Annotated in this window: 47 protein-coding genes, 7 tRNA genes and 2 pseudogenes (2 of these 56 cut by a window edge); 20 read left to right on the plus strand and 36 right to left on the minus strand. The window is 44.6% G+C overall.

Annotated elements, in window-relative coordinates; translation table 11 throughout:
* The 7 genes and pseudogenes from B5D48_RS00235 to B5D48_RS00260 all read right to left on the minus strand — a co-directional run.
* Nucleotides 1–524 carry the beginning of a DNA polymerase III subunit gamma/tau gene (locus B5D48_RS00235; protein WP_023938762.1) on the minus strand. It extends 1,324 nt beyond the left edge of the window, so 524 of the gene's 1,848 nt are visible here — the first part of the coding sequence; it begins with the start codon at nucleotides 522–524; its stop codon lies off the left edge, out of view.
* A 205-nt stretch (nucleotides 525–729) separates the two neighbouring features.
* Nucleotides 730–876: pseudogene (locus B5D48_RS00240) on the minus strand (Arm DNA-binding domain-containing protein); the annotation flags it as partial.
* A 184-nt stretch (nucleotides 877–1,060) separates the two neighbouring features.
* Nucleotides 1,061–1,194: pseudogene (locus tag B5D48_RS09315) on the minus strand (IS3 family transposase); the annotation flags it as partial.
* 101 nt (nucleotides 1,195–1,295) lie between these two features.
* The gene (locus B5D48_RS00245) at nucleotides 1,296–1,691 is read right to left on the minus strand and encodes a 2-amino-4-hydroxy-6-hydroxymethyldihydropteridine diphosphokinase (protein WP_023938766.1); all 396 of its coding nucleotides are present in this window, start codon (nucleotides 1,689–1,691) and stop codon (nucleotides 1,296–1,298) included.
* Nucleotides 1,675–2,760, minus strand: a complete 1,086-nt coding sequence (locus B5D48_RS00250; protein ID WP_023938767.1) for a bifunctional 3-deoxy-7-phosphoheptulonate synthase/chorismate mutase type II — start codon at nucleotides 2,758–2,760, stop codon at nucleotides 1,675–1,677. Before B5D48_RS00250 ends, B5D48_RS00245 begins: the two co-directional genes overlap by 17 nt.
* A complete protein-coding gene (locus B5D48_RS00255; RefSeq protein ID WP_023938768.1) occupies nucleotides 2,736–4,034 on the minus strand; it encodes a glycosyltransferase in 1,299 nt (432 codons plus the stop codon). The genes B5D48_RS00250 and B5D48_RS00255 overlap by 25 nt, the downstream gene beginning before the upstream one ends.
* Before the next feature lie 3 nt (nucleotides 4,035–4,037).
* Entirely contained in the window at nucleotides 4,038–5,375 is a 1,338-nt protein-coding gene (locus B5D48_RS00260; protein ID WP_023938769.1) for a UDP-2,3-diacetamido-2,3-dideoxy-alpha-D-glucuronate deacetylase VimE, read from the minus strand.
* Nucleotides 5,376–5,542: 167 nt separating this feature from the next.
* Between B5D48_RS00260 and B5D48_RS00265 the strand changes: the two genes are divergently transcribed.
* The 16 genes from B5D48_RS00265 to B5D48_RS00340 all read left to right on the plus strand — a co-directional run bounded on the left by B5D48_RS00265 (nucleotide 5,543) and on the right by B5D48_RS00340 (nucleotide 28,565).
* Entirely contained in the window at nucleotides 5,543–6,703 is a 1,161-nt protein-coding gene (locus B5D48_RS00265; RefSeq protein ID WP_036887705.1) for a dicarboxylate/amino acid:cation symporter, read from the plus strand.
* A 4-nt stretch (nucleotides 6,704–6,707) separates the two neighbouring features.
* Nucleotides 6,708–8,045 (plus strand): DNA recombination protein RmuC, encoded by a 1,338-nt coding sequence (locus tag B5D48_RS00270; protein WP_042120647.1) that lies wholly within the window; start codon nucleotides 6,708–6,710, stop codon nucleotides 8,043–8,045.
* A gap of 206 nt (nucleotides 8,046–8,251) precedes the next feature.
* Nucleotides 8,252–8,869, plus strand: a complete 618-nt coding sequence (locus B5D48_RS00275; protein WP_023938772.1) for an HmuY family protein — start codon at nucleotides 8,252–8,254, stop codon at nucleotides 8,867–8,869.
* A 238-nt stretch (nucleotides 8,870–9,107) separates the two neighbouring features.
* Complete coding sequence (locus B5D48_RS00280) at nucleotides 9,108–11,282, plus strand: TonB-dependent receptor (RefSeq protein WP_023938775.1); 2,175 nt, start codon at nucleotides 9,108–9,110, stop codon at nucleotides 11,280–11,282.
* A gap of 33 nt (nucleotides 11,283–11,315) precedes the next feature.
* Nucleotides 11,316–15,707 (plus strand): cobaltochelatase subunit CobN, encoded by a 4,392-nt coding sequence (locus tag B5D48_RS00285; RefSeq protein ID WP_023938776.1) that lies wholly within the window; start codon nucleotides 11,316–11,318, stop codon nucleotides 15,705–15,707.
* A gap of 96 nt (nucleotides 15,708–15,803) precedes the next feature.
* A complete protein-coding gene (locus B5D48_RS00290; protein ID WP_023938777.1) occupies nucleotides 15,804–16,514 on the plus strand; it encodes a hypothetical protein in 711 nt (236 codons plus the stop codon).
* Between the two features lie 38 nt (nucleotides 16,515–16,552).
* Nucleotides 16,553–17,143: a MotA/TolQ/ExbB proton channel family protein gene (locus B5D48_RS00295; RefSeq protein ID WP_023938778.1), complete on the plus strand. Its 591-nt coding sequence runs from the start codon at nucleotides 16,553–16,555 to the stop codon at nucleotides 17,141–17,143.
* 11 nt (nucleotides 17,144–17,154) lie between these two features.
* Nucleotides 17,155–17,493, plus strand: coding sequence for a DUF2149 domain-containing protein (locus B5D48_RS00300; protein WP_023938779.1), 339 nt, complete (start codon nucleotides 17,155–17,157; stop codon nucleotides 17,491–17,493).
* Between the two features lie 816 nt (nucleotides 17,494–18,309).
* Nucleotides 18,310–19,071, plus strand: coding sequence for an adenosylcobinamide-GDP ribazoletransferase (locus B5D48_RS00305; RefSeq protein ID WP_023938782.1), 762 nt, complete (start codon nucleotides 18,310–18,312; stop codon nucleotides 19,069–19,071).
* A 146-nt stretch (nucleotides 19,072–19,217) separates the two neighbouring features.
* Nucleotides 19,218–21,473: an ATP-dependent Clp protease ATP-binding subunit gene (locus B5D48_RS00310; protein WP_023938783.1), complete on the plus strand. Its 2,256-nt coding sequence runs from the start codon at nucleotides 19,218–19,220 to the stop codon at nucleotides 21,471–21,473.
* 159 nt (nucleotides 21,474–21,632) lie between these two features.
* Complete coding sequence (locus tag B5D48_RS00315) at nucleotides 21,633–22,013, plus strand: DUF1573 domain-containing protein (RefSeq protein WP_023938785.1); 381 nt, start codon at nucleotides 21,633–21,635, stop codon at nucleotides 22,011–22,013.
* 16 nt (nucleotides 22,014–22,029) lie between these two features.
* Nucleotides 22,030–23,151: a DUF1573 domain-containing protein gene (locus tag B5D48_RS00320; protein ID WP_042120657.1), complete on the plus strand. Its 1,122-nt coding sequence runs from the start codon at nucleotides 22,030–22,032 to the stop codon at nucleotides 23,149–23,151.
* A gap of 55 nt (nucleotides 23,152–23,206) precedes the next feature.
* Complete coding sequence (gene meaB, locus B5D48_RS00325) at nucleotides 23,207–24,340, plus strand: methylmalonyl Co-A mutase-associated GTPase MeaB (protein ID WP_023939416.1); 1,134 nt, start codon at nucleotides 23,207–23,209, stop codon at nucleotides 24,338–24,340.
* A 97-nt stretch (nucleotides 24,341–24,437) separates the two neighbouring features.
* Nucleotides 24,438–25,523, plus strand: a complete 1,086-nt coding sequence (gene gcvT, locus B5D48_RS00330) for a glycine cleavage system aminomethyltransferase GcvT (protein WP_023938790.1) — start codon at nucleotides 24,438–24,440, stop codon at nucleotides 25,521–25,523.
* Between the two features lie 230 nt (nucleotides 25,524–25,753).
* Nucleotides 25,754–26,497, plus strand: a complete 744-nt coding sequence (locus B5D48_RS00335) for a 2-phosphosulfolactate phosphatase (protein WP_023938792.1) — start codon at nucleotides 25,754–25,756, stop codon at nucleotides 26,495–26,497.
* 97 nt (nucleotides 26,498–26,594) lie between these two features.
* Nucleotides 26,595–28,565, plus strand: coding sequence for a helix-hairpin-helix domain-containing protein (locus B5D48_RS00340; RefSeq protein ID WP_159445541.1), 1,971 nt, complete (start codon nucleotides 26,595–26,597; stop codon nucleotides 28,563–28,565).
* 1,432 nt (nucleotides 28,566–29,997) lie between these two features.
* Here the strand turns inward: B5D48_RS00340 and B5D48_RS00350 are convergent.
* From B5D48_RS00350 to B5D48_RS00450, 20 genes are all read right to left on the minus strand, one after another.
* Nucleotides 29,998–31,608, minus strand: coding sequence for a S41 family peptidase (locus tag B5D48_RS00350; RefSeq protein WP_023938800.1), 1,611 nt, complete (start codon nucleotides 31,606–31,608; stop codon nucleotides 29,998–30,000).
* Nucleotides 31,609–31,639: 31 nt separating this feature from the next.
* Nucleotides 31,640–32,107, minus strand: a complete 468-nt coding sequence (coaD, locus tag B5D48_RS00355; protein ID WP_052115583.1) for a pantetheine-phosphate adenylyltransferase — start codon at nucleotides 32,105–32,107, stop codon at nucleotides 31,640–31,642.
* A 40-nt stretch (nucleotides 32,108–32,147) separates the two neighbouring features.
* Nucleotides 32,148–34,070, minus strand: coding sequence for a DNA topoisomerase IV subunit B (locus tag B5D48_RS00360; protein ID WP_023938802.1), 1,923 nt, complete (start codon nucleotides 34,068–34,070; stop codon nucleotides 32,148–32,150).
* Complete coding sequence (locus tag B5D48_RS00365; RefSeq protein ID WP_023938803.1) at nucleotides 34,067–35,200, minus strand: hypothetical protein; 1,134 nt, start codon at nucleotides 35,198–35,200, stop codon at nucleotides 34,067–34,069. Before B5D48_RS00365 ends, B5D48_RS00360 begins: the two co-directional genes overlap by 4 nt.
* A 34-nt stretch (nucleotides 35,201–35,234) precedes the next feature.
* Nucleotides 35,235–37,049, minus strand: a complete 1,815-nt coding sequence (locus B5D48_RS00370; RefSeq protein WP_023938805.1) for a Na/Pi cotransporter family protein — start codon at nucleotides 37,047–37,049, stop codon at nucleotides 35,235–35,237.
* Nucleotides 37,050–37,109: 60 nt separating this feature from the next.
* Nucleotides 37,110–38,282 carry an endonuclease/exonuclease/phosphatase family protein gene (locus tag B5D48_RS00375; RefSeq protein ID WP_023938806.1) on the minus strand — a complete coding sequence of 391 codons (1,173 nt, stop codon included), beginning with the start codon at nucleotides 38,280–38,282 and terminating at the stop codon, nucleotides 37,110–37,112.
* On the minus strand, nucleotides 38,260–39,081 hold the full coding sequence (locus B5D48_RS00380; RefSeq protein WP_023938808.1) for a rhomboid family intramembrane serine protease: 822 nt from the start codon (nucleotides 39,079–39,081) through the stop codon (nucleotides 38,260–38,262). Before B5D48_RS00380 ends, B5D48_RS00375 begins: the two co-directional genes overlap by 23 nt.
* A complete protein-coding gene (locus B5D48_RS00385; RefSeq protein WP_042120652.1) occupies nucleotides 39,065–39,787 on the minus strand; it encodes a rhomboid family intramembrane serine protease in 723 nt (240 codons plus the stop codon). Before B5D48_RS00385 ends, B5D48_RS00380 begins: the two co-directional genes overlap by 17 nt.
* A gap of 293 nt (nucleotides 39,788–40,080) precedes the next feature.
* Nucleotides 40,081–40,560 (minus strand): ExbD/TolR family protein, encoded by a 480-nt coding sequence (locus tag B5D48_RS00395; RefSeq protein ID WP_036887567.1) that lies wholly within the window; start codon nucleotides 40,558–40,560, stop codon nucleotides 40,081–40,083.
* A 15-nt stretch (nucleotides 40,561–40,575) separates the two neighbouring features.
* Nucleotides 40,576–41,193 (minus strand): ExbD/TolR family protein, encoded by a 618-nt coding sequence (locus B5D48_RS00400; protein WP_023938815.1) that lies wholly within the window; start codon nucleotides 41,191–41,193, stop codon nucleotides 40,576–40,578.
* 36 nt (nucleotides 41,194–41,229) lie between these two features.
* Complete coding sequence (locus B5D48_RS00405) at nucleotides 41,230–41,697, minus strand: hypothetical protein (RefSeq protein WP_023938817.1); 468 nt, start codon at nucleotides 41,695–41,697, stop codon at nucleotides 41,230–41,232.
* A 15-nt stretch (nucleotides 41,698–41,712) separates the two neighbouring features.
* Nucleotides 41,713–42,528 carry a MotA/TolQ/ExbB proton channel family protein gene (locus B5D48_RS00410; protein ID WP_023938819.1) on the minus strand — a complete coding sequence of 272 codons (816 nt, stop codon included), beginning with the start codon at nucleotides 42,526–42,528 and terminating at the stop codon, nucleotides 41,713–41,715.
* 49 nt (nucleotides 42,529–42,577) lie between these two features.
* Nucleotides 42,578–42,665 (minus strand) — tRNA-Ser (locus B5D48_RS00415).
* Nucleotides 42,666–42,818: 153 nt separating this feature from the next.
* A complete protein-coding gene (locus tag B5D48_RS00420) occupies nucleotides 42,819–43,601 on the minus strand; it encodes a TatD family hydrolase (RefSeq protein ID WP_023938822.1) in 783 nt (260 codons plus the stop codon).
* Between the two features lie 19 nt (nucleotides 43,602–43,620).
* Nucleotides 43,621–44,604, minus strand: a complete 984-nt coding sequence (locus B5D48_RS00425; protein ID WP_023938824.1) for a polyprenyl synthetase family protein — start codon at nucleotides 44,602–44,604, stop codon at nucleotides 43,621–43,623.
* A gap of 218 nt (nucleotides 44,605–44,822) precedes the next feature.
* Nucleotides 44,823–45,524 (minus strand): energy transducer TonB, encoded by a 702-nt coding sequence (locus B5D48_RS00430; protein ID WP_023938827.1) that lies wholly within the window; start codon nucleotides 45,522–45,524, stop codon nucleotides 44,823–44,825.
* Nucleotides 45,525–45,698: 174 nt separating this feature from the next.
* Nucleotides 45,699–45,771, minus strand: a tRNA-Lys gene (locus B5D48_RS00435).
* Nucleotides 45,772–45,842: 71 nt separating this feature from the next.
* Nucleotides 45,843–45,915: transfer RNA gene (locus tag B5D48_RS00440), tRNA-Lys, on the minus strand.
* A gap of 116 nt (nucleotides 45,916–46,031) precedes the next feature.
* Complete coding sequence (gene bioD, locus B5D48_RS00445; protein ID WP_023938830.1) at nucleotides 46,032–46,691, minus strand: dethiobiotin synthase; 660 nt, start codon at nucleotides 46,689–46,691, stop codon at nucleotides 46,032–46,034.
* Between the two features lie 56 nt (nucleotides 46,692–46,747).
* Nucleotides 46,748–48,982, minus strand: coding sequence for a RelA/SpoT family protein (locus tag B5D48_RS00450; RefSeq protein WP_042120661.1), 2,235 nt, complete (start codon nucleotides 48,980–48,982; stop codon nucleotides 46,748–46,750).
* Nucleotides 48,983–49,413: 431 nt separating this feature from the next.
* On the opposite strand from B5D48_RS00450, the gene B5D48_RS00460 reads away from it, so the two are divergent.
* The 4 genes from B5D48_RS00460 to mnmH all read left to right on the plus strand — a co-directional run bounded on the left by B5D48_RS00460 (nucleotide 49,414) and on the right by mnmH (nucleotide 52,636).
* On the plus strand, nucleotides 49,414–49,773 hold the full coding sequence (locus B5D48_RS00460) for a CidA/LrgA family protein (protein WP_023938834.1): 360 nt from the start codon (nucleotides 49,414–49,416) through the stop codon (nucleotides 49,771–49,773).
* Nucleotides 49,774–49,781: 8 nt separating this feature from the next.
* Nucleotides 49,782–50,486 carry an LrgB family protein gene (locus tag B5D48_RS00465; protein ID WP_023938835.1) on the plus strand — a complete coding sequence of 235 codons (705 nt, stop codon included), beginning with the start codon at nucleotides 49,782–49,784 and terminating at the stop codon, nucleotides 50,484–50,486.
* A 186-nt stretch (nucleotides 50,487–50,672) separates the two neighbouring features.
* A complete protein-coding gene (gene fmt, locus B5D48_RS00470) occupies nucleotides 50,673–51,599 on the plus strand; it encodes a methionyl-tRNA formyltransferase (RefSeq protein ID WP_231968789.1) in 927 nt (308 codons plus the stop codon).
* A gap of 14 nt (nucleotides 51,600–51,613) precedes the next feature.
* The gene (gene mnmH, locus B5D48_RS00475) at nucleotides 51,614–52,636 is read left to right on the plus strand and encodes a tRNA 2-selenouridine(34) synthase MnmH (protein WP_023938837.1); all 1,023 of its coding nucleotides are present in this window, start codon (nucleotides 51,614–51,616) and stop codon (nucleotides 52,634–52,636) included.
* A gap of 72 nt (nucleotides 52,637–52,708) precedes the next feature.
* Here the strand turns inward: mnmH and B5D48_RS00480 are convergent, their stop codons facing one another.
* From B5D48_RS00480 to B5D48_RS00525, 9 genes are all read right to left on the minus strand, one after another.
* The gene (locus tag B5D48_RS00480; RefSeq protein ID WP_023938838.1) at nucleotides 52,709–53,710 is read right to left on the minus strand and encodes an AMP-binding protein; all 1,002 of its coding nucleotides are present in this window, start codon (nucleotides 53,708–53,710) and stop codon (nucleotides 52,709–52,711) included.
* Nucleotides 53,711–54,072: 362 nt separating this feature from the next.
* Nucleotides 54,073–54,145: transfer RNA gene (locus B5D48_RS00485), tRNA-Gly, on the minus strand.
* A gap of 30 nt (nucleotides 54,146–54,175) precedes the next feature.
* A tRNA-Leu gene (locus B5D48_RS00490) sits at nucleotides 54,176–54,261 on the minus strand.
* A gap of 35 nt (nucleotides 54,262–54,296) precedes the next feature.
* Nucleotides 54,297–54,369 (minus strand) — tRNA-Gly (locus B5D48_RS00495).
* A gap of 57 nt (nucleotides 54,370–54,426) precedes the next feature.
* A tRNA-Tyr gene (locus B5D48_RS00500) sits at nucleotides 54,427–54,509 on the minus strand.
* Nucleotides 54,510–54,538: 29 nt separating this feature from the next.
* Nucleotides 54,539–55,048, minus strand: coding sequence for a 6,7-dimethyl-8-ribityllumazine synthase (gene ribH, locus B5D48_RS00505; RefSeq protein ID WP_023938843.1), 510 nt, complete (start codon nucleotides 55,046–55,048; stop codon nucleotides 54,539–54,541).
* A gap of 2 nt (nucleotides 55,049–55,050) precedes the next feature.
* Entirely contained in the window at nucleotides 55,051–55,728 is a 678-nt protein-coding gene (locus B5D48_RS00510) for a tetratricopeptide repeat protein (RefSeq protein ID WP_023938845.1), read from the minus strand.
* Between the two features lie 761 nt (nucleotides 55,729–56,489).
* Nucleotides 56,490–57,215 carry a type IX secretion/gliding motility protein PorT/SprT gene (gene porT / locus B5D48_RS00520; protein WP_023938855.1) on the minus strand — a complete coding sequence of 242 codons (726 nt, stop codon included), beginning with the start codon at nucleotides 57,213–57,215 and terminating at the stop codon, nucleotides 56,490–56,492.
* A 32-nt stretch (nucleotides 57,216–57,247) separates the two neighbouring features.
* Nucleotides 57,248–57,671, minus strand: the 3' portion of a protein-coding gene (locus B5D48_RS00525; RefSeq protein WP_023938857.1) for a DUF4954 family protein. Its footprint extends 1,613 nt past the window's final position; the window shows 424 of its 2,037 coding nt (coding positions 1,614–2,037); its start codon lies off the right edge, out of view; the stop codon is at nucleotides 57,248–57,250.

Raw genomic sequence — 57,671 nt, forward strand, 5'->3', positions numbered from 1 at the left:
TGGCATCGTGAGAGAATAGTAGGTAGTATCTTGTGTTTCTCTGTGGTTGCCAGAATGAATATCACATACTCCGGTGGCTCTTCCAATGTTTTGAGAAACGCATTGAAAGCTGCTTGTGAGAGCATGTGCACCTCATCTATGATATAGATTTTGTGCCTGCCGATTTGTGGTGGGATTTGTACCTGTTCTATCAGTTGCCGTATGTCGTCTACTGTATTGTTTGAGGCTGCGTCTAGTTCGTATATGTTCAGGGAACGTTGCTCATCAAAGGCCTTGCAGCTTTCACATTGGTTGCAAGCTTCTCCCTCAGGAGTACGATTTAGGCAGTTGATTGTCTTGGCAAAGACTCGTGCCATGGAGGTTTTACCTACTCCTCTGGGGCCACAAAAGAGGTAGGCATGAGCAGTCTTTGCACTGTTGATAGCAGCCTTGAGTGTAGAGGTAAGGGCTTCTTGCCCTACCATGGTCGCAAAACTGTCGGGGCGGTATTTGCGAGCCGATACTATATATTGGGTCGTATCCATCACGGACAAAAATACTCATTAAGAATGGGACGATGAAGCATTTTATTTACACAATTGTTCTCTCTGAAGTTTTCCCCTTTCGATACCTATGGTAGGGATTTCAGAACACATCACAACTATTCCGATACATATCATTTTCGTACCATAATTCTGTTTAGAGTTAAGAATACTACCACATTGCTCTTGGAGAGGAAACAAGGCCTGTGTTCCACTCGTGAGGCGCAACGCTTTCGCCCGTGCTCATCACCACGTTTGCTCCGTTGATGGTGATGCGACAAAGGCTTGCCGTTGTACCGTCTGTTTTGACTTTATTCTTATTGATGTAGAATAGGATTTTGAATGTACTGCGCATAAGTTTTTCGTGCGCTATATGATGGTTTGACGTGTGTTATGAGGTTATGAAAATATTCTCTCGATAGTCTCTCAAAATCTTACGTCACTTTTGGAGGCAGATTGTATTCCTTTCGGAAAACGCCTGTTTTATAGCTATTAAGGGCTCTTCCACTCCCAAGGTGAGATACACATAAAGCCCCCCATGTGTAGGCATCGGTAATGAGAGATAAGTAGGCGCCCCCCCATAGGAAATGTAGGTAATATCCGCTACAACCAGTTCCCCGGGACGTTTGGGCACGAAATTAGGCTCCGTATTGAGCAAATCTTCGTACCGATGAGTTGTAAGGCCCTAATTCTTTCGGCCTTGTTTTGAAATAACAAGTGAGGATAAGTGTCTGGCTTTTTGATTAAACGAAAGAGACTCGTTTAGGTTTTGGGTCAGTGATCGGTGGAGATGTTCAACTGCTGCATTCCGATCTGTATGTACGGACGCTCCATGTCGGCCGGTTTGCACACTTCTGTATTCCAGATGAGCAGGTCTATGTCTATTGAGATGCGCGACTCTGTTTTAGGGTATTTGAGACGACCGCAAGATTGTTCTACCTGTTTGAGTATTTGTCGGCAGTCTTCTTTGCCCAAATCGGTGTGGATAATGCCGAGACAGTTGATAAAATCGTGACATTTCACCTCGCAATCTACAGCTGGGTTGAGGATAGGTGGAGAAAAGCAGATCCTGGGAAAATGTTTGGACAGTAGCTTTCTGGCTTTTTTGATGCGTCTTATGGCGTAATAATTACTCCCCAAGCTGATAAGTATCCTATTGCTGTTCATCATCTGAAACTCTGTGTTGTATCCTTACCGACTCTTGATGTATATGGGAGAAAAGACCGGAAACGAAGTCCACATCAAGTTGCAACTCTCCGGCTTTTTGCTCCAATTCTTGTAGAATGGATTGGTAGCGATCCGTTTGTAAGACAGACAGATTGTGGCGACACTTGTAGTGTCCGATTTGGGCCGAAAGTTTCATTCGCTTGGAAAGCAGGCCAAGGATATTTTCGTCTATCTGATCTAGTTCGGTGCGCCACGCTTTGAGTACGGGTAGGGGGTCGCGCACCTGCTTCGATACATGCAGGTGGCTCAAAATATTTTGCAGGTCGTGGGGAGTTAGTTGCTGAGCTGCATCACTCAAAGCTGTCTGAGGGTTGATGTGTGTTTCTACGATCAATCCAGCATAGTGCATATCCAGAGACTGGCGACACAGGGCCGGTACGAGAGCACGTTTACCTGCTATGTGGCTCGGGTCGCCCAGTATGGTCATTTCCGGATATCTTCTCATCAACTCTATTGGTATTTGCCATTGTGGCGGATTGCGATAGATGCTGTCTGTGTATGTGCTGAATCCTCTGTGTATGGCTCCCAAGCGAGTTACTCCGGCTTGATAGAGACGCTCAAAGGCTCCGGCCCAAAGTTCGACATCAGGATTGATGGGGTTTTTGACCAACACAATGGGAGGGGTGCTCAAATGAGATAGCGTGTGGGCTATTTCGGCTATCAAGAAGGGATTGGAGGTCGTGCGTGCTCCTATCCACAAGATGTCTACACCGGCGTGTATGCTTTCCTCCACATGCCGGCTGCCAGCCACCTCCGTTGCCACAAGCATTCCCAATTCATGCTTTACTCTCATTAGCCATGGAAGACCTTTGCTTCCCATACCCTCGAAAGAGCCGGGCAATGTACGAGGTTTCCATAGTCCGGCACGAAAAATCCCGATCCCGGCCGAGCGGAGTTGCCAGGCCGTCTCCATTACCTGTTCTTCACTCTCGGCACTGCAAGGGCCAGCAATCAGGACAAATCCTCCCGACTGGTAGATAGGTAGATCTAATGGTTTGATTGATACGGACACGAACGTATATTTTTCGGATTATCGAGTACTTCATTGAGTAGTCGGGCAAAATCTCCGACCTGTCTTTTGCGAGAGAATAGCTCTATTTCTTCCTGTTCTCCCAATACGGCTGTGTAGCCTTGTCTGATCCAGTCTTTGTGACACGAACGTACAAAAGAAATGACATCCCGGACAGAACGAGCTGCACATCCGATCCGAGTGTGCTTGATAAGTTGCTCCATTACAGCTTCGTCACTTCTTACCAATAGTACCGGCTTACGTACCGCCATGGCTTCAAATATTTTGGTAGAGACCATGCCGTGCGGTCCGCTTTCGGATTCTCGGTTGGAGAGTTGCAGGAGAATAGCTGCCGATTGTATCATTCGAGCCATTTCCTCTCTTGGCAGCATTTCGTGAAAAGTGTTGATTGTCTCCAGTCCGTAAGAAGAGATCACAGGGCGTAATAACCGTTCGCTCTGCTTGTCTGTATACCAATGGATGTGCAGCTTCGATGAGCTTACCAGTTCGGACAGCTCGGGAGAGGCCAAAGCTTGAAACAAAAGGCTTGGGTCTCTCATAGATAAGCTCAGGAGACGTCCAGTGTATATGATGTCGAAGTGAGGGTGTGGCTCTAATCGGGGGGAGAAAATCTCATGGTCGTAGCCGTTGTATATCAAATGACAATCGGGGTTTACTTTGGCAAGTAAATTCCTATGCCAGGGGGAAACAGTGATGACTTTGTTTGCCTGGGATAGGTACCGGTTGCGTTGACTGATAATACGAGCTCGGATACTTCTCATCAATTTGAGCAAAGGGTGCCCCCAAAGAGTGATGGGGTGGGGGAGGAAATCTCCATCGGTATATTGTTCCACAATGTCTCTGCAATCGGCAATCCAGGGTATGCCCCAGCTTTTTGCCAGACGTGCAGCCGTACGCAGAGGAAACTTGCGGTAGGCGAAGCATAAGATGACATCGGGTTTCTCTTTCAGGCTCTTTTGCAAAGCCTTTTCCATGCGTCTTTCCCTCCTTTCGTAGACAAGGTCGGCCAGAAAGTTCAATTTGTGTCTCAATGTCCCGACTTCGTTCTTCCCAAAGTCAATCCTGTATATAGGTATATCTTCTTTGTACCGGCTATCAGTTGCCGTGTGTACATAGTCGGCTTGGTGTCTCACTAATTCGGTCGCTACCACCGGTTCCCAGCCATAGGTCGGTAAGTATTTGGCTACTGCTTGTATGCGAGGAGCAAATACAGGGGGGAACAGATCCGACAGAATCAAGACACGACGCTGTCTCATGGGTCACTCTTTTTTTCCATGAATGTGAATATTCATTGTTTCTCGTATGATGTCTCGATATAGATTGTCCAGCCACTTCTGTTCTCCCACAGCAAAGCTGACATTGTGCCAGAGTAGGTTCAACTCTCCGTGGTGCAGAGCTGTCTGCTCTATTAAGCCAAATGTGTAGGATTTGGCTTCGGAGTATTCCAGCCCCATATAATTAGGACGGTTCAGAGTACAATCCATTACGGTGAGTGGGTGTAACAACAATTCCGTGAGTACTCGAGTGCAGGGGCGAATGAAACGTACTACCCGGCAGGTACCCAACCGAAACCCGGCGACATCAGCATAACCCATGGTGTAGTCGTGCCGTATCCCCGCACTTATCAGGGCTTGCATATCTTCGGGCTCGCGTGCAGACAGGTAGTGATGGCGAGAGATATCAATCGAATGACTACATGTTTTTTGCAAGTGTTCTTTTTCTCGCAGTATCTTATCTGGATCCAAACCGGAGGCATAGGAGCAGTGCAGACCATAGCGTACCTCTCTTTTGTTGCAAAGATCTGTGAGAGGAGTAAAGCAGGCCGAGCCGAGATTGTAACACGGAGCATCGAGCGGATGTGTACCCATGGATTTGAAAAAGAAGATTGTATCGCATATCTCTTCTCCTAGTCGATCTCGCAGTTCTTTGTTTCGCTCAAGTATCCCGGCGAAGGTATAGTAGCGATCTTGCCATGGGGGGCGGAAAGCTAGATGAAAAGCCTTGAAGGGTGATTTCTTCTCTTTAATTATGGCACGCATCATACCTCTCCATCCTCTGTATTCGAAAGGTTCATCTACATCGTGTGTCAGATTGATATGAGAGAAACCAAAGGGAGGTTCGGGAATATCTGTTCCTTCGTTTCGGAGTATTTTGCGCAACAACACCCCATATTCGTCTACGATCGGGCGATGGATAAATCCTGCTCGATATGGCAACGATTCTTTGCCGGGAAAACGACCATGTTCGTCTCGTATTTCTCGCTTATACATCTCTTCGTAGCGAGATATGAGGAAGAATGTAGAGGCTACCAAATCGGCTTCTATGATCAAAGGCCCTCCATCCGACTCCCGGCTTACTCCGGGTTTTCCAAACAAGACAGGTACACCCTCCCATTCTTCCAAGGGCAAGGTGGGGTAGGCGGCTTCGGTACCATAGCAGCCAGTTCGGAAAAAAGAGGAAGGGCGAATCACAACCCTATATCTCTGCATTTCCGATTTGTCTGAAGTATAGCCAATAAGTCGATCCATCCGTTGTTGGGGTAGAAGATCTCCGCCCAGCATAAACTGGATAATGTAGTTGGTTACTTCCGTATTCATCGCCTTTGTTCTTGTTGGAAAACACGACTAATGTAGCACAAAAGTAAAGGAATAATCTGGTCTTAGTTTCACGTCTGATGCGAACAGGAGCAATCCATGGGAGAGGTCTGGGTCGGAGCTCTCGGGTTGCTTCCTTGTGCACGGATAAATCTGCCTACTTTTGCAGCATGAAAAAGGTACGTATCGGTCTCCTCGGGCGCATACTGATAGCTATCGCTTTGGGGATTGTCGCAGGATTGAAAGCACCGGAAGTATTGGTGCGAGTGTTTGTTACTTTCAACTCTTTCTTCGGTAACTTCTTGGGCTTCGTAATCCCTCTCATTATTCTAGGCTTGGTCAGTGCAGCTATTGGACGAATGGGTAGCGGTGCGAAGCGTTTGCTTCTGATCACGGTAGCATTGGCTTATGGCTTTACGATCTTTTCGGGTTTGATCTCTTATGGGACCTCCTCCTCAGTTTTCCCTTCTTTGATAGACCCCAGTGCGAAGACGCATATCACGGAAGGAAACGAAGCTATCAACCCTTTTTTTGTTGTGGATATGCCTCCCCTGATGGGGGTGATGACAGCTCTTGTATTAGCCTTTATTCTTGGTTTGGGGATGTCTCATATACGGGGAAAAGCCTTGATGGAGGTAGCTACTGACTTTGAGGAGATAATCGGTAAAATGATTTCCTCCGTCATTATCCCCTTGCTTCCTCTCTATATCTTCGGAATTTTTCTGAATATGACTTACATGGGGCAGGTAGCCGGTGTAATGCAGGTGTTTCTCAAGATCATCGGTGTGATCTTCGTGATGCATATTCTACTTCTGTTGATTCAGTACTCTATAGCGGGTGCGGTAGTGAAGCGCAATCCTCTCACTCTACTCAAACAGATGTTGCCGGCCTACGCTACTGCTCTTGGCACCCAAAGTTCGGCTGCTACAATCCCTATTACCCTAAAGCAAACTCGAAAGAATGGAGTGAGCGAAGAGGTATCGGGTTTTGCTATTCCTCTATGTGCTACGATACACCTTTCTGGGTCTACACTTAAGATTGTAGCTTGTGCCGTTGCCTTGATGATGATGCAAGGGCTGAATTATGATTTTGGCCTATTCTTTGGTTTTATACTCATGCTCGGTATCACTATGATTGCAGCTCCAGGGGTGCCCGGAGGGGCCATCATGGCTTCGATAGGTATTCTACAATCTATCTTGGGCTTTTCCGAGACAGATCTCGGATTGATGATTGCCCTTTACATCACAATGGATTCATTCGGTACCGCCTGCAATGTTACGGGTGATGGAGCCATTGCATTGATAGTAGACAAATACTATAAACGCCTCTAATACAATGGGTTTAGTGTTCTATATCCTATTGTTCCTATTTGGGATTACTTCCCTATTGCTTTACTTACGTCTGAGGAATATTCGCCATATGGTAGATCAGGAACGCATACGAATGCAGGAGCAAAGCGAAAGGTTGGCTGCTGAGGTAAAGACTAAAGAGGAGAGCATATTTGCCGAAATAAACAAACGTATCTCTCTGGAAACCAGCTTAGCCAAACTTGATACAGAGCGTAGTTACTTGCAAAAGGAGGTGGAGAAGTTGCAAAATCAGTCTGAGCATATCAGTTTGGAATTGAAGCAAGAGTTTGAGTTGCTTTCTCAGCGTCTTTTGGATAGTAGTGCCACTCAGTTGGCCGGTAAACAGCGAGAAGAATTGGGGCTTCTGTTTACCCCTCTTAGAGAACAGCTCAACAGCTATCGGGAGAGTATGGAAAAAGCTTGCATCGAGCAGCAAAAAGGGCAAATACAGATGGGGGAGCAGATCCGTCTGCTGATTGAGCAAACTGGAAAGATCGGTCATGATGCTTCAGACTTGGCCAAGGCATTAAGAGGGAATAGCAAGATACAAGGAGATTGGGGAGAGGTTGTGTTGATGAGACTGCTTGAAATCAACGGTCTTAGAGAGCATTGGAGCTATGAAAAGCAACAAACCGTGCGCACAGCAGATGGTCGTTTGCTGCGAAGCGAAGAGGAAGGGAAAAGTCTCAGACCGGATGTGATAGTAACTTTGCCGGAGAATCGACAACTCGTCATTGATAGTAAAGTTTCTCTCACGGCCTACAGTAAGTACTACGATTGCGAGGATGATACAAGTCGCAAGCTCTATTTGAGCGAGCATATCAAAAGCTTGCGAACTCATATCAGAGAGCTTTCCTCAAAGGCCTATCCAGCCCACCTCAGGCAGGCCGGTTATTCCGATGTTTTGGACTTTACTCTACTCTTTGTCCCTATCGAAGGGGCTTTGCAGACTGCTATCAGTTACGATGATAAGCTTTGGGAGGAAGCATACAAACAGCAAGTTATGCTCGTGAGCCCTCTGCAACTCATACCCGTACTCAAACTTGTGTCAGATATGTGGGCTATGCATAAGCAACAGCAAAATGTGCAAGAGATCATGGATCGGGTAGCTAAGATGTATGACAAGCTGGTGCTTGTAGATGAGTCTTTTTGCAAGGTAGAGAATAGTATAGAGGTGGCCCAAAAGCAGATATTGGAAACCAGAAAGCGTTTCTCCCGAGGGAAAGATAACTTACACAGACAGTTTGATCAGCTTGTAAAGTTGGGAGTAACTCCCGGAAAACGTTTGCCTACAGCTGTTAATAATGATGTTGAGGAAGAGTAATTTGTTCCTATAAGGCCTTAATTTAGGTTCTAAACCTATCATCCAGAACTAATAAATCATAAAAGAAAGGGATAAACAGTGGTTATAAATAACGATTTGTAGGTATTTAGTGGAGAAGGGAGGAAACAGACCTTTGCCATCGCTACGGAGGAGTAGTGTTTCAGCCTTGACTTAATACATACAGTAACCGATAATTTTATAGCGACATGAGTAAAGTCAGATTAGTTCTTTTGGCTCTGGCAGCTTTTATGGCAGTGGCCGTTGGATGTGACAAGAAAAAAAATGAACCCCAAGAACCAGAACGGGAAAAGCAAGGGGAGAAGAAAGTAGAATATCTCAATGCCACAGCTTACGGCAAATGGGTGTATTTCTCTTTTGAGCAAGGCAAAGTGGTAGATGTGACAAACCCTGCCGAGAGCAAAGACTGGGATATAGCATTCCATCGCGAACACGTACAGCTCAATGGTGCTGACGGATTCTCTGGCAAAGCCGACATGGCTGAGACCGGGGAAGAAGACTTCGACAAAGTAGATGGGAAAGGGAAATATACATTCTCGGGTAACAGAAAAGAAGTTATTCGCTGGCAAAATGTCGGTGATATGGACTTTGTAGAAGCTGAACAGATGGTGGCAGCACACAAGACTTACATCGTTGATATGGACAAGATGATGGAAGGCTCAGCTGCCATGTATCAGGCACACAAGACTGTGTATCTCTTCCACTCTGCCGATGGTAAAAGACTGTACAAACTCAAAATAACCGGTACTGTCAATGCTAGAGGCAAGAAAGGTGGAACACTATCTTTCCGCTACAAAGAAATCTAATCATCATATGTAGGTAGGGGCTGTATCAAAATGGATGTTTTGGTGCAGCCCCTTAAGGTGCGTCAGAATAGGCAAAAAGTAGGGGCTAAAGGACGAAGAAATACATTTGTGGTGTGTTGTTTAGCCTTGGGAGGTCGAATGTAATGCTGCATTGCATATTTTATGATACATCGCCTTTCCCCCAATCTGTCGAGGTGGATGCTTTCGACAGAAAAATCAATATCACATTCAACGATTCATGAAGGTAGCAGGGAGAGTGAGTGCTTTGGTATGTCTGTTCCTTTTGGTGGCAGACATAGCTTTCGCGCAAAGTCGCAACATACAAATATCCGGTAGAGTAACCGATATATCCGATCAACAACCTCTGGCCGGAGCCAATGTGTATATCAAGGGAACTACACAAGGCGGAGCAACGGAGGCTGATGGCCGATTTCGGATCAATTGTCGTATAGACGGCAAGCGCAGGCAAATAGTGCTTGTATCAAGTATGCTCGGCTATGCTGTAAGCGAAAAGAAAATCGATTTGGATAAGAGAGATCATATACAGGTGGACTTTGCCCTCCAAAGCGAAGATCGATGTCTGGAAAATGTGCTCGTTACTGCTACTCGTGCTGAGCACGCTTTGGTGCGTACTCCGGTTGTAACACAGCTTATCAAGAGAAAAGACATTGAACGCATAGCGGCTCCCAGCATCAAGGAACTTCTGGAGTATCAGATTCCGGGAGTGGAGTTTTCCACCCATGGTGGCAATATCTCTGTGCGTATGCAGGGGTTTGAATCAGGTTACATCTTATTCCTTATAGATGGAGAGGAAGTTTCCGGACAAAATAATGGGAATATAGACTTGACAAGGCTTACCCCGGAGCAGATAGAGAGGGTAGAGGTAATCAGAGGAGCCGGTAGTGCTCTCTATGGCTCAAATGCTGTAGCGGGAGTGATAAACATCATCACCAAAAACAGCAACAAACCTATATCTGCATTGGCCTCTGTTGGCTATAGTGAGCCGAATCATTTCACAACCTATGGGGAATTGGGCTGTCAGACGAAATTGATACGCAGCACTACCTCTCTCTCCTACGGAAATGCAGCGGAGTACCGCCTTTATGACAAGGATAAGAAAGACTTTCAGCGGATCCCTCGTGATCAGACATATCGTGTTGGGGAGAAACTGCAGTGGACACCATCGGATGTTCTTCGTATTAAAGCTAATGCCTCTTACTCCTATCGACTTCAATACATCAGCGACTATCAGAGAAATACTAATGGTAGTATTTCCGGCTATTTGTCTGCTTGTTACAAGAAAGATGAGGACAACAGCTATACCTTCACCGCTAACCAGGACTATACTAAGAGGGGGGTTGCTTTCCCAAAGGATTCTTCTTCGGACTCCACTGCCTACACCAACTCCCTGACTATGTTCAGGTTGCAGAATGACCGTAATATTGCTGACAAGTTCAGCCTCAATCTCGGAGCCGAATACCACTTGGAGGGTATGCGCAGTTTCCAGATAAGCAATTTTGCTGAGAATAAATACATTCATTCTGGTGTGGCATTTGTACAGCTCTCTCATCAGGCAATGGAGAGTCTGACTCTTCTCTATGGTATTCGTTCGGATCTCCATTCTGACTATGGTGTACATATATCGCCTAAAGTAGGTTTGATGTACCGCATTGGAAAAATTAATATTCGTGCGGGTTATGCACATGCTTTCAAAGCCCCAACAATAACGGAGCTAAATTTCGATTGGTTTCATGAGAATGGTCCCGGCTTCAAGATAACCGGTAACAAAAATCTCAAACCGGAGACGGCTAATCAGTTTACTTTGTCGGGGGAATACAGCCGTAGGGATTTCTCCGCATCTGTGACTGCTCATCATACCTCTTTCAATAGGAAAATCGTGATGCTTCAAGACAAGTCTGGAAACTTGCATTACGACAATATCTCCGGAGTGAGTCCCCTTGGAGGAATAGAAGCAAACATGATCTGGAGGCCAATAAGCAGTTTCCGTCTTTCGACAAATTATGCTTATGTGTATGAACGTTCTACTGTGAAGGTAAAAGACCAGGATGTGAATGTCTCCAGTGTGCGTCCGCATAGTCTTACAGCTCAGCTATCCTATACCTTCTCCAGGAGAAATTATCAATTGGACGCCTCCATTATGGGGCGGTACCACTCTCGCCTTAATACATCTATCGTATCAACCAACTCGGAAACACAAGAACGCATAGCCGAACCCATTAGCTATGAGGGCTATGCTATACTGCGCTTAGCTGTAAACCAGCGTTTTGGGGAACGCTATAGCTTAGTTTTCGGAATAGACAATTTGCTCGACTATGCGACAGACAAGGTTTCTTCTTTGGCTCCTCTCAGCCCCGGTCGCAGCTTCTTTGGTAAAGTTTCCATAACGCTGTAATATCACATCATCTTTTACTTAGTCATCATTTCTATGAAAAGACTTTCTTCCAAAGCTTATGTCTTCATCTTATTGGCCACAATAGTTGTGGTCGGTTTGGTTGTTTGGCTCTATCCCCGCAAAACGACCGTAGCTTTAGTCAATTTCCCGACCTACCAGGTCAGTGCCATGGCCAAGTCGGTGGCGGACGATCCTATACGTATTGTAGAAGTTGGAACGGACGAATTGGATAAGTTGCAAAACTGTGATGCTGCCCTCATTTTTGCTATGGGCATTCGACTGACAGATGAACAGCGAGAGCAAATCCTCAAACTGAAAGAGAAAAACATCCTTTTTGCTTCGCTCATGCCTATAGACCCAAGCAATGACCTCTCCAACATAGAGGAAAGTAAGCTTGAAATTCTAAAAAAGTATCTTCTCAAGGGAGGACGAAGCAATTACCGTTCCGGATTGAATTTTATTCGTCATGAGCTTCTTGGAAAGTCTATAACCAGAGATGCTATTGTTGCTGCTGTGGATATTCCGGATAATGTCTTTTTCAATGAGTTCGATGAACGTATAGATACAACACTCACAGATTACACTAATTTTCTCAAAAATAAAGAACTGTACCAGGAAGGAGGAAAGCGCATAGCTCTTTTTACCGGGAATTTTGGGCCTTTCAATTCCAACAAAGATCAGCTCGACGAATTGATTAAGGCTCTTCGGGAGGCTCATTTTAATGTTTATCCTCTCAGTTCATTCAGCAGACGCATAGAATTGCTCGAGGAGATCAAGCCCGATGCAGTTGTATATCTGCCACATGGTAGGTTTTCCATGATGCAGTCAGATGCAGCTGTCGATTATTTCCGCAGAAATAATATCCCTGTCTTTGCTCCTTTGGCTGTTACAGGTACTCACGAGGATTGGCTAGCTGATTCGAGAGGAATGAGTGGAGGAATGTTGAGCCAAAGCATTGTGATGCCTGAGATAGATGGAGCCTTGATGTCCCGTGCATTGATCGCACAGTACGAAGGAAAGGAAGGTTTCCATGAGTTCCATTGTATCCCCGATCGTCTTTCTGTTTTTGTTTCCTCTATCAAACGCTATCTAAGTCTCAGGGACAAACCCAATGCAGAGAAACATCTTGCAATCTATTACTATAAGGGGGCTGGCAAAGCTGCTCTTTCTGCAGCCGGGATGGAGGCTACGACATCTCTCTACAACTTGCTTTTGCGTCTCCAATCGGAGGGCTACAACGTGGCAGGCTTGCCTGCCTCGGCCAAGGCTTTGGAAGAGCTGATACAGCAACGTGGCAGTTTCCCTGCCGGATTTGCACGGACGGAGGTGGAGAAATATTTGGCTTCAAATGTACCTTTCTGGTACACCGCTTCTGAGTTTTCCAAAGATCTCAAGAATGATTTCCCAGAAGATTTGGTAGACTCCCTCGCAAGGATATATGGAGAGGTTCCAGGTGGCTATATGGTACGAAATGGGAAGGGAGAAGGTAGTATAGCCGTGAGTCGGATAGAGCTTGGCAACATTGCTCTGCTTCCTCAGCCCGGGATGGGTGGAGGCGGAGAAGATGACTTCCGCTTGACACACGGTTCCAATCCTTTGCCTCCTTATCATTACTTGGCTTCCTATCTGTGGACCAGACATAAATTCCAGGCAGATGCCATCATCCACTTTGGAACACACGGTAGTTTGGAGTTCATTCCCGGCAAGCAGGTTGGGCTTTCCGAGAGAGATTGGACCGATGCGATTGTGGCTGATATACCACATTTCTACCTCTATTCAATAGGTAATGTGGGAGAGGGCGTAATAGCCAAACGGCGCAGTTATGCCCAGCTTATTAGTCACCTTACTCCCGGTTTTATTCATACCGGTTTGGATGCACAAGCTACGCCTATCACTGAGTTGACAAGCCATTATTTGAGTCATGATCATGACGAGTCCTCTCTCAATGCCCGTATCAAAGCTCAGGCAGCAAAAAACGGGATTTTGAGAGAATTGCGGATAGATACTACCCTCTCCAAACCTCTTAGTCGCGATGAGATAGAATTGATAGACAACTTCGCAGCTGAATTGGCAGATGCTAAGATCAGTGGAGGAATGTACACCTTGGGAGAAGCCTTTGATGCAGGAAAGATACGGTCTTCGGTTGTGCTAATGGCCGTGGATCCTATTGCCTATTCGGCTGCGGAAGTAGCTAAGTTGAAGGGTCGCATAACGGACAAACAACTCAAAGGCTCTTTCTTTTCTACACATTTCCACCGTCCAGCCATGAAATTGGTATCCTCGATACTTGCTTCTGGGCATATTGATCTCTCATCGGCTTTCAGACAGATGGGTATTACAGCTGCGGATTTGACTTTGTCTGAGGCCGTGGAGAGTCAGCAGAAAAATGCTAAAATGGCTATGATGGGCTCCATGATGTCCGTAATGGGTGGAAGTAAAGGAAAAGCTCCAGCTGGTATGGGTAGCATCGGAGGTAAGTCTGGGCAGATGCCACATATGCAGGGCAAGCCTCAGGGGATGGCCGGACACCCGAATATGGCAAAAGGGAAAGTCATGGGTAAAGATAGTAAGTCGCAAAAGCCTTCTTCTACGCCGGAGAAAACGCAGGCTGGAGCTAAGCCCACTGCATCCACCGCTGGAAAGACCATGGGGCAAATGCCTCCCGTTTCTTTACCATCTTCCAGACATCCTCAACAAGGGATGTCTATGCAACAACAGTTGCAAGGAAAGGATGTGGAATACAGCAAGCAAGATGTACAGTTGGCCAATGCCATAGCAAAACTCAAAGAGACGATACAAAATGTTCTTCTATACCGCTCTTATTTGCAGGAGAGCCCCTCTAAAGAGTTGGATGCGATGGTCAATGCTTTGGCAGGTGGATATACATCACCCTCTCCCGGAGGAGACTTTATAGCTAATCCTAACGCCTTACCCACAGGACGTAATCTCTATGCGATCAATGCTGAAGCTACTCCTTCAGCGGCAGCTATTGAGAAAGGAAAACAAATGGCAGAAGAGATGCTCGCTGATTATGTCAGACGTCACCCAGGGAAATATCCAGAGAAGGTTAGCTTCACTCTTTGGAGTGGCAGTTTTGTAGAGAGTGAAGGAGCTACAATAGCCGAGATATTCTATCTTCTTGGAGTTCGCCCCATAGCAGACCGTTTTGGTCGTATCTTGGATTTGGAGCTGATCCCGGCTTCAGAGTTGCAAAGACCTCGTATAGACGTAGTTGTGCAGACTTCAGGACAGCTGCGGGATCTAGCTGCTTCCAGATTGGAATTGATACAAAAAGCCGTAGAGATGGCTGCCGAAGCAGGAGATAAAGATGGGGACAACTTTGTGGCTAAGGGGAGACAAGCTGCCGAGCGAATTTTGCTTGACAAAGGCTTTGCTCCGCAAGAGGCCAGAGATCTCTCTACACAGCGTGTGTTTGGTGCACTCAATGGAGGTTATGGAACTAACATTCAAGGGATGGTAGAGGCCGGAGATAAATGGGAAGACGAGAGTCAGATTGCCCAGGTCTATCTCAACAACATGGGGGCTGTGTATGGTAGTGGAAAAGACTGGGGAGCATTCCGAGCAGGTGTTTTCGAAGCTGCTTTGCAGAATACAGATGTTGTGATTCAACCCAGACAGAGCAACACTTGGGGAGCCTTGAGCTTGGACCACGTGTATGAGTTCATGGGAGGACTTACTCTCACTGTGCGTCAGGTGACTGGTAAAGATCCGGAAGGTTATCTCAACGATTTGAGGAATCGGCATCGCGCACGCTCACAGGAAATCAAGACGGCTATCGGTATAGAGGCTCGTACTACAATTCTCAATCCTACCTATATCAAACAAATGATTGCCGAGGGCGCAGGATCGGCTGATGCTATTTCCGAAACAGTGCGCAATACCTATGGCTGGAATGTAATGAAACCCAATGCCATAGATCACGAACTTTGGCAAGATATCTATGATGTGTATATCGAAGACAAGCATAATCTGGGAGTGGCGAACTTCTTCGAAGATAAAAATCCCACAGCATTGCAGGAGCTTACGGGTACAATGCTTGAGACAATCCGAAAGGGATATTGGCCTGCCAGTGAGGCTCAACGCAAGAAACTTGCCGAAATCAATGCCGAAATGACAAGTAAATATGGAGCGGATGGTGCATTTACAGGTCAGAATCATAAGTTGCAGTCTTTCATCGGAGAGCAACTGGATGCGAGTCAGCGCAAGGCTTTTGAAGATAAGTTGGCGGAGCAGACAGGGCGGAGCGATCGGGAAGCTGTTGTCCTGGAGAAAGACAAAGCTCGACAAAATCTGACCAATGGGGCAGATTATACTCGTTATCTCGTGCCCATAGCAGCTGTCCTTTTTGTCGTGGTGCTGATCATTATATATGTGTTGCGCCGGAAAAAGAAGGCGGATGAGTAAAAAACTTACGTCACATCACTATTATATCAAAAAACAGGTAGAGCTGTCGTTGCTCAAAACAGAGGCAGCTCTCCCTTGTGCGAATACTTATATGATATGAATACGCTACTGCTCTTTTTGGTAGTTGTCGTTGTTTGCAAGATGATGCTACAGATGAGTTTTTACTCTGTGCGGGTGTCTCTCATCGTTGCTTTGGCCTATGCAGCTGTTCCCTTGTTTATGCATGGTACGGCCCTTATGTTGAATAGACTGGAAGTGGAGAGGATGCTCTCTTCATCCGAAGCGATTGGTAATATCTCTCTGCTCATTGTGATCGACCTGATACAGACAGTCTATTTCTGTATTTACCATCAAAGAGAATTGCCTACTCATCGTCTTAAGCGTGCAGTCGCCATAGTGGTCAGCTTTTGCCCATCTCTACTGGTGCTACCTGCTATTGCTTATATACAGTTGCACCTCTTCTTTTCAGCTTTGGGCGTTTCTTTCCTTTCCCTTTCGATAGGTCTATCTGTTGTGATATTCGTTGTCTTTGCTGTTTCCGGACCGTTGTTGCGACAGATGTTGGGGAGGGGAGGTTCTCTTCGTTCCGAGTTGGTAATACTCCTTTCTCTGCTCATTTTTCTATATACTATAGCGATGGGTTTGATACGCCACAATGCTTCCGTGGCAGCTCCGGAGATGAAGGAGGGGTATAAGTTGCAGGATTTTGCTTTCACACTCGTAATACTATTTCTGGGCATTGCCATGGGCTTTATTTATCATCGCTTGAGAGAGCATTGGCAGAGACGGCGTTCCAGTCTTTACTAACCACATTACAGATCACTTACAACATTTAATTCAAGTATATGAAGTACGTTTCCGACATCATGTTTTGGATCTCCAATGGCTTGCTTATACCAGTAGTCGTGGGGCTCATCTTTCTTTTTGCCAAATCACTGCTCATTTTGGGCAGTCTTTTTGCAGCTTATCAGGCTCGCAGGAGCAGCGAACAAAAACTCGGACCCTTATTTTCTCAGCTTGAGTCTCACAACTTGGGGAGTTTGGAGGGCTATTTGGAGGGGGTAAAGAATCCGAGTCTTTTCCTTCGATATACCTCAATGCTCCTCTCTGCCGATAGACCCAGAAGGGAGTATCTCATTGGTGAGTATGAGCTGCAAGCTCAGAAAAGAATGAGTTCAATCTCTTTAGTGGCCAAATTTGGCCCTACTTTGGGGCTTATGGGTACCCTTATTCCTATGGGGCCAGCTTTGGTAGGGTTGGCTTCGGGCGATATTGCCTCCATGGCCTACAATATGCAGGTAGCATTTGCTACAACGGTGATAGGGCTTTTTGCCGGAGCTGTGGGTTATGCCGCCAAACGACCTGCCACAGCACAGATGCAAAGAGATATGAATCGTCTTTTGTTGGTATCCGACTTGATGGAAAATCATAACTAACACGATATGCCATGAGACGTAATCATAGGAAGAAATACGCAGTAGAAGAGGAAGATGAAGACCCCGTATCGCAAGTAGCCAATCTTTTCGACGTGGCTATGGTGTTTGCGGTAGCTTTGATGGTAGCTCTTGTGACAAAGTACAGCATGAACGAAATCTTTAGCCGGGAGGATTTTACCATGGTAAAAAATCCGGGGAAGGAAAATATGGAGATTATCACAAAGCAAGGAGATAAGATTGAACACTATACTCCATCAGAAAACAAATCCGATGCTACCGGTACCAAGGGACGAAAGGTAGGGATAGCCTACGAATTGGAAAATGGAGAAATCATCTACGTACCGGAATAGAAAAGGTCAATACCGCTCTTTCTAAGTCTTTCCCTCGAACGAAGTCTGTCGGATGTTGTTCGAGGGATTTTCATTTCGCTGTTGATTGTGTCGCATTGGTATTTCTTTTGTGAGCATTGCGTTGGCTCTTTTTTTTCGGGATTTATGGATGGCTTTTGGTTACGATTTTGTTTGATCAGAGAAGGATTGAAAATTATATCCAACGTGGGAAAACATACTTTCCAACGTGAGAAAGCAAAACTATCCACGGTTGAATTCTCTTTTTGGATACTTCCTTCCATCCTTAACAAGCGCATCGGTCAAAATCCTCCCATATATGGAGATTTACTTCTACCCATTACATGGTTTATTTTCCTCTGATGGAAAACAAACTTTCCATAGGTGGAAAATATACTTTCCAATGGAGGAAAATATACTTTCCAATGGAGGAAAATATACTTCCGTATATCCATAGATGGTTTTTCCTTTTATGCGAAAATCTCAGTAGCTACCTGATATGATTTAGAATTTCTCGAGATGCAGATGAATAGGTTTTTTGGGTATTCTAAAAAGAGGATTTAAAAAGACTGATTTTGACTCGATTTCGTCGGGTTGTTGTGACTAGGGAGAGGAACCTTTCGTTCTCGAACCGAAGAAGGAATATTCCTACCTTTGTAAGGCCGTTTGCGTAGCATTGCTCCAAAATAGGTAGTAGACAAAAGGGAAGTTGTGTAATATGCACCTTGTGTTTTCGGACATAGCCGAAAGTGGGGAGTCACAAGCCAATTAATTGCCGGCTTGGGAAAGTCTTTCCTTGATTGATAAAGTGACAATTATATGCTGGCAGCTCTTATTTTTTTTACTCGTTTGCCATGGTGGAAGTTAGGTTCTCCTTCACGAGAGGCTTTTGCCAGAGTGATTACCTTTTTCCCCTGGGTGGGTTGGATCAGCGGAGGTCTTATGGCCGGTTGTTATGCTCTGGGAGATACGTTGTTTAGTCCAATGGTAGGGATTATTCTTGCTATTATCTCCAGATTGTTGATCACGGGTTGTCTGCATGAAGATGGATTGGCGGACTTTTTCGATGGCTTCGGTGGAGGTACGGACAGAGAGGGTGTCTTACGCATTATGAAAGACTCCCACATCGGAACCTATGGGGTAGTCTCTCTGATTGGATATTTCCTCCTCTTATCTTCTTTATGGTATGAATTGGGCAGGCTGTTGCCACTCTCTTGGTGTCTCTTTGCTTTCGATCCTATCGGAAGGAGTTGTAGTGCCTTGGTTACTATGACTTTGCCTTATGCAAGGGATGTGGAGAGTTGCAAAGCCAAAGTCCTCTACAGCTCTCTCTCTCTCTCGGAGACTTTCATCAGTCTCGCCGGAGGGTTGCTTCCGTTTGCTGCCCTTTGTATCTTCGTGAATCCTTATGTGGCTATCGGATTGATAGGACCGGTGTTGATCACCCTCCTGCTTGTCCATATCATGCTGCGACGGATAGGTGGCTATACGGGAGATTGCTGTGGAGCGGTATTTCTTTTGTCGGAATTATCGATTCCGGTCATTCTTATCCCTCTGCTGCGCCTTTGGCCGATTGGGTAAGGACGTAGATTGTAAAAGTCGGCTTGGCACGAGCTTTGCAATGCCTTTATGATAAAGGAGCTGATGAGTGTAGAACACGAAGAGCAGTATCCGAGAGTACTTCGGGAATGAACCCGATAAGACAACGTGACAAAACAAAGTATGCTATGACAAAACAAACAGCTATAGATAGAAAAAAGTCGATAAGTCTCCCCCAGACAATCGATCCGGTAGATCGTTCACTATTCATCAGAAATGGATTCGATCCTAATATGGACGATATCTTCGATTTCGATAAGGATAACAAAAACGAGGACGACGATAATAACGATTCAGATGATGATGGTGAAGATATGGAAGATGCTTCCGATTCTTTTCGTGGAGATGCTACACCTCCGCCTGCTCAGGGAGGTGAGGATAAAACTTCCGCTTTGGAATCTTTTGGTACCGACATCACTCGTTTGGCCAGAGAGGGCAAGCTTGACCCTATGGTAGGGCGAGAAAGTGAGTTGGCCAGAGTGGTGCATGTACTCAGTAGACGTAAGAAAAATAATCCTGTGTTGATAGGAGAGCCGGGAGTTGGTAAGAGTGCTATCGTGGAGGGGTTAGCTCAGAATATTGTGGAGCGCAAGGTTAGTCGCGTACTCTATGACAAGCGAATTATTAGCCTCGATTTGGGCTCTTTGGTGGCTGGTACAAAGTATAGAGGGCAGTTTGAGGAGCGAATAAAAGCCATTTTAGATGAATTGCGCTCACATCCCGAGATCATATTGTTTATTGATGAATTGCACAATATTGTAGGAGCTGGTTCAACACAAGATTCCATGGATACAGCCAATTTACTCAAGCCTGCCCTGGCAAGAGGTGAAGTGCAATGTATCGGGGCAACCACGCTTGATGAGTACCGTAAGTCGATCGAGAAAAACGGAGCTTTGGAGCGTCGTTTTCAGAAAATTATCGTTGATCCTACCACGAAGGAAGAGACGCTTACGATTCTTGCTAACCTTAAGCCTAAGTATGAGGACTTCCACCATGTTACATATACAGATGGAGCTATCAAGGCTGCAGTGGAGCTGACCAATCGCTACGTTAATGACCGATTTTTCCCAGACAAGGCCATAGACGCCATAGACGAGGCTGGAGCGGGCGTACATGTAGCACATGTGGAGGCACCGGAAGAGGTGGAGGCTTTGGAGGAAAAACTGGCAACAGTCAGACAGAAGAAGCTCGATGCAGTGAAGGCGCAGAATTATGAGCTGGCAGCCTCTTTTAGAGACAAAGAGAGACAGTTGCAGCAGCAGGTAGAGCAGGCTAAGACCGATTGGATGAAACAGATGGATTCTCAACGACAAATTGTAGGAGAGGAGGACATCGCCAGAGTGGTTGCACTGATGACCGGTGTGCCGGTGGAACGTATAGCCGAGGCTGAGAATGAGAGACTACGTGTAATAGCTGATGAACTCAAGAAGAAGGTTGTAGGTCAGGACGAAGCTATTGAGAAAGTGGCTAAAGCTATCCAGCGAAATAGGTTGGGGCTTCGCAACGAAAAGCGTCCCATAGGTACGTTTTTGCTTCTTGGTCCTACAGGGGTAGGGAAAACCTATTTGGCAAAGAAACTTAGCGAAAAGCTCTTCGGTACTGAAGATGCCATGATCCGCATAGATATGAGTGAGTATATGGAAAAGTTTTCCGTGAGTCGTCTCGTGGGAGCTCCTCCAGGCTATGTCGGATACGAGGAAGGAGGGCAACTCACCGAACGAGTACGCCGTAAACCTTATTCGGTGGTTTTGCTTGATGAGGTGGAGAAAGCCCATCATGACATATTCAATATCCTTCTACAGGTAATGGATGAGGGATGTCTAACTGATAGTGAGGGGCGAAAAGTAGACTTCAAGAATACCATCGTTATTCTTACCTCCAATGTAGGAACACGTCAACTCAAAGATTTTGGCTTTGGTATCGGGTTTAAGGATGCTGGCAACGAATCTCTCAACAAGGAATATTCCAGATCTGTGATACAGAAAGCCTTGCACAAGACTTTCAGTCCGGAGTTTCTCAACCGTCTTGATGAAATTATTCTTTTCGATCAACTCTCTCCGGAAAGTATCCGAAGGATTGTAGATATAGAGCTTGTCGATATTCTTCATCGAGTGGAGAAGGCCGGTTATCGTGTGCAGGTAGATGATAAAGCTCGAGATGCAATTGCCAAGATCGGCTTCGATGTGCAGTATGGAGCTCGGCCTCTCAAGCGAGCTTTGCAAACAGAGATAGAGGATAAGTTGACGGATCTTATTCTTTCCGGTAAAATCAAGAAAGAGCAGGATGTAGTCTTTTCTACTGACAAAGATGATAAGATCAGTTGCAAGGCGAAGACAGCGAAGATGGTCAAATTTCGGCAAGCAGTAGAGAAAGATGCCCAATAAGAGATCTTTCGTTACTCTTCTAAGATTGGTGGAGATCGAGGTTCAGAGTGGTTTTTATACCTTTGTCTCCGGGGTCGTAGTGGTGTGTAGCTAAAACTTCGATCCGGGATTATGATAGTGGTAGATTGAAAGAGTAATAAAGTAAGTAAGGAATAACCAATGAAAAAGTTAGTTTTCATTCTCGGCATGATGCTCCTGTTTTGTGGAGTAGCAGCTGCACAAAACAGTAAAGCCGAGATTTCGGCAACACAGGCAGAATACGATTTCGGTACAATCAAGGAAGCCAATGGCAAGGTATCTCATGTGTTTACCATCAATAATACAGGGAAGGCCCCTTTGGTGATTACTCGTGTGGTAGCTTCTTGCGGCTGTACGACACCGGAGTATGAGCAAGAGCCTATTGCTCCTGGAAAGTCGGGTAAGATTACTGTAACCTATAACCCGGCGGGTAGACCCGGTTCGTTTGTCAAAACGATAGCGGTGTATAGTAATGGCAAGGATGGAGCTTTCACTCTTAAGATCAAGGGGAAGGTAGAATAATCTGTCTCGAATGCTTATGATAAACAAACATATACGGAGCTGCCTTTTGGTGGCTCTGTTGCTTATAGGGAGTAGCTTGTTTGCCCAACAAAGAGGCAAGGCTGAGTTGTCGTTCCAAGATACGATACATCACTTTGGCAACATTGCTGAGGAAAAAGGATCTGTCTATTGTGAGTTCCTATTTACCAATACAGGGACAATTCCTTTGGTGCTCACACGTGTCAATTCCGATTGTGGTTGCACAAGTCCTTCTTGGCCGGAGGAAGCCATTGAGCCGGGTGCAGAGGGTAGAATCGTAGTATCTTATGACCCAGCAGGCAGACCAGGAGCTTTCGTTAAACGTGTATATGTCTACAGCAATGCTACAAAGACCAAGCAAGACCTTCTCATAAAGGGTTATGTGACTACATTGGGAGGAGGAGAGAAAGGTCAATTTTCTGCTGAGGTAGGGCCTGTCAAGTTGAGCCGAACAGAGCTTCTGTTTCCGACAACATCTCGAAACCGGACTTCCAGTGTACGTCTGATGCTTCTCAATACATCTAATGGCGGAAAAGTCAAGGTGTCTGTACAGTCTAAGAACAGTCTTATAGAGGTCAATCCAGAGGTAATAGAGTTGTCGCCTGGCGAACCTGCAGAGTTGGAACTTTCGCTCAAGGTTTTGTCCGATACAGAGATCGGTATGCATAACGAACCAGTAGAACTTATCATTCTTGACAACGAAGGAAAAGAGTTTCGTGGACGGGTCTTGACCCGATCTACTGTAGTGGAAGATTTCTCTTTTTACCAAAATAGAGAGGAGATGATCCGCACAGCCCCGAGGATGGATCTCAATACTTATTTTGACTTGGGGACTTTGCCTGCCGAAAGTCCTGAACAACAAGTAGAGGTAGAGATCAGAAATACTGGAAAGGGCCTCCTCAAACTAAGAAATCTTAACTGTGATAATCCGGCTGTGCAGATCTTGGATTATCCCGAAGAAATAACCCAAGGAACCAGTGGAATATTGAAAATACGGGTCTTACCTTCTACTTTGAAAGAAAAAGGGTGGGCATCCATTGCTCCTAATATCAATATTGTATGCAATGACCCTTATGCTCCGCTTAGGCGAGTAAAGGTCAAACTCTCGATTAAACATTGACATTATTATACCTATTCGTTTTTTCTCGCTTTATTTGATCTGAGATATGGCCAATATGCATGATGAACACGAAGAGTTTGCACATCCCGAGAATGAAGACATATACAAGGGACTGAAAGTAAACAAAGGAGTGAGGGATGTGCCTATAGTCAACCCCTACTTCAAGCGAATCAAACGAGCTCGTCTTGAAGTCGATGATTATGTGCGCGGAATACTGGCTGGAGACATTACTCTGCTTAGCAGGGCTGTTACTCTGGTAGAAAGCCAGCTTCCTGCTCACCAACAGATGGCGCAGCAGATCATAGAAAAGTGTCTACCATACTCTGGTAATTCGATGCGTATCGGGATTACTGGTGTGCCGGGGGCGGGCAAAAGTACTTCCATAGATACACTTGGGATGCATATCATCAAGCAGGGACACAAGTTGGCGGTTCTGGCTATTGACCCCAGTAGTGAAGTCTCTATGGGAAGTATACTTGGGGATAAAACACGAATGGAGCAATTGAGTCGAGAAAAGAATGCTTTCATCCGTCCTAGTCCCTCTGCTGGTTCTTTGGGCGGAGTCGCTCGTAAGACACGCGAGACAATTATTCTGTGTGAAGCTGCAGGATTTGATACCATTTTCGTGGAAACCGTAGGTGTGGGGCAGAGTGAAACAGCTGTTCATTCGATGGTAGACTTTTTCTTGTTGATACAGTTGGCAGGTACGGGTGACGAACTACAGGGTATCAAACGGGGAATCATGGAAATGGCAGATGGCATTATCATCAATAAAGCTGATGGAGATAATATAGACAAGGCAAAGTTGGCTGCCTCCCATTTTCGTAATGCGCTGAGGTTATTCCCGAAAAGCGAATCGGGTTGGGAACCGAGGGTCTTGACTTACTCCGGTTACTATGGAATCGGCATTAAGGAGATTTGGGATATGATAGATGCCTATCGACATCATGCACACGATAGTGATTATTTTTTGCACAAGCGGCAAAAACAGGCCAAGTGGTGGCTGCGAGAATCAATAGAAGAGGCTTTGAGAGATTCGTTTTTCAGAAATGAAAAAATCTCTGAGCGACTTCCTCTTTTGGAAGGGCAAGTTCTATCCGATAGCATTACCCCTTTTCAGGCGGCAGAAACTTTGCTTGAGTCTTATTTCTGCTGGATAAGGCAACATACAGGACAGACATTGCTTTGATCTTCCTCTCAAATTGACTACCTTCGAGGCTGGTCTGCCTGATTGAGGCAGTAGTGCGAGGAATATAACCAAGAAAAGATAAACAACAATACAAGAAATGAAACAGACTCCATTTACAGATAAACATATCGCTCTTGGAGCCAAGATGCACGAGTTTGCAGGTTACAATATGCCCATCGAATACAGTGGCATCATTGACGAACATCTAGCTGTAGTCAATGGTGTGGGTGTGTTTGATGTTTCTCACATGGGAGAATTTTGGGTGAAAGGGCCAAAAGCCCTTGAGTTTGTACAGAAAGTTACTTCCAATGATGCATCTAAATTGGAGGTCGGCAAAGTGCAATACAGCTACTTCCCCAATGATAAGGGAGGGATTGTAGACGACTTCCTGGTGTACAGATATGAGAGCGACAAATATCTTTTGGTTGTGAACGCAGCCAATATAGAGAAAGACTGGGCTTGGTGTCAGCAGCATAACGAAATGGGTGCAGAGCTTGAAAATGGCTCGGACAAGTGTGCACAGCTAGCCTTGCAAGGCCCCAAAGCAACAGAATTGCTTCAGAAATTGACAGATACAGACCTTTCTAAAATCCCCTACTACACCTTTGCTGTAGGAGAGGTAGCAGGTTGCCCCAATGTGATTATATCCAATACTGGCTATACCGGGGCTGGAGGTTTTGAGCTTTATTTCTACCCAGATTATGGAATGAAAATCTGGGATGCTCTTTTTGAGATAGGGCAAGTCTATGGCATTAAGCCTTGTGGTTTGGGTGCTCGAGATACTTTGCGTTTGGAAATGGGCTTTTGCCTCTATGGTAATGATATAGATGAGACAACTTCAGCTATTGAGGCTGGTTTAGGTTGGGTTACCAAATTCGTTGATGGCAAAGATTTTCCTGGCAGAACCCTTTTGCAGCAGCACAAGGATGGCGCAACAGAGCGCAAGCTGATTGCTTTTGAACTCAAGGATAAAGGTGTGCCTCGTCAGGGATATGACATACTTGATGCCAATGGAGATAAGATCGGTATCGTAACTTCTGGTACAATGTCTCCTTGTCTGAAAAAGGGTATCGGTATGGGCTATATACAGAAAGAAGCTACCAAGATTGGCAATGAAATTGGTATAGGCATACGCAACCGGATATTAAAAGCCGAGATCGTAAAGACTCCCTTTAGAAAGTGAGAGGAATGTATACCGAGCCAAGGATTGCTCGGAATACGATACGCTATTCCTTTTTGTAGATATTGTAGGGGCTGTGTCAAAATTAGATTTTGGTACAGTCCCTTTTTAAGTATGTCAGAATTCGTGAAGAGCTGGATATTTGAATCCGAGAAGCAGGAGGAAAGCAATACTGCCGTTTATGTGTTATAAGATTCTTCCCTTGCAAGAAATAACTCTTTCCCTTTCCTATTATGCGTATAGATCTTTGTTGTTCTGCCCCTCAGTTCAAGGCTTATTTCCGAAAAGAAAATCCACAGATCGTATTAGTCATAGATGTATTGAGAGCATCTTCTTCTATTTGTGCTGCTCTTGGTAATCGAGCTCATGAAATTATCATTGTGGCTCAGTTGGAGGAGGCTTTGCGTTACAAGGAAGCCGGTTGGTTGGTAGGAGCAGAGAGACATGCTAAACGTTGTTCGTTTGCTCAATTCGGCAATTCGCCTTTCGATTATAAGATGGAGCAAGTGCAAGGGCAAAGCATAGTATTTAGCACAACGAATGGTACCAAATGCGTGGATGTTGCTTTTAAAACAGGAGCAAAAGAAGTGTTGATAGGTGCTTATGTGAATTTGCCGACCATTGTGCGCTACCTTTCCGATAGAACAGAAAGAGACGTATTGGTTCTGGCTGCGGGTTGGGAAGATACAGTCGGAGCTGAAGATTGTCTTTTTGCTGGTGCTCTGGCTTGGAATATGGAAAAGATCGGCATTTGTTGTTCATTAGGAGATTCGGCACGCATGATGCGTGACCTATGGATTTCTGAGTGTGCCGAGGGAGAGAATTTGTTGGACTATATACGTCAGTCAGAACACTACCAGCGAATGGAATGTGCAGGTGTAGCACAGGATGTTCCATTTTGTCTTGTCCCGCAACCAGAAGCAGTGCTTCCAATCGTTCGTTCCGTGGATGGTAGATATATCTGTACGAGTAACTAGATTGGTCGGATCGATAGCAAATCAGCAGGCTTCTTAGTTGGATCTTATGTCTATTTGTCGAATTGTGAAGCAAGTGTTGCGGATGTGGCAAAGAGCAATGCTCTTCCTTATTGTTGCTTTGCAGGGTTTTTGTTTGCTTCAAGCTCAAGAAACAGAATCCTCTTTATGGCTTTCTGAGATAATGGACAAGGTCGAGCAAACAGACATGAGTGTAGAGGAGGCTGAACTGATTATTCAGAAACTTCATTTGCTCATCGCTAATCCTATAGATCTAAATCAAGCCTTGGAGTCAGATCTTAGGGAATTACCTTTTCTGAGCGATTTTCAGATTCGTCAATTTATTGCTTATATCCACCGTCTTCCCAATGGACTAAGTAGTATATGGGATCTGAAACTTATTCCGGGTTGGGATCCTCATACGTTGGACTTGGTGCGTCCCTTTGTAATCGTAGTTCCAAAATTGCAGAGACAAACTTTCTCGGGATTATTGCAGCAAAAAGGGAGTTCAATGTTGAAAATTGGTTTCAGGCAACCTTTGCCTGTGGAGGACAAACAATCCGATTACCTCGGCTCTTCCTCGGCTTGGCGATTTAAGGCTGCACATCGTATTGGCAATCGTCTCTCTGCTGGATTGGTAGGCGATTTAGATCCGGGAGAGCCTTTTGATATTCGTAGATTTGGTGGATTTGATCACTATTCTGCTCATTTAATGCTTTCCGACTTTGGCAAATTACGCAAACTTGTGTTGGGAGATTTTCGCCTCTCTTTGGGTTATGGATTGGTATGCAATCAATCTATTGGATTTCTTTCATCTCGATCGGATCGTATAGGACGAGGACTAGTTCATTCCTTTTCTGCTTCGGAGAATAGTTATCAACGAGGCATTGCTATCTCATTGGGAAGCAAGCAGCTCTTTTTAACTTTGGCTGCTTCACGGACTGGACTTGATGCTCGAGAGGAGTTGCATTCAGATGGTAAGAAGATAATTCAGAGCTTTAAGTACAGCGGACTTCATAGAAACAAGGTAGAGTTGGATACACGGCATAATGTGAATATGCGCAGTTTTATAGGTAATCTGCATTATGCCGATACTCAGGTGGAATGTGGTTTCCTGACAAATATCTATGACTGGGGTGGTTCTGCTTTATTGCGACCACCGGGGCGTAACCGTCCTGAAAAGTGGAAAAATCCTACTCTTTTAGCCAATTCTTCTTTTTATTATCGCTACAGTCCAGGTAGTGGCCGATTGTCTGTATATGGAGAAGCTGCTTTAGATCGATTCGGATCTGTGGCTTTCTTACAAGCTATGAGTTACATAGCTGCGAACAATGGTCAGTATTCTTGTCTTTTGAGACATTTTGGAAAGGAGTATTGGGCTTATTTCGGGAGAAGTTCGACACACTTTACAGGCATTGGCAATGAACAGGGATTACTCTTGTCAATGGCTGAAGAGATTGGTAGGTTTCGAGTTTTTTCCGAAATAGACCTCTATAGAACTCTGGTACCTCGTTATCGAAGAAAAGAAAATAGTAGTGGTTATAGATTGCGTTTGGAACTTTCTCCTGTGAAATCATCGGTTTTCAACACCAAGTTTCGAGCCTCTTTTCTTCGAGAACGGAAAGGGCAAAGCAACCTCGGTCTTTCATCTGTTTTCGTCTATAACCCAGAAGGAGAGAATTGGAATGCTTGTTTAGAGGGTCGATATCTCCATGGAAGTAAGAAAATTGAGAGAGAGCAAGTTAGGTATAAGCATAGTTATGCCGTTGGGATTCGAGCTAATTGCTCTTTTTTTGATAACTCACTCAGATTTTGTTTAGGAGGAATCCTCTTTCATTCGGAGGTTGGTAGACTGTTCTTTTCAGAGCGACAGATCGAGCTAATGCCACAGTTTACCGGAGTTCATGGTAAGGGGGGAAGGTGTTACTTATGGGGAGAGTTACGAATTGGTCGAGCCTTTAGGTTGCAACTCAAGGCCGAACACAATAGGGTACGACAAACTCCGACAGATACAAAGGCCCAATCAGCCATTACATTGAGTTTGAGTTATACTCGAAACTCCGTGCTCTAATTAGGATTTACACTCTCCTTTCTTAATCTGGCAACTTTTTTTGCCCTTCAGAATAGCTTTTGACTCTTTTGAAAAGGAGAAGTAGAGAGGTTTTCTATAGGAGTTAGAGGAAGTCATATTTACTTCTGAGGGATCTGTGCTCCATAGTTTCTGACCACACCAAACAGTTTGTGTGCTTTCTCCCATGGATGTTTATTGACAAACATAGGGTTGAGGGAAAAAATAAAAAGACAAATGAACAGTATTCGTTGCATGGAAAAAGGTATTAATGAAAGAAAGGTTCAATGAGCAGGCACGAGGAGCGAAAAAGTTGCCCTCATATCAAGTTATTTTAGGAAAGAAAGTAGAAAGAGAGAAATTCCCGAGATATGAGAAGAATATCATGTTCTCCTCATACCTAGTCTATGCTTAATACTCCCAGCATATCGAATCCTCTCATTCACACATTCACTCCGATAGACGTATTTATATTCTCTCTGTAGAGGTTAGATACCGTCTTTTGGGAAGAGTTGCTTCTCTTTGGCTGGATATTTAATATCGATTGTTTTATCGAACCAAAAGCTCATCCTTTGGCATTACCATTATCTGGATCTGTGACGTATAATGATGTTTGGCAGTCCGAATCTTCTTCTGTGACTAGATCTTTGTCCACATCTATAAAGAATAGCTTCTTCTCAATCCACTGTGGAGCAACCGATTCTATCGCACTATCCTTGGATAAGGTTCATTGATTACTTCCATCCGTATCTGCAATGCAAAGAGGATCGTGTGTCAAATCAGATAAAGAGGAGGTTGCTACAACGTAAAGACCCATCAGGAGAGAGTATCATTTGTTTATACTCTATTTTGTTCATTCCAGAGTATTTGTACCCTTCCAATTTCAGATTTAGCTGGTCAGTCAGACTGTATTGTTTCTCATTTGTTTGGTAAATCAGTTGATCGTTCCGATGGATGAAATGCTCGTCAAGAGTCTCATTCGATCCCCCAAAAAGCTCTCTTACTTTGTCCGGGAGTCCTTGGTTATTGTCAGACTATTGTCGGCAAGTGTATAGATATTGTAAGTATGAATCCATATATCTCCCAAATAAAGCCGCTGTGCAACAGAAGTTTTCCTCCCTGATATTCCAAAGGATTACAACCTCCACATAGGTTTTGGAAATACATTTTTCCTTCGGGATGTTCAGATTTACAAGGTCTTCGAGTGTCACCCCGTCTCCTTAAAAGGAGGCCTTACAAAAGCTTTGCTGCAGCAGCGCATAGGCCAGAGTTATTTGTTTATAGTAAAATGAGACTTCTCCAAGGGAAGCCTTTTCTTTTTGTTCTGCAGTGAGTTGGATTGAAAGATATGCGGATACTAGGATCTCTCTGAAATCCTTGACTGATTCCGAGATAAGCGTCTTTGAGTAACTTTTGTCTCTCTAACCGATATACACTAAGGACGGGAGGGCTGATTGTTTCCTGCTGACAGGATACGAATGGCTTCTTGATATTCTCGATCTTGCTGATTTATTAGACTGTAGAATGTGTCTTCGTCATATATGCTACGAGCGATATAAGCCTTTAGCATAGTAGTTATTTCCTTTTCCCGTTCAGCAAAAAGTTGCTTATTCCACTTCACTCCGTTCTCTTCAGCTGTTTTTTTTAGTAAGTCGATGAGGGTATTTGGGAGGTTGTAATTATCTACGAATTGAGCCGCCTTGGGGTAAGTCTTTAGTAGATTTGCTCGCTCTGTATCCAAATAGATTGGGATAACTCTTATCAGAGAAGCTGTATTCAGCAGTTCTTTTTCCAAGGAGTTGAAGCGAGTTGTATCCAAAGGAACAAATATATCGGGCATGATGCCTCCTCCACCGTAGACGGAGCGATTTTGGCGAAGCGTTTGGTAACGGAGAGAATCTGGGAATTTGATGCTATCAGCATGCATGAGTTCACCGTGTTTGAGCCGTGCATATATATCCTCTTCGTAGGCTTGTGCATTCCCCTTGATGTAGGGTTTTTGTATACTCCTTCCCGATGGAGTGTAGTATCGAGCCACTGTTATTCGGATAGAAGAGCCATCGGATAGAGGCACGGGACGCTGTACCAATCCTTTACCAAAGCTACGTCTGCCTATGATTAATCCACGATCCCAGTCCTGTATGGCCCCACTGAATATTTCACTGGCCGATGCTGAGTATTCATTTACAAGTACGATGAGAGGGAGCCTTTGCAAATTGATTTTTTGTCGTTTCTCCACACGTAGCTCTTCATTGAAGAAAGGCTTCCTATTATTTTTCACTGTAAGAAGCTTACTTCCCACCGGCAAGAAATAGCTTGCCATCTCAGTTGCTGCAGACATAATACCACCCCCATTATATCTCAAGTCAATAATCAAAGATTGCATACCAGAAGAGAGGAGTTTATTTATCCCTTCTTCAAATTCTTCCACTGTATTAAGACTGAAGCGACTAAATCGTATATAGCCAATATTCGTGCCAGGGATTATGTATGCAGCCTCTCGACTGTGGATGGGTATATCTCCTCGTGTAATGACGTAATCTTGAATTCTTTTCCCTCTAAGCACCGAAAGTCTCACCAATGTTCCTTTGTCCCCTCTAAGTTTATGCATCACCGTAGAGTTCTTGATCTTAACCCCCGCAATGTTTTCTCCATCTACAGCTAAAATACGGTCTCCCGGCATCAATCCTGCTTTTTCTGAAGGCCCCCCCGGAATTACTTGTACCACATACAGCGTATCGGTCAGTAGGTTGAATTGTATACCAACACCGCTAAATTTCCCTTCGAGAGCACTCAATTCATCTTTATTTTCTTCTGCATTGACATAGACTGAGTGAGGATCCAGTTTATCCAACATCCCTCTTATTGCATCTTCTGTTAGTTTGTCTGTGTCCACGGAGTCTACATACAGCTCTTGTATCAACCGAATTGACTGACCTATTTTACTCATGGAGGACAGCATTTGTTCTCTATACTGACTCCAAGCATGTGGGCAAAAAAGAAGTCCGATAAAAAGAAGCAGGGAGATGCGTTGTGTGTTTTTCATGGAAGATAGATAGGAGGTTTGTATAGTTTGTTTACTCGCAGTTCAGATCAAATCCATCGGGCAAGAAGTCGGCTACATTATGTCCGAAACGCAATAATTCTCGTACAACAGTCGAGCTAATATGTGAGAGTTGTTGAGATGCTGGCAATATTACTGTTTCCATTCTGGCAATATGCCTATTTAAATCAGCCAAAGAGCGCTCTAACTCCATATCAGCTCCGGAGCGTACACCTCGAACCAAAACAGAGGCCCCAAGCCTGGAGGCAATATCTACTGTGAGTGTATCGTATTCAATTACCTCTACTCTGGGTTGTTTGCTGTAGTATCTACTGATTTGTTTCACACGCACTTGTGGGTTGAAAAGACAACGTTTGGCATCATTGATGCCTACTGCTATGATTACTTTGTCGAACAACGCCAAGGAACGTTCCACAATATCAGCATGTCCACGTGTAAAAGGGTCAAACGATCCGGCGTAAAAGGCTGTAGTTTGCATGATTTAAGCAGGCGAAAGAGGAGATATAAGGTGATGTGGTGGATTAGAGCATCTCTTCATCCACTACAAGATTATCTATAATAAAGTCTTGTCTTTTGGGGGTGTTCTTGCCCATATAGAATGCAAGCAGGTCAGTTACATTGTCTTCTCGCTTCATACGTACCGGTTCCAGCTTGATATTCTCTTCTGTGATAAGTTCCTTGAATTCATCAGCTGATATTTCTCCAAGACCTTTGAATCGTGTGATGTGAGCTCTTTTGCCAAGAGTACGCAAGGCATGTTGTTTTTCAGCTTCGGAGTAACAATATATAACAGAAGAAGTATCCCGATCTATACTAATCGTCTTGCTTTTTCGCTTCTGGCTTTTATCAGAGAAGCTCCTTCCTTTTAGTCCCTCTTTGGGGAGTGCAACCTTGAAAAGGGGTGTTTCTAACACAAACACATGCCCACGGCGTACTAAGTCAGGGAAAAATTGCAGAAAGAAAGTGATTAGTAACAGTCGAATGTGCATCCCGTCATTGTCAGCGTCGGTAGCGATAATTACCCGATTGTAGCGGAGTCCTTCTATTCCGTCTTCTATGTTCAGAGCTGCTTGTAAGAGATTAAACTCTTCATTCTCGTACACAACTTTCTTTGTCAGTCCAAAACTATTGAGAGGCTTGCCCAAAAGGCTGAATACAGCTTGATATGCAGGATCTCGACTCGTGGTGATTGATCCACTTGCCGAATTCCCTTCGGTGATAAATATTGAAGTACGTTCCGGTTCCTTTGCTTTCGGATCGTTGAAGTGAGTCGTACAATCACGTAGCTTACGGTTGTGCAGGTTAGACTTCTTAGCTCGTTCACGAGCCAATTTTGTCACTCCACTCATCGCTTTTCGCTCACGCTCGCTCTCTTGTATCTTGCGTAGCATCGCTTCACTATCCTCGCTATGGATATGTAGGTAATTATCCAGCTCCTTCTTTAAGAAATCTCCAACGAATTTTTGTATCGTGGGGCCATCCGGATACATATCTCTTGATCCGAGTTTAGTCTTTGTTTGACTTTCAAATACGGGTTCTTCCACCTTGAGACTGATAGCAGCACTCATCCCGGAGCGTATATCCGAGTACTCAAAGTTTTTTGCAAAAAACTCTTTAATAACCCTAGCTACCGCCTCTCTAAATGCGCTGAGATGCGTACCTCCTTGTGTTGTGTTTTGTCCATTGACAAAACTGTAAAATTCTTCCCCATATTGCTGTGTATGGGTTACGACTACCTCTATGTCAGAGTCTCTCAGATGAATGATTGGGTAGAGGGCTTCTCCTGTCATATTTTCCCGGAGAAGATCAGAGAGTCCTTCCTTGGAGTAATACGTTTTTCCATTAAATGTGACTGTGAGACCGGCATTTAGAAAAACGTAATTCTTGACCATTGCTATCACATATTCGTCTCGATAGTGGTAGTTCTTGAATAGAGAGTTGTCTGGCGTGAAACGAACCTCTGTCCCGGATTTTTCTTCACTGGGAAAGGCTTCTGTCTCTTCTAAGAGCTGAGCCTTCGCGTAGGTTACACTCTTGCTACTACCGTCTCTCCAGACCGTTACTTTGAAAAGAGAGGATAGTGCGTTCACCGCTTTTATACCTACTCCATTCAGGCCAACAGATTTTTTAAATGCTTTGGAATCTATCTTCCCTCCTGTGTTCATTTTGCTGGTTGCATCTACCAGCTTGCCCATAGGGATACCGCGACCGAAGTCTCTTACCACAACAGACCCATCAGCTATATCCAACCGGATATGCTTGCCAGCCCCCATTACGAACTCGTCTATTGAGTTGTCTAGAACCTCTTTCAGTAACACATATATCCCATCATCTGGGTACGTTCCATCACCGAGCTTGCCAATATACATGCCAGGCCGGCGACGGATATGTTCATCCCACTCAAGGGTCTTGATATCGCTATCGCTATAAGAGACTGTACTCATCTATCAATGCGTTTGATATATGCTCGTCTCGTTTTGTGGTGCTTACGTTCAAAATAATTCCACTGCATCTGTACCGCCATATTGGTTTCCAGCTCAGGATTACTCTCTGCATACTCTACTTTGTTTTTCCTGAAAATAGGAATCAGGTCATCAAAAAGTAATGCATTGACCCCTTTGTTTTGATATTCGGGTAATACCCCCACCAGATAGAGGTCTACTACCTTAGGTGGCGATTTCAGAGCTTTGAGCAGATGTGCAAAGCCCAGTGGCCACAAGCTCCCTTTGGCTTTTTGTAGAGCTTTACTCAAATTTGGGAGAGTGATAGCAATACCAACTACTTTATCATCAGTCTCGCGTACGATCACGGTAACAAAGTCAAGACGTACCATTGGTAGATACATCTTGATGTAGTAGTCAATCTGGTTAGATGAGAGTTCCGAAAATCCGTACAGATTGGCATAAGCTGCATTGAGTGTTTCAAATATGCGTCTGCCGTACTGCATTATATCACTTCTAGTCTTGAATTTGAGAGTTTTCAGTCCGTATTTCTTGCGGACCAATTCAGATATTCGGATGTGCTTCTCCGGGATTTCTTCTGGTACATAAATTTTGAACTCCTTCCAATCCTGATCTTTCACAAATCCAATGCGCTCTAATTGCTTGGGATAGTAAGCATAATTGTAGATCGTGGCCATAGTACCGAGCTGATCAAAACCTTCGATGAGCATGCCTTCATGATCCATATCGGCAAATCCCATAGGACCATGTAACATATCCATTCCTTTGGATAGAGCCCAATCCTTTACCGCAGAGAAAAGTGCATCTACTACGTCATCATCATTTATAAAATCGACGAATCCGAATCGGGCATGAGTTTGATTCCAAGCTTCATTAGATTTATGATTGATAATTCCGGCTATGCGACCTACTATTCGATTGTCTTTGTAGGCTAAAAAATAGGCCGCCTCACAGAATTCGAAAGCCGGATTGACACTTTTGTCGAGTGTCATCATTTCATCATTGATCAAGCCTGGTACATAGTAAGGGTTGCCTTTGTATAAGTCCAAATTGAACTTGACAAATTTCCGCAAGTCCGCTTTTTTTGTGATTTCTCTTATTTCTACACTCATATGATCAAATCCTCTTTGTTTTCGTAGGTCGAATCTATATTTTCTTTTCGACCAAAGCTTGAACTACATTCAGCACATAGTCTCCAAACTTTTCACATTCATCTATGATGTCCATGTAATACACGGCATCTTGATATTCATATAACTTGGCCTGCATATCTTCGAGGTTTTTCACTTTGAGACTGTCTCGCAAGTTATTGATTTCGTTCTCAATATCGTAGGACTCTCGCATATCATCCAAGCTGTATTCATTTTGCTCCAGGATTTCATTCATCCTGTCGATTGAGCGGTAGCACAAAGCAAACATGGCTTTTACCTGTTCATTCAGCTCATTGGTAAATACAGACTTCCCTTCGTTTCGTCTCTTGATACTTCTGGCTATGTTGTAGCAGGCATCGCCAACACTCTCAATCTCTGATATGGCTCTAATCATTACTCGAACCTCCTCCTTGGCTTCAGAGCTGAGACGTCCTTCAGAGAGCTTATTAAGATAAGTGGCGATTTCCACCTCCATACGGTCAGAGATATTCTCGTACTTCTCGATACGATTGTAAATGGCCGAAAATTCGTTACTGTCTTTCTCTTCTAACAGTTGCTCGTTCATGTTTAGCATTCTCGCCACACGAGTCCCGAATGTACGTACTTCTCTCCTGACTTGTACTAAACTAAGCTCTGAAGTGGAGAGCATACCGAATGATACAAAGCGCAAATGAGAGTCTTCCTCTTTTTTTGCCTTTGCTGGTAGTAGTTTTGTGCAAATATTGACATAGATATTTACAAACCAAACCATTACTGCGACATTGCATACATTGAAGAGGGTGTGAAAGAGGGATAGAGCAAAACTCACCGAAACGCCCATTGTTGCCAACTCTGCATGGATAGCTGCATACTGAGGATTACTTATTAGAGTACCAGTGGTAATTCCATTCATTGTCTCAGCATCATACATACGGGAGAGTTCGTCCATCCTATGGAAAAGAGCGTTGGGGTCACCTCCTCCTGTCGACTCCAGAATAGAGCGTATCAAACCATTCAAAGGGTAAAATAAAATTAGTGCCCATACCACACCAAAGACATTAAACATCAAGTGTGATAGAGCTGCCCGTTTAGCATTAGTATTGGCATTGATAGCAGCCAAATTGGCCGTGATCGTTGTACCTATATTTTCCCCCAATACCATGGCTGTCGCCATTTCGAAAGGTATCCATCCCTTGGAACACATAATCAGAGTTATCGCAACCATAGCACTAGAGCTTTGTACAACAACTGTGAGTATGGTTCCTATCCCCAAAAAAAGGAATACAGACCCATAGCCCATTTGAGTGTAGTTCTGTAGGAAAGATAGTATTTCGGGGTTGCTTTTCAAGTCTGGCATGGAGCTTTTTAGGAACCCTAAACCAAGGAAGAGAATAGAAAATCCTAAAATAAATTCTCCCCAGTTTTTCCATTCACTTTTCTTGGAGAAGATAAGAGGTATCGTGAAGGCCACCAAAGGTAGAGCAAAGGTGCTCAAATCTACCTTGAACCCGAAGACAGAGATAATCCATGCTGTTATCGTTGTGCCAACATTGGCCCCCATGATGACCGAAACAGACTGTGCCAAAGAAAGGAGACCGGCATTCACAAAGCTCACCACCATTAGGGTCGTGGCACTGGACGATTGTATGAGTGCGGTGATCAACAGCCCGGTGAAGACTCCTAAAATGCGATTTGAGGTCATCACAGACAGGATGGAGCGCATACGTTCGCCTGCTATCTTTTGCAGGCCCTCACTCATTAATTTCATCCCATACAAGAAGATTCCAAGGGATCCGATCAGGGTCAAAAAATCGAGAAATGTATATTCCATACAATCGTGTTATGAGGTTGAGCTTACACTATGCAGCACAAAGGTAATTGAAATATTGCACTAAATATTTGTATACATACGTGCTCTGTCAAGACTCTCTACAGAGGTTTTTCCGTCACTACTAGGTAAATAAAGAGTAACAGATATGGGGTAGTGGTCACTGGTTTTTATCGAATTGTCTACTCTGCAATTCCTGCTTTGTAAAGAAGGGGAGTGTAGGATGTAGTCGAGTCTGGCTCTTAAGAATCGACTGTAAGAAGAGTGAAAAGATATTCCCAAGCCATATCCACTATCCTTGAATGCATCTTTGAGCCCTTGACTCATGCAATGTCTGGTGTAAGAGTGTGGGGTATCATTGAAATCTCCACAAGAAATGATTATGACATCTCGGTTGTCTGCTACAAATTTGGCTACACGCTCAGCTTGGGCAGCTCGACTAGAGAAGGCTGGGATGAGCTTTCGTACGACCTTGAGCGATAGCTTTTTTGCCTCTCCTTGTCGGGCCAGATTATGGTAAGACTTTTGGTCATTGCCTGTTATTTTGAAGCTCTCGAGGTGATTGTTTATGACTAAAATATCTCTTCCTTTGATTCTCAATCGATAAGCCATAGAACCATTGAATCGAGAAGGGTAAGCAATTCGTTGTGTACTCATGATGGGCCATTTAGACAAAATTGCCAGTCGCGACCCCCTGTCTGGTTGTGCATGTGTTGTGTGGATATACTTGTATTGTGGGAGATAGGCTTTTAAGTCTCCGATACTTAATGTCGCTAAGCGTGCTTCTTGTAGACAGACGATATCTGCGTTGTTTTCTTTTAAGTAGTGGAGTATCGGATTCGGAGAAGACTTGCTGTGTTCCACAAAACCAAAAGCTCCCACATTGTAAGAGATAATTTGTATAGAGTCTGTTGCTGGAATGGGTTGTATTCCATTCATGGGGAATATGGTGAGGGTTGCGTCGTAGGCCAGAAGTATCAGTGCAAAATTGATTGTAGCCCAAATCCATTTTCGTCTTAGAAGCCAAAAAATCAAAACGAACAGCTGGGCTAATAGGACTAAGGGAAAAGCCAGACCTAAAAGGGCTGGGAAGACTAGGCGGCCTGATATGTAGGGGCTGCATACAGAGAGGAGATAGAGTAGATTGATGCCTATACAGATGCAGAGTACAACTTTCCCGGTTGCTCTAAATAGATGGTTGGCTATTTTTTTGCTATGACGTTTTTTCGAAACCATCTTTTTTATCCTTTAATAGAATCTCCTTTTCTTCTTTGTTCAGGCTACTGTATCCAGAATGCCTTATCTTGTTCAGTATATCTTCTTTATCTCTTTTTTTTACAGTTCTTCGGATTGTGGATGAGGATCTTATCGTTCGACGAAGGAGCCAAGCTGGTAGTAATCCTCCTAAGCAGCCTCCCAAATGTGCCATGCCTGACCCCAAGTGACTGCTGGTAGGATGCACAATTCCCCAAATAAATTCCAGTAAAACCAACATACCTGCAACATAGCCTATATGTTTCAACTGGGTCCTACCCCAAAAGGGAATGTGTATGGAGAGAGCCGGTTTCCCAAATGAAGCTGCGAAGAGCAGAGATAAGACAGCAGCTGAAGAGCCTAACAATGGCTGTGAAAGAAGCCCCATCCCGAGTCCCAGATGAAGAAGGTTGTACCCCAGTACATAGAAGCCTCCACCGAGGATCCCTCCGCATGTGAAACTTATCCACAGATATTTGCTGCTGTATTGGCGTATAAAAAGCTGACCAATGAGGAATAACAGGCAGCAATTTATACCCAGATGCCACAAACTGTTGTGTAGCCACATATAAGAGAATAGTCCCCAAAGTCTGTGGCTGAGAGATTCGAAGTCAGGCAGTAGCCCCAACCATTCTCCAACCCATTTTGTAGAGCCGATGATTAACGAAAGAACGAGCATCAGCAGCCAAATAAGGCACTGAATTCCAATCAAAGCCTCAAGTTTGGTCCCGAAGCTTTTTCTGAAGCGGTCTTGTATACGAGACTTAGAAATAGGGACCATTGATTTTCCCCTTTCGTCGCCAGAAAAGGATGAGTATTAGACCGCCTATCATACCTCCCAAATGAGCGAAGTGAGCGATACTATCCGAACTGCCAGGGATGGTACTGCGTACACCAAAATACAGCTCCAACAATCCATAGCCTATGACAAAGTATTTGGCCTTGATTGGAATGGGGATGAAAAACAGGTAGATAGCAGCATTTGGAAAGAGCATCCCAAATGCCAATAGCAGACCGAAGACAGCTCCGGAAGCTCCCACAGCCAGAATGCGGTTGAGATATTCTGCTTTTGGCTCAAGTGAAAGGCCAAAAGTATCAGAAAAAGCCAACATCTCTGGTAACTCCCGGCACTGGAAGTACCAAACAACTTCTTGTAATAGAGAGGCGGATAAGCCACATGCTATGTAGAACAATAAAAAGCGTTTACCTCCCCAGAAATGCTCCACAGCTCGTCCGAACATCCAGAGAGAGAACATATTGAAGAATATATGGGTAAAACTCTCTGTGCTATGCAAGAACATGTTGGTTAGTAGCTGGAATGCATAGAATTTACTGGCCCCTACATAGTGTAATCCCAAGGTATCTATTAGGTCCACTCCAAAACGTGGCATAACAATCGAAGCTAACCACATTAGGAGATTAATGAAAATTAGATGCTTTGTGAAGGGTGGTATGGCTCTATCTATTCCGGAGAAGAAATTATTCATGCGAGTATATAGTACTATGATTTATTGCTAAGCAAAAATACAAAAGATTGAGATGTTTTTGCTCTCCTTTCTTACTATCTGTAGGTAGACTTGAACTACAAATTTGAATCTCTCTTCCTTACCTATGGAGGCTGTATTAGCAGTTTCGTCTCTGAGAGGAGAGATCGTCTCTGAATATTTTTGAACTGTTTCTTTTTCTTGCTCCAAAAAAGAAATACTGCTGGCAAAAGTATCAAAACTCTTACCAGCAGTATTAGACAGACTTCAGGAGAGCAAAAACTCGTCCTTCTTGCTTATCTATTCTCCTTACCCTTGCGAGCCGAATAGTTTACATTCAACACATTCGCCTTACGTAATTGCTCCTTTACATCGGATACAACCTTCATACTGATTTCCTTATCCCCCTTTATGGAAACAGTCATCAGCTTGCGACGCTCATCGCGAATCTTACCTTCTTCTTGTTTTACATAAGTATAAACGGCCGAGGGGTCAAGTGTGATTTGGTCATTCAGCTGGATGCAAGGCTTGGTTCCATACTTCACCTGATAGGGAAGAGTTGGCTTTCCTATGTAGATATATGTCACCAAGGATTTTTCTTCCAGCTTTGTGAGTTCAGTTGCATTCGGTAGTTGGCTGTACTGTACCTTAGGAGAAACTTCTCGTATCGTTGTCACCATCATGATGAAAAATAAGAATGCAAACACCAAGTCTGGTAGCGAAGATGTGTTTAGTTCGGGCATCTCGCGTTTACCCGCTTTGCTAAATTTTCCCATACCCTGTGTTAGTTCTTATTTACTAAGGTTAGACAGTGGCATTTCCGATATATGCATCGGATAAGCCTCTACGATTGCTTTCTGCTTAGCAGCAGACAATTCCTCAAATGACATCCGGAACTTTTCCTTAGCCAATGCATCCCACACTTCATTGTAGGCTCGGAGAAGCTCATTCTGTACATTGATATACATCTGGTAACTTGTCTCTACCTCATTTTTTAGTGAGATTGCATAACTACTAGTTGTCACGTTCATCGTCCCTAAGTAGGGAATTTCACGGACTTCCTTCTCCGGTAGATCAGGGCTGTTGTTAGGATTCGTGATAAAACGAACCGCGATGTCTTTGAGATCTTCCAGTTTGACGGGTATAGTTCGATCTCCCGCGGCACCACCACCTCTCTTGAAGATCACGATTTTATCTTGGCGATTGACCAAAAGGCGCATAATATTGCGGTCGTTGATCTCCACATCGGGCTTATTCTGTTGCTTTTCGGAGAGAGGAGGCAGGCGCCTCTTCAGACCTTTATCTGTATCCATTGAAGTCGTAATCAGGAAGAAGATAAGCAACATAAAAGCAATGTCGGCAGATGACGATCCGTTAATCCCCGGAGTTTTTCTTTTCTTTCGAGCCATAGCTTTTTGTTCTTAGGTTATTCTAGATTACAAGGATCAGCGGTTGAAAGCCTTACGCACAGCCCCCCAAACAATAGATAACAATACGAGAGCTCCCATGATATAAATCGTGAAGAGCCACATATCGGTAAGCTTGAGCATCTCCGGAGTGTTGTACACTGCAGAGTCTGAATTCAGCTCTAATGGATTGGTCCCTCCGATAGCATAGGATATGATCATTACAACAGCCAACAACACGACACTACCGACAGACAAGAGAGCTTTCTTTGCATTGGTCTGGAAAGACTTTATAAGCCCTGTCAGAGCAAAGATGATGGCAGCGATAGCCGTGATGAAGAAAATGGCGTAAGTCCAGTACAGGAGGCCATCCGTGAAGTTGTATATCTTGTGAGCTCCTTCCATAACGCTTCCGCCCAGAAAGAAGGCCAACAGAACGACCACAGAGATCGCCATGAAGGCCAAAAGCGTCCAGCTGGAGAGCTTTCTGATTTTTGTTACAGCCATTACAGAGATGGATTTTTATTTGTTGTACTTCAGATTATACTTGATCACATAGTCGATGAGAGAGATAGAAGCATCTTCCATTCTGTTCAGAATACCTTCTACCTTAGACAGAATATAATTGTAGAAAATCTGAAGGATCAGTGCTACAACAAGCCCCCCGATAGTGGTGATAAGAGCCACTTTCATACCACCCGCAACAACTGTTGGGCTGATGTCTCCGGCACGCTCAATGTTGTCGAAAGCAAGCACCATACCTACTACAGTACCCAAGAATCCGAGAGATGGAGCCATGGCAATAAAGAGAGTGATCCATGAAAGGTTCTTCTCAAGAAGACCTCCTTGTACACCTCCGTAAGATACAACCGAGCGTTCTACAACGTCAATGCCTTGTTCGATACGCATCAAGCCTTGATAGGTAATAGACGCAATCGGGCCTCTAGTATCTCTGGCAATGTCCTTAGCTCCTTCTACATCTCCACGATCAAGAGCTGCTTCGATTTCAGCGAGAAATTTTTCGTAGTTGGTATCGGCGAGGTTGAGGTAAATAATACGCTCCAAACAGATTGCCAAACCCAAAATAAGGGCGATAGCTACGAGTGCCATGAAGTCAGGACCACCCTCGATGAATTTGGTTTTGAGAGCTTGATGAAAGCCCACTTGCTCTTCGGGCTGCATCTGGGTAGCAGCAGCTTCTTCTTCAACCGATTCTACCGTCTCTACCGGAGCGGTGCTGTCAGCTTGGGCTGCACTCTCATCCTGAGCCAATGCCGGAGCACTTATCCCTGCCGACAAGAAGGCTATGCATACGATACTTGCGAAAAACTTTTTCATCGTGATTTGAAATTTGAATTAATTGTTTTTTTATTCTTTTCTATGCTTGCGGAGAGGGCGGGATTCGAACCCGCGAAACGCTTTCGGCGTTTACGCACTTTCCAGGCGCGCCTCTTCAGCCACTCGAGCACCTCTCCAATCTTTTTCACCGTGTATACAGGCTCTTCCTGCTAACCGTAAATCGCATGAACGCGTGTTTGCGAGAGATATAAAGACTCTCCAAGGCGACAGATCCCAAGCGAATACTCCGCAAATCTATGTTTTTTTCTGCACTTACACTGCATTTGTCTCTACTTTTTTTTGAAGAGGCGAAATAATCGGATGGCATTCTCTGTCGTTTGTTGCGCTATATCACTGATTTGCACTCCAAAGATTTTCGACAAATGCTCAAGAATATAAGTACAATAAGCGGGTTCATTTCTCTTACCTCTGCGAGGTACGGGAGCAAGATATGGAGCATCGGTCTCGACAAGTAGACGGTCAAGAGGGATTTTGCCTATGAAACCGGACAAAGAAGATTTCTTGAAAGTCAGTACACCGTTGATCCCGACCATGTAATTAGGTAGAGCCAATATGCTATCCAGATCTTTTTCTGTGCCGGTAAAGCTGTGGAATACGCCCGAACTTTTCCCTTGAGAATCAGCTCTTCGGATGCAACCTATTGTCTCTGCTATGGCATCCCGACTATGTAGAATGAGAGGTAAATCCAACTCTAAAGCCCAAGAAATTTGTTTTTCTAGGGCTGCTCGCTGTTGTATGATATAAGATTGATCCCAATAGAGATCCATCCCCACCTCTCCTATGGCTACTAGGGGGAGTTTGTGAAGATATGTATAGATGGAGTTTAGTTGATCCTCCCAATCTTTGTCTACAGAGGTCGGGTGCAGGCCCATTGCAATGGAGCAAAAGTGAGGATATTGCATCGCAGTTTGGCATACACGATCCACGCTTTGTAAATCGATATTGGGTAGAATACAGTGCTCAACCCCTACTTGCAGAGCTCTCTGGACAACATTGTCCCGATCTTCATCAAATTCGGGCTCATATATATGGGTATGCGAATCGATAATCATGTCTCAGTAAACCGATACTTCAGGCAGATCTGCGATCCATCTTATCGAGCAAAATTTTTAGAGCTTCAATATTGCGTCCCATACTTTGCAGTTCAGACAAACAATCATTGGCCTGCGTGTGGTATCGTAGAATGAGTTCTGCCGAAAGCGCCGGAATGTGCAGCCGGTTATAGAGATCGGTTACCCAAGAAATTTTTTCTTCATTCGTTTCTGTCAGTTGCCCATTTAATCTTTGTGTAAGCAGGTTCTTATCCTTCTCCTTTGCTCTGTTCATAGCCGAAATGAGAAGGAAGGTCTTCTTGTTGTTTATGATGTCTCCTCCTATCGGCTTACCGAATACAGAAGTGTCGGCATAAACATCGAGGTAATCATCTTGCAACTGGAAAGCCATCCCTAATGCAATGGCGAAACGGTATATCAGATCTATCTCCTTGCGAGAGGCTGCACGAGAGCAGATAGCCCCTATTTTGGCAGCATAGGCCGGTAGCTCGGCCGTTTTTAGTTGTATCATCTGCAGATATTCCTCTATGGTAACATCCTGTCTTGTTTCAAATTCGATATCGTACTGCTGTCCCTCGCAGACAAGGAGAGCCATGCGAGTAAACAGAGGTAGAATTTCTGCCAATAGTGCTCGATCTTCCATTTTATCTAGGTATTCGTAAGCTTTGAGTAACATCGCATCCCCGGACAATATGGCTTGCTCTTCTCCCCATCTACTATAGACAGTAGGGAGTCCCCTACGTAGAGAGGAACGATCCATGATGTCATCATGTACAAGAGTGTGATTGTGGTAAAGCTCTATTGCAATAGCTGGAATCAGTGCCAACTGGTAGTTCGCAAAAACTTGTGCACTGAGACAACAAAGTACTGGTCTGAGTCTTTTGCCACCAGCCTTGAGACTATAACTAATAGGTTCGTAGAGGTTAGTAACGGTTGTTTGTTCTTCTGTTAACTGAGCTATACAGCTTTCTATGTCTTGGAGAATATGAGTTGTGTCGACCATGATTTAGAGAAAACAAGTGAGATGTAATATGCGGTGTATAATACGAATGTACTCTTGAGAGGGTTTTGCTTTTGATGTAGCTGGTTCTTGAGGAGCAACAGAGAGACAAGAAAAGGGACCACCCTTACTCATTGCTGAGAAAGGGTAGTCCCTCTTTTTGAGACAGATTTATAAGATGAAGTAATCTGCCAAAGTATGATTAAACCGGATAGACGGCTTTAATTTCTCAACTGGAATGCTACTGGCAAAGTAAAGCGAGTACGAACCGGTTTTCCACGTTGTTTACCTGGAGTCCACTTGGGCATGCTGCTAGCCAGTCGCACAGCTTCCTTATCCAGCGCGGGGTCTACACCTCTGACTACCTTGACATCTGTTGTAGAACCATCCTTCTCCACCACAAAGCTCACAATCACGCGCCCTTGTATGTTATTCTCTATGGCAATCTCTGGATAACGAACATTCGAGCTAAGCCACTTCATCAAGGCAGCTGTACCTCCTGGAAACTCGGGCTGCTGCTCCACAATCATGAAAACCTTATTTTCATCATCTTCTTCTTTTACTGGAGCTGTTATCACCGGAGCAGGAGGTGGCAACTTGCGATTTTCATCAGCAGAAACAAGTGATATTTTCTCTACTTTCTGCTCGTTGTCTACTACCTTGAACTCTTCGGGCAACTGTACTTCCTGAACCTTAGTTTCCTCGGGTTCCGGTTGCTTTTCTTCCTCTTGAGGATCTTCCACAATGAGTGTGTCCTCAATGTCGGCAATGTTTAACTTGTCATTCTCCATGGCTTCGGCCTTATCATAAGAGCGAAGCTCCAAAAAGACATATAACACGGAGAGTGCCAATACCAGCCCTAGCAAGAAAGATAGTCCCTTGCCTTTTTCCAGGTTCGCTTTCGGCGATTTCTTGATTTCCATATATGCTTTCTACGTTTTGATATTTCTTGCTTGGAACAAAAGTACAAAGTTTTTTTATCCCAGCTATCTATTTCTGTAGATATTTTTGCCATCCTTGGAGTCATCCTTGCACGAAGCAGAGTACAAAAAAAACACTGTACCCGAAAAGAGGTACAGTGCTTCATAATCCTGTAGTGACCCCGGAGAGGCTCGAACTCTCGACCCAATGATTAAGAGTCATTTGCTCTACCAACTGAGCTACGGAGTCTACGACTGACAAGCAGAGAAGAGCGATCTTCACAAAACAGAGCTGCACAATGGCGAATTCTCATGGATCTGTGACCCCGGAGAGGCTCGAACTCTCGACCCAATGATTAAGAGTCATTTGCTCTACCAACTGAGCTACGGAGTCTACTCTTCTGTTGCTTGTGTCTCTTTAGACGGCTGCAAAATTAGGCTTATTTTTTGAATGCACAAGTGTCTTTATCTAAAAATTGCAGAATTGAAAAGCCTTCTTCTTTCTTCACGTTATCTCGGAGGACATACCAGAGCCGGCATCCTCAGAAGACAACAATGGGGATGGTGAGATTGTAGATAATTATCCAGATAGTCATAGGTGTCTTGCTCTATCAGTTTATCTGCTGAGGGGTATTCATTATATATAACATACAGTACTTCCACTCCCCTTTGGTAACAGAGCTCCAGACTCATTAGTGTGTGATTTAGGCTTCCGAGTCTTCCACTGGTTACCAGAGCTAAAGGGTAGTGTCTGTCTGCTATAAAATCCAGAGTTAGGTAGTCTCGGTGAATTGGAACCATCAATCCTCCGGCACCCTCTAATACAATACTGTCATATCCCTTTTGTAGGAGACCTTTGGTACATTCGTCTATATGAGACAGGTCGATTGTTCGTCCGTCTTTCTCTGCTGCCAGATGTGGAGAAGCAGGGTAGCTGAATATATAGGGGCAGGTGAGACCTTCTTTGTCTTCCGGTAAAGTTGATTGACCAAGCAAGCGTCGGTGCTCAAGGATATCTTCACTCTCCTTTATGCAGCCTGTTTGGATCATCTTTTGGGTAATTACCTTGCTGCCTTCGGAGGAGAAGCGTTGTGCCAAAAAAGCTGTAGCAAAAGTCTTCCCAATGTTGGTATCTATACCTGAGACGAATAGAATAGGAGGTATTGTCATAACGAATGTTTCAATGATTTGCAGATACTGTTTTGCTGATGCCCTTTATAGGGGGGTCACTCTATGATGCGGCCGATATTCTTGATAGCAGTGTCTTTGCCCAATGTCTGGCATACACGGTGTACATCCATTACACTGTGTACAAGTAACTTGATCTTACCACTGAAGATGCCGTCTTTGGCTGTCAAATGAATTTCACGCACATTGATTGTGAGTTCTTTCTTAAAAGCCTGAGCAATGGCATTAAGGATGCCATTGGAATCTATCCCCTTGATAGAAAGAGTTGCCTCGAAAGTACTCTTGACGTGTTCGCTCCAGCGAGTGGATAGAATACGGTCTCCATAGCTGCTCTTTAGCCTCATTGCCACAGGGCAGGAACGCTTGTGTACAATCACTTTGTTATCATCGCTGATAAAGCCAAAAGCATCATCTCCCGGGATGGGTTTACAGCAAGGTGCGATTTCATAATTTGGTTTAGCCAAGCTGTCGCTCAACACATAGATCTCTTTGGGGTTGAACTTGTGTTCGTGTACCTCCAGGGGTTGACTAGCTATGGGTTGAGAGGATTTATTTCCCCCGCCCAAGGCAGAACGGAAAAATCGCATAAAGATATTCCCACTTTTCCCATCAGCAGAGATGGCCGGTAGTTTTTTGAGAGAATCCGGTAGGGTCACGCTTCCGCTACCTACGGCATAGAAAAATTCCTCTCGAGTGGAAAATCCGAAATATTCCGCCAGCTTATCCAGATTGGTTATGTTGGAAGAGACTTGGTTGTTCCCGATAAGAGTTTCGACTTTTTCCTGCCCTAAAGCAGCTATATCACGATGCTTTTTTCTCAGAAAAGCGTCTACTTTGGACTTCGCTTTGGCCGTCGTTACAAAGGCAATCCACTCTTCCGTTGGCTCCTGAGTCTTGCTTGTAAGAATTTCTACTTGGTCTCCACTACTCAATTTGTAAGACATAGGTACTAACCTGTGATTGGCTTTAGCCCCAATACATTGATGTCCGATATTTGTGTGAATGGCATAGGCAAAGTCGAGAGCTGTGGCTCCTTGTGGCAATTTCACAATTTCTCCTTTGGGAGTAAAAACCATGATCTCACCTGAAAAGAGGTTGAGCTTGATCGTATCGAGAAAATCCATCGCATTGGGGTTCGGATTAACTAGAATTTCCTGGATAGTGCGAAGCCATTTGTCCAACTCCGAATCTTCTTCCACATTGTCTCCTTTGTACTTCCAATGAGCGGCAAAGCCTTTCTCTGCTATCTCGTCCATTCTTCGGCTCCGGATTTGTACTTCCACCCATTCGCCATCTGGGCCCATCACTGTGAGGTGTAATGCTTGGTATCCATTGCTCTTTGGCTCGGAAACCCAGTCTCTCAAACGCTCCGGTCTACTCTTGTATATATCGGTGATTGCGGAGTAGATCTCCCAACATCGATTCTTATCCGACTGCTCTGGTGAAGATTCAAAAATGATCCGTACAGCAAAGAGGTCGTATATCTCCTCAAAGCTTACTCCTTTCTTTTGCATCTTCTTCCATATGGAGAAGATGCTCTTGACACGTGCTTTTATCTCATACTTAATTCCCAAACTGTCCAAAGCAGAGAAAACCGGTGCGGCAAAATGGTCGAAAATTTCCTGTCGGTGTTCATCTGTATTCTTGATTTTGGCTTTGATACTCTCAAATTCTTCGGGATGCTCATATTGGAAACTCAAGTCTTCCAGCTCACTTTTGATAGCAAATAGCCCCAGACGGTGAGCCAATGGAGCGTAGACATACATCGTTTCAGCCGCAATTTTGAGTTGTTTGGCTGGATGCATGGAGGCTAAGGTGCGCATGTTGTGCAGGCGGTCCGCCATTTTGATGAGGATGACTCGGATGTCATCGTTCATTGTGAGAATGAGTTTGCGGAAGTTCTCTGCCTGAAGAGAGGAGTTGCTGAATACCTCTCCTGATATTTTTGTCAATCCATCTACGATTTGGGAAACCTTGTCGCCAAACATGTCCCGAATATCCTCAACCGTATATTCGGTGTCTTCTACGACATCGTGCAACAAGGCACAGCAAATGGAGGTAGAGCCTAATCCAATTTCCTGCGAAACAATCTGAGCGACCGCAATAGGATGCAGGATGTATGGCTCCCCCGAACGGCGTTTGGCTCCCTTGTGAGCTTCGTTGGCCAGACGGAAAGCCTTCTCGATCTTATCTACTTTCTGTCTGTGATTGGACTGCAGGTAGGTCTTGATCAACTCTCCATAAGCCCTCTCCACAATTTCTTCGTCTGTCATCTCGGAGGTCGCAGGAGTCAAGACCCGCACATCCCCCCCGGTTTGTGATGTTTGTGCCGAAGAATCCAATATCGGGTCTGAAAGCTCGTTTTCGTTATGATTATTCTTGTCTATCTCTGTTGCCATTTGTCTATACTTTATCTACCAACAAATTTAGCAATAAAAGAGGTTTCTATTACTTCCTTTTGCCAAAGTAAGACTGTCGATTCTTCTCTTTGCAAAGGGGGGATTTCTCTAACTCCTGGCAAAGAGCTAGTGCGAATTTTCTTGTACTCTCTTGGAATGCTTTTCTGCATTTGTATGAAAAAATACTGTTTACCCATGTTTCTGACGAAAGCTATATCTCGCAAAAACAATCTCTCTGTTAAGGATATTTCTGGTAGATCTCTCGTACATTTGCGACTCATGTTTCTAAATAGCGTATTTGTCGTATGAAATACTTGATACAGATATTTTACATACTTCTTTTCTATGCTTTGGGAGAGGGAGTGAGCCTATTGATAGGACAGTTTGTCCCCGGAAGCGTGTTGGGTATGATGCTGCTATTCTTGGCTCTTCGAATGAGAATTATCAGACCTCCCAAAGTTGATGCCACTTCTAATTTCCTCACCGAGAATATGGGGATCTTTTTTGTCCCGGCCGGAGTTGGACTTATTACACAAATCGACCTATTGAAGCAGTATTGGGCTGCTATCGTGATCTCTATGATTGTAAGTACAGCAGTTGTCCTCTGGGTGGTTGCTTTTTCTCAACAGCGAATGGAAAACCATTCTGCGAAACGACACAAATGACTTAAAATATGTTACAGACAATCCTTTCCAATCCTCTATATTGTTTACCTCTGACAATCGGGATCTATCTTTCGAGCAAGAAAATCTATGCTAAGTGGCACATAGGTCTGTTGCATCCTTTAGCTGTGACAATTGCAAGTATCATAGGTCTGTTGCTTGTGTCAGGGGTAGATTATCAGTCTTATCAGAAGGGAAGTCAAATGATCAGTTTCTTGCTCGGCCCTTCTGTAGTGGCACTCGGCTATGTGCTGTACGAGCAGTCTTCCCACCTCAAGGGGCGTGTTCTCTCTATTCTTAGTTCTGTTTTTATGGGGGCCGTTGCCGGTTTGATAAGTGTGGTCTCATTGGCCTACCTCTTTGGAGCCAATGATGTAATTGCGGCTTCAATGCAACCCCGTTCGGTCACAACTCCTATTGCCATTGCACTGTCGGAGCAATCCGGTGGTATCCCTGCCCTGACTGCTGTGGTTGTCGTTGTAGCCGGGATCGTTGGAGGGTTGGTCGGGCCACCCCTTTTTCGCCTTTCGGGTATAGAGAGTAGTATCGCCAAGGGTTTGGCTTTGGGGGCTTCGGCTCATGGTGTGGGTACCTCGGTGGCTATCCAACTGGGGGCAATAGAGGGAGCTTTGTCCGGGTTGGCGATCGGAATCATGGGGGTATTTACCTCTATCCTTATTCCTTTGGTAAATCTTGTGATAGATCTGTTCCGATGAAAGAGAGGCGTTATTTCGTTTGATGTAGGAGTACCTGCCATATTCAAAAAGAGATAAATGCTTTCCCTTTATCCACTCTTTCTCGTTGAAATGGATAGTGAAAACATCTGTCTACCTTTGTCCCCCGATAAGTTTTTAGCAGAAGAACCGTAAGCAAATTAGATGTTGCCGAGTCGTATCGTATATATGGGAACTGCAGATTTTGCAGTCGAACCTCTTAAGGCTTTGATCGAAGCAGAATTGAATGTCGTGGCTGTAGTCACTATGCCGGACAAACCAATGGGAAGAGGACACAAAGTGAAGTGTTCCACAGTTAAGCTATGTGCTCTGGAGCATGGAATCGAAGTGTTGCAACCGGAAAAGCTGAGTGATCTGGCCTTTGTAGATCGTTTGAAGCAGTTAAAGCCCGATCTGGGTGTTGTGGTTGCATTCCGTATGTTACCAAGGGAGGTGTGGAGCCTTCCGCCTTTAGGGACTGTCAATCTGCATAGTTCGTTACTTCCACAGTATAGAGGAGCTGCACCGATCAATCATGCTGTAATAAATGGCGAATCACTCACTGGGGTGAGTACTTTTTTGCTCAAACATGAGATTGATATGGGAGATGTGCTGGACCAGGCGAAGACAATTATAGGGCCGAATGAGACAGCCGGGGAGTTGCATGACAAATTGACCCTTTTGGGTGCAGATTTATTGCTCAAGAGTGTCAGAGATTTGCTCTCGGGGAATAGTAAACCGATCAGTCAGAAGAGCCTCGAAACCGGAGAGTTGCGTTCCGCTCCGAAAATATTCAAGCCCGATTGCGAAGTAAATTGGGGGTGGACAGCAGTGCGTTTGCACAACTTTGTACGTGGTCTAGCTCCATTGCCTACTGCATGGAGTGAGCTTTCCATAGAGAATCATCCGGCACAGACTTACAAGATATATGAACTTGATCCCTGGGCTGAACCGCCTTCCGGGATCCCTTCTCGTTTGAGACCCGGTACGTGCTATGTGCATCAGGGAAAGGAGCTTTGGGTGGGTTGTGCAGACAGAGCGGTGCGAGTGACACGCTTGCAGCCTCCCGGCAAGAGGCCAATGACAGACCGAGATTTGCTGAATGGTCTTAGATAGTTCCCCCTCCACTTATGAATGCTATATACCCTCCGTTTAGCGATAAGATCTGGCTGGATGTTCGTTCTCCCGAGGAGTACGAAAAGGGGCATATTCCCGGAGCTAAAAACTTGCCACTCTTTAGTAATGAGGAGCGAGCAGAGGTCGGGACGGTCTATGTGCAGCAAGGTCGAGAGGAGGCTATTAGCTTAGGGTTGAAATTAATCGCCCCCAAACTCTCCCTCTTTGACTCTCAAGTATTAGAGCTTTCCGGAGGGAAACGAACACAGCCATTGATGCTCTACTGTGCCAGAGGAGGGATGCGAAGTGCTTCCCTGTCTTGGCTTTTGCAGCTCTATGGTTATGATGTGACTGTATATCCTGGTGGATATAGAGCTTTTAGGCAGCAGCTTCCTTCTCTGCTGGATAAAGCCGAACGTATTGTTCTATTGCATGGAGCTACCGGAGTCGGGAAGACTCTTTTGTTGCAAGCTCTTGCCGAAAGACAAGTACAAGTCATAGATTTGGAAGGACTTGCCCGGCACAAAGGATCAGCCTTCGGTTATTTGCCAAATACCTCCCAGCCCTCTAACGAGATGATGGCCAATTTTATCTTGCTGCAACTATTGCAGATGGATCTTTCTCGGCCGATTTTTTTGGAGAGTGAGAGCAAGAAGGTCGGATCTGTAGATATCCCGGATGCTTTGTTTGAAAGAATGAAACGAGCTGACTATATCACAATAGAAGCACCCATAGAGAAACGAATAGAACGTATTGTGGCAGACTACGCAACTTTGCCTTTTGAGATGTTGGTCAGTGCTTTTGAAAAAATATCCAGACGTCTCGGTTCCGTACAAACCGATGCTGCAATTTGTGCGGTGCGAGAGAAAGATTATCCCAAGGCCATTTCTATTGCTTTGCATTACTACGACAAAGCTTATCAATCCTCCTCTGGTAAATTGTTCAGCGGAAAAGAGCTGGCACGCCTCTATTTTGATCATGAGAAGAACATCTCTGAACTGCTCCAACAGCTGGAGCGAATTGTATCCTCAAAATAAACTGCATTGTAATCTATCTTCGCACGATCTCTCTTGTCAAGAGATTCTCTCTTGGTGGTTCCCCCTCCTTCTTTATTTTTTGCATTGTTCCTTGTACCAATTTTCGGCCAAAGCCGAAGCTCGGGTTCGGTCTATTTTGCCATTGGATAACAACGGTACTTCGGAGCGAATAATCAATTTGGGAATGTAGTATGGATTGATTGGCCGAAGCCACTCATCCAATAATTGAGGATCCCAGTCGGATGGGGAGAGTAGGGCTACACATTGCCCCAGAGAAGGGTGGGGAGCCGGACAGATACAAAAAGCATGAGAGCTATGTTGTGATAAGAGGTCTTCAATCGCTTCTATTTGTAGCTTCACTCCTCCGCTATTGATTGTATTGTCTACTCGCCCTTTGATGCAAAAGCCCTTGTCCGGGAATTGCTCTATCAAATCATTGCTATGTATTGTTTGTCCCCATGGTAAGTCTATTATGGCTCTGCAATCGGAGTCTTGCCTTACGTGATAGCCGGGCAGGGTGTAAAAACGTTCTGAAGCATCTACTCCCGAAAGTTTGCGAATAGCAACATGAGAGAGAGTTTCGGTCATGCCATAGGATAGGTAGATTTTATTTGGTGCTGTCTGGAGCCGAGCTAATAGATTTTCTGGTACGGGTGCTCCTCCGAGAAGTACCTGTTTGCATTGGAGTAGCCTTTCCCAATCTTCGCTTGAGCGAGCGATGTGGCTGAGTTGGTGGGGTGTCAGTGAGACAAAGTCAATGCCTTCGCTTGGTGGTAAATCACAAAAAGGATTTGTCTGAGGGCGGGTGCACAAAAGCCGGGCTTTTGCAACGATGCTGCGCAACACAAGCATACGAGCTGCGATGGTATGCATGGGCAAACAGAGCCAGACTGTATCCTGTGGTTGAATATTAAAGTAGCGTACGGAGATGGCTGCACTTTGCAGCATATTCCTCTTGTCGATATGTATGAGAGAAGGGGAGCCGGTGCTGCCACTGGTATAGGTTGGTAAGTCCTGGCTTGGAGAAAACCATAGCGACAGAAAGTCTTCCAAGTCTTGCTCTATAGAGGTCATATGGGGATATTCCTTTTTTGATCAGACATAGGATGAATTCTTTTCGTCTCTCCGAAGGTAGCAAAAACGGTCAGAAGTCAATTGTTCTTGGCATAGAGGTTTGCTCTCTTTTTCCTTGCTAAAGGAACCCTCTGTGCAATACGGTGGTTGATGTATTGTTCGTCGAGACTTGGAGCATATTCCCTATGCTTTTGTCATTACTGTACCCTGTGAGTCTCATCCTCCAAGACTGCCAAAACAGCCTTGCGGAGAACTTGTGCAATGCTCTATAAGGGTCTGAAAACTTTTGAGGTAGGAGACCCTATAGACCGTATATAAAAAAACTCTTCCACTGCATAAGTGAAAGAGTTAAAGTCTAACAGAGCGGAAAACGGGATTCGAACCCGCGACCCCAACCTTGGCAAGGTTGTGCTCTACCAACTGAGCTATTTCCGCCTGGATTTTCTTGGGGACTCCGGTCTTGAGTACCCGGAGCGGGACTTGAACCCGCACAGCCAAAAGATGGCCAAAGGAGTTTAAGTCCTTCGTGTCTACCATTCCACCATCCGGGCATCCTCTTGTCGAAGGTCTGATCGTATCACGAGAGAGCGGAAGACGGGGCTCAAACCCGCGACCCTCAGCTTGGAAGGCTGATGCTCTATCAACTGAGCTACTTCCGCAAAGACCGTAGTACCGCCGTACTACCAAAGTCTGTATTTGCACTGTAGGAAAGTGAGTGGGCAGTGATGGATTCGAACCACCGAAGGCGTAAGCCAGCTGAGTTACAGTCAGCCCCATTTGGCCACTCTGGTAACTGCCCTTTTCCCTAAAGGCGATGCAAAGATATTACTATTTCTCGTAATAGCAATAGGGAGCACACATTTTTAGTGCAGTAATAGCAGCTTCAGCTCCCTTATTTCCCAATTTTCCTCCGGCTCTCTCCTCGGCTTGCTCCATTGTATTGGTGGTCAATACCCCGAAGATGACAGGGATTGGGCGACAAATTTGTTTGTCTGTCAAGCTGTTGAGAGAAGAAAGGCCTTGAGTTACCCCCTGGCAGATATAGTCAAAGTGTGGCGTATCGCCCCGCACTACACAGCCTATGGCAATAACGGCATCGGCAGAACCTTCTCTCACGATTTTTGCACAGCCATATGTCAGCTCGAAAGTCCCCGGGACTTGTGTGACGGATATTTCTTTCACTCCTTGTTCTTGCAGGGTTTCTACAGCTCCGTCCAAGAGAGCTTTTGTTATCCTGCTATTCCATTCGGCCACCACAATCGCTATCTTGCGCAGGTGGGCGTCCTGTATGGGGCTTTGTAGGAGTTCGTCGCTTTGTATATGAGCCAGTGTTGCCATTTTTATTTTTTCAGCGATTCTACCCGTATGATGTCAGCAGCTACAGTATTGGCTTCCGGTGCCATGTAGTATTTTTCCTTGATTGTCTGATAGGTCTTGAGCGCATTGTCGTAATCTTTCAAACTTTCGTATACACGGCCGGCTTTGAGTAGGCAGAGAGGAGAGATAGCTTCGTTTGAGGCATCTTTGGCTGCTTTTTCAAAGCTTTTAATCGCTTCTTGTGGCTTATCTAATTGTACATAGCAGTCCCCTTTGAGCCGTTCGATAGAGGGAGAAACTATTTTTTCAGAAGCAGAGAACTTTTTCAGCTCTTGCAAGGCTTCTTCGTATTTGCCCATGTCGTAGTAGATAATTCCTATGTAAGCATGGCTTAGATTTCCCGAAGGAGTGGATGAATACTTTTTGGCAATTTCGAGCAAACCTAAGTTGTTGGTCGATCCATTCAGGGCCAAAGAATCTCTTTCTTCCATGAATGCACTTTCTGCCATGTAAAGCTCTGTCGCAGCTTTCTCTGCCTTAGGCTTTTTTACGAATTGCAGATAGGCAAATACACCAGCCACAATGGCAATCAGAGCCAATACCACAACGAGGATCTTAGAAATGTTTTTTTCTACATAACGCTCGGATTTCGATGCGATCTCCTCGATCACTTTGTCGTTTGGAAGTTCTTTTTTAGACATAGCTATGTTTAATTCTTAAGATGTTTTCTTGCTTTTGAGAAACGAAGCAAAGATAGTACAATTGCAGCAATAACAATAACTATTTCAGGCCTGAAAGGAACATTGATAAAGTGAGCAACAGGCATACTAAGTTGCATGGCCAAAGCCGGAGAAGATGGGGAACAATCTTCGAGGTAGTACTCTTGAAATAGAGTCCTGTTTCTTCCCGTCAAATCTGGCATGATTTGTAAACTTTTGCTCGGGGTAAAATCCGGAAAATAGGGGGAAAAGGGCTTGCCGTAGGCGGACAAATCCAATCCTCTTTTATCGGCTTTTTAATGCCTCCCCAGAATGCCTATGAATAGGGCGTTCTGAGAGGGTCGAATTTCTCTCCTGAGAGAAATTTTGCTAACACAGGAGAAAAAGTTTGCTCTCACGGGAGAGAATTTTTGCTCTCTCCCGTGTCAGCAAAAAATGTCTCCTGTCACCTCTCAAAAAGGAGTAGAAAAACACCGCCTCAGACCCCCTTATCTGAACAGAAAAGGAAGTATGTAGAGGAAACATAAAAATGCAGAAATAAACGAAAGTGTGTATTCTGGGGCGAGGAAATATATTTCAGAGAGTTTCCTCAGAATGTTTAGGGAATACTGTTTGTTCTATTGCGTGCAATGTGTTTGGTGTCGGGCAAGCATCGATAGATTTATGCCCATTCTCTCTCTCTCTCTTCAGAAGTTTCTCTTTCAGGTTTGTGGGGAAAATAGTGTGTCGATTTGCGGTAGTGCCTATTCAAAGTTGAATGTAAGTGTGACCATCCGAGTCACAGCCTTTCCTATCGTCTGTGTATAGATCAGATCGGGAGACTCGGCCAAGTCGGGTCGATCAGGTTGCAGTACATTGACGAACCCCCAGGCGAAGGTTAATTCTGGACATAATTTGAAGAAAGGCATATAGAAGTCGCAGCCGATGCCTATTTTTAGCCCGAAATCCAAGGGTTTCATCTTGAGATAGGCACCCTCTTTTTGTCCCAACTCCAATGCAGCATAGCCTCCTCCGATGACATATGGGCGCATGTTGTTTAGTCTGCGAGAGCTGTATTTAAGCATCAGAGGAGCTGACAGATAGTTCGACCTTTGGGAGAATCGTTTGATCTCCGTTTGCCCATCACTGTAGGCAAAACTTCGATCTCCGAAATGTAGAGCCGGTAAAAAACGCAAGTCAAGATCTGGAAGAAGATTAAGGTTGGCTATTACTCCTACGATGAAGCCGGGCGAATAGGAACTAATATCTGCAAATAAGCTCCGTCCCTGCTCATCCACAAATCCAGCGTTACTGATCTTGAGGTCTTGGAAGTCCGAACCAATGAAAAAGCCCAAATGGTACAGCTTCATATCTGCATATGGTCTGTTCTTGGGAACTTCCCGTTGTGCCAAAGCGTTACTCGTCTGTCCTACAGACAAGCTAAGCAGGGTTAGTAGCAATCCTAATATATGTAGCTTGGTAGACTTCATCTTCGATCAATAAAACACCGAAAGTAGCCCAATTATTGTCCTCGCTCCCAATTCGGGGTAATGAACGGGCAGTGTCGGGCTATGAGGCGGTCAGTCTCAGCACGGAAATCTTCTCCAGATATTCGCTGCAGGTAATCAGTTGTTTGCCGGAAAATCTCTGTGATGTTAGTTGCTATTGTATCTAATGTTTCTTGTGTTTTGTTTCCTGAACGAACCGATTGGAAATCTTTTTGGCGTGCCGATATATCTCCATCTATCCCGAATCCAACTTGCATGGATGAGGCAAACTCTTTTTGTGCATCCTCATAGATATAGCCCGACAGTTGAGCCAAGGAGCGTAGTCCGGACCTCAGTATATTGCAAATAAGAGGAGCACGGAGGTTGGGCTGATCAATTCCTTTGAAAAGTTTGAGAGCTGTGGAGTACCATGCCCATTCAAATGAATTGTAGGAATGA

Source organism: Porphyromonas crevioricanis (assembly GCF_900167225.1).
GTDB classification, from domain to species: domain Bacteria; phylum Bacteroidota; class Bacteroidia; order Bacteroidales; family Porphyromonadaceae; genus Porphyromonas; species Porphyromonas crevioricanis.

Excerpts from the sequence above, each read along its gene's own strand:
- B5D48_RS00275 (WP_023938772.1), top strand. The coding sequence starts at position 8,252 with ATGAGTAAAGTCAGATTAGTTCTTTTGGCTCTGGCAGCTTTTATGGCA.
- B5D48_RS00460 (WP_023938834.1), top strand. The coding sequence starts at position 49,414 with ATGAAATACTTGATACAGATATTTTACATACTTCTTTTCTATGCTTTG.
- B5D48_RS00480 (WP_023938838.1), bottom strand. The coding sequence starts at position 53,710 with ATGACCTCTATAGAGCAAGACTTGGAAGACTTTCTGTCGCTATGGTTT.
- B5D48_RS00280 (WP_023938775.1), top strand. The coding sequence starts at position 9,108 with ATGAAGGTAGCAGGGAGAGTGAGTGCTTTGGTATGTCTGTTCCTTTTG.
- B5D48_RS00310 (WP_023938783.1), top strand. The coding sequence starts at position 19,218 with ATGACAAAACAAACAGCTATAGATAGAAAAAAGTCGATAAGTCTCCCC.
- B5D48_RS00260 (WP_023938769.1), bottom strand. The coding sequence starts at position 5,375 with ATGAATACGGAAGTAACCAACTACATTATCCAGTTTATGCTGGGCGGA.
- B5D48_RS00370 (WP_023938805.1), bottom strand. The coding sequence starts at position 37,049 with ATGGAATATACATTTCTCGATTTTTTGACCCTGATCGGATCCCTTGGA.
- B5D48_RS00385 (WP_042120652.1), bottom strand. The coding sequence starts at position 39,787 with ATGAATAATTTCTTCTCCGGAATAGATAGAGCCATACCACCCTTCACA.
- B5D48_RS00340 (WP_159445541.1), top strand. The coding sequence starts at position 26,595 with ATGCTCTTCCTTATTGTTGCTTTGCAGGGTTTTTGTTTGCTTCAAGCT.
- B5D48_RS00395 (WP_036887567.1), bottom strand. The coding sequence starts at position 40,560 with ATGGGAAAATTTAGCAAAGCGGGTAAACGCGAGATGCCCGAACTAAAC.
- mnmH (WP_023938837.1), top strand. The coding sequence starts at position 51,614 with ATGAATGCTATATACCCTCCGTTTAGCGATAAGATCTGGCTGGATGTT.
- B5D48_RS00450 (WP_042120661.1), bottom strand. The coding sequence starts at position 48,982 with ATGACAGACGAAGAAATTGTGGAGAGGGCTTATGGAGAGTTGATCAAG.
- B5D48_RS00375 (WP_023938806.1), bottom strand. The coding sequence starts at position 38,282 with ATGGTTTCGAAAAAACGTCATAGCAAAAAAATAGCCAACCATCTATTT.
- B5D48_RS00335 (WP_023938792.1), top strand. The coding sequence starts at position 25,754 with ATGCGTATAGATCTTTGTTGTTCTGCCCCTCAGTTCAAGGCTTATTTC.
- gcvT (WP_023938790.1), top strand. The coding sequence starts at position 24,438 with ATGAAACAGACTCCATTTACAGATAAACATATCGCTCTTGGAGCCAAG.
- B5D48_RS00245 (WP_023938766.1), bottom strand. The coding sequence starts at position 1,691 with ATGATGAACAGCAATAGGATACTTATCAGCTTGGGGAGTAATTATTAC.
- B5D48_RS00410 (WP_023938819.1), bottom strand. The coding sequence starts at position 42,528 with ATGAAAAAGTTTTTCGCAAGTATCGTATGCATAGCCTTCTTGTCGGCA.
- B5D48_RS00430 (WP_023938827.1), bottom strand. The coding sequence starts at position 45,524 with ATGGAAATCAAGAAATCGCCGAAAGCGAACCTGGAAAAAGGCAAGGGA.
- B5D48_RS00270 (WP_042120647.1), top strand. The coding sequence starts at position 6,708 with ATGGGTTTAGTGTTCTATATCCTATTGTTCCTATTTGGGATTACTTCC.
- porT (WP_023938855.1), bottom strand. The coding sequence starts at position 57,215 with ATGAAGTCTACCAAGCTACATATATTAGGATTGCTACTAACCCTGCTT.
- B5D48_RS00300 (WP_023938779.1), top strand. The coding sequence starts at position 17,155 with ATGAGACGTAATCATAGGAAGAAATACGCAGTAGAAGAGGAAGATGAA.
- B5D48_RS00360 (WP_023938802.1), bottom strand. The coding sequence starts at position 34,070 with ATGAGTACAGTCTCTTATAGCGATAGCGATATCAAGACCCTTGAGTGG.
- B5D48_RS00290 (WP_023938777.1), top strand. The coding sequence starts at position 15,804 with ATGAATACGCTACTGCTCTTTTTGGTAGTTGTCGTTGTTTGCAAGATG.
- B5D48_RS00320 (WP_042120657.1), top strand. The coding sequence starts at position 22,030 with ATGATAAACAAACATATACGGAGCTGCCTTTTGGTGGCTCTGTTGCTT.
- B5D48_RS00295 (WP_023938778.1), top strand. The coding sequence starts at position 16,553 with ATGAAGTACGTTTCCGACATCATGTTTTGGATCTCCAATGGCTTGCTT.
- B5D48_RS00285 (WP_023938776.1), top strand. The coding sequence starts at position 11,316 with ATGAAAAGACTTTCTTCCAAAGCTTATGTCTTCATCTTATTGGCCACA.
- B5D48_RS00420 (WP_023938822.1), bottom strand. The coding sequence starts at position 43,601 with ATGATTATCGATTCGCATACCCATATATATGAGCCCGAATTTGATGAA.
- B5D48_RS00510 (WP_023938845.1), bottom strand. The coding sequence starts at position 55,728 with ATGTCTAAAAAAGAACTTCCAAACGACAAAGTGATCGAGGAGATCGCA.
- fmt (WP_231968789.1), top strand. The coding sequence starts at position 50,673 with ATGGGAACTGCAGATTTTGCAGTCGAACCTCTTAAGGCTTTGATCGAA.
- B5D48_RS00265 (WP_036887705.1), top strand. The coding sequence starts at position 5,543 with ATGAAAAAGGTACGTATCGGTCTCCTCGGGCGCATACTGATAGCTATC.
- B5D48_RS00405 (WP_023938817.1), bottom strand. The coding sequence starts at position 41,697 with ATGGCTGTAACAAAAATCAGAAAGCTCTCCAGCTGGACGCTTTTGGCC.
- B5D48_RS00315 (WP_023938785.1), top strand. The coding sequence starts at position 21,633 with ATGAAAAAGTTAGTTTTCATTCTCGGCATGATGCTCCTGTTTTGTGGA.
- B5D48_RS00425 (WP_023938824.1), bottom strand. The coding sequence starts at position 44,604 with ATGGTCGACACAACTCATATTCTCCAAGACATAGAAAGCTGTATAGCT.
- B5D48_RS00365 (WP_023938803.1), bottom strand. The coding sequence starts at position 35,200 with ATGAGTGTAGAAATAAGAGAAATCACAAAAAAAGCGGACTTGCGGAAA.
- B5D48_RS00305 (WP_023938782.1), top strand. The coding sequence starts at position 18,310 with ATGCTGGCAGCTCTTATTTTTTTTACTCGTTTGCCATGGTGGAAGTTA.
- B5D48_RS00380 (WP_023938808.1), bottom strand. The coding sequence starts at position 39,081 with ATGGTCCCTATTTCTAAGTCTCGTATACAAGACCGCTTCAGAAAAAGC.
- B5D48_RS00400 (WP_023938815.1), bottom strand. The coding sequence starts at position 41,193 with ATGGCTCGAAAGAAAAGAAAAACTCCGGGGATTAACGGATCGTCATCT.
- bioD (WP_023938830.1), bottom strand. The coding sequence starts at position 46,691 with ATGACAATACCTCCTATTCTATTCGTCTCAGGTATAGATACCAACATT.
- B5D48_RS00350 (WP_023938800.1), bottom strand. The coding sequence starts at position 31,608 with ATGAAAAACACACAACGCATCTCCCTGCTTCTTTTTATCGGACTTCTT.
- B5D48_RS00255 (WP_023938768.1), bottom strand. The coding sequence starts at position 4,034 with ATGAGACAGCGTCGTGTCTTGATTCTGTCGGATCTGTTCCCCCCTGTA.
- B5D48_RS00465 (WP_023938835.1), top strand. The coding sequence starts at position 49,782 with ATGTTACAGACAATCCTTTCCAATCCTCTATATTGTTTACCTCTGACA.
- meaB (WP_023939416.1), top strand. The coding sequence starts at position 23,207 with ATGCATGATGAACACGAAGAGTTTGCACATCCCGAGAATGAAGACATA.
- ribH (WP_023938843.1), bottom strand. The coding sequence starts at position 55,048 with ATGGCAACACTGGCTCATATACAAAGCGACGAACTCCTACAAAGCCCC.